A 57,671-nucleotide genomic window follows, 5' to 3' on the forward strand; every position below is an offset into this window, starting at 1 on the left:
GTTCGACCAACTGGGCCTGCCCCGCCTCTCATGACCTCAAACTCTCGAACCGCCTGGTGCGGACCCGCATGCCAGGTGGTGTGGCAGGGGTGCCTCCTTCGTTGGAGGCCCCCTATGCCGATCCGGCGCCGCCCTTATGCGGCGCTGATGCCCTGCCCAGCACAGTGAAGCCCTCCTTCACCACCTGTGCTTCGCATGAACGTCCTGTTCACCCTGATCGACAACCCCTGGTGGACGATGCTGGGGCTGCTCGCTGTCCTGGCCCTGGTTTTCTATCAGCGTCTGCTGCGCCTGTTCGGATTCATCGTCGTACCGGACGACTGCATCGGTACCGTCACGAAGAAGTTCGTGCTGTTAGGTCCCCACAAGGAGCTGCCGCCCGGACGCATCGTGGCCTTGTACGGCGAGGCTGGCCTGCAGGCCGACACGCTGGCGCCCGGCCTCCACGTCGGTTTGTGGCCCTGGCAGTACGACGTCGAACTCGTGAAGTTCACGGTGGTGCCGGACGACGCGATCGGCATCGTCGAAGCCTGTGACGGGCTGCCGCTGCCCGATGGCCGCGTGCTGGCGCGCCATGTCGATTGCGACAACTTCCAGGACGCCCGCGCCTTTCTCGCCGCCGGCGAGCGCGGCCTGCAGATGAGCGTCGTGCCGCCCGGTGCCTGGCGCGTCAACACGCTGCTGTTCACCGTGCGACTGGAACGCATGACCGTCATCGAGCCCGGCAAGATCGGCATCGTCGAGGCGCGGGACGGTCGGCCGCTGGCCGGTGGCCGCGTCATCGGCCGCACGGTGGCCTGCGACAGCTTCCAGGATGCCCGCGCCTTCATGGCCGGCGGCGGTGAGCGCGGCCCGCAGATGAGCGTCATTCCCCAGGGCAAGTACCGCATCAACCCCAGCCTGTTCAAGGTCGTGCAGGTGCCGGTGACGGACGTGCCCGACAACCAGGTCGGCATCGTCACGACGCGCGAAGGCGCGCCGCTGCCCACCGGCGAGATCGCCGGCCCCGAGGTGCCCGGCCACAACTTGTTCCAGGACCCGCAGGCCTTCGTCAATGCCGGCGGCACCAAAGGTCTGCAGGAGCAGGTGCTGCTGGCCGGCCGCTACTTCATCAACCCGATGTTCGCGACCGTCGAGATCATCGCGATGACGGAGGTGCCGATCGCGTCGGTAGGCGTCGTCGTCGCCTTCGTCGGCAAGGCCGGCGTGGACGTGACGGGAGAGGGCTTCCGCCATGCCAACATGGTCCGCAAGGGCGAGAAGGGCGTGTGGGTGGACGTGCTCGACCCCGGAAAATACGCCATCAACACCTACACGCACAAGGTGCGCATCGTGCCGACGGCCAACGTCGTGCTGAACTGGGCCACCGGCAAGACGGAGGCGCACAAGCTGGATGCCAACCTCTCGACCATCACCGTGCGCTCGGCGGACGGCTTCACGTTCAACCTGGACGTGAGCCAGATCATCCACATCCCGCGCAACGACGCACCCAAGGTCATCGCGCGCTTCGGCAGCATGGAGGCGCTCGTCACGCAGGTGCTGGAGCCCACCATCGGTAACTACTTCCGCAACGCCGCACAGAACTCGGACGTCATCGACTTCCTGAAGAAACGCAGCGAGCGCCAGGCCGAAGCCAAGGCCGCCATCGCTTCGGCGCTGAAGGCGTACGACGTGGGCGCGGTGGAGACGCTGATCGGCGACATCGTGCCGCCGGCCGAGTTGATGAAGACGTTGACCGACCGCAAGCTCGCCGAGCAGGAGAAGGTCACGTTCACGACGCAGATGGAAGCGCAGGGTGTGCGCCAGCAGCTGGAGCAGGCCACGGCGCTGGCGCGCACGCAGGCCCAGGTGGTGGACGCCGAGCGCAAGGTGGCGATGGCCGAGTTCAACGCCCAGGCTGCGGTGAAGACGGCCGACGGCGCGGCGCGTTCCAAGAAGATCACGGCCGAGGCCGACGCCGAGGTCACGCGCGTCACGGGCCAGGCCGAGGCGGGCCGGACGCTGGCCATCGGCGAGGCCGAAGCCGCCGTCATCCGCCAGAAGATCGACTCGATGGAATCGGGTAACTACGCCATCGTGCAGGTCGCGCAGGCGCTGGCGGGCGCAGGGGTGAACCTGGTGCCGGACGTCATGGTCGGCGGTGCGAGCGCAGGGCAGGGCGGCACGCTAGTGGACGTGCTTCTGGCAGGGCTCGTGAAGGACAGGCTGGCGAAGCCCGAGCCGGCGCGACTCGAGGTGGCCAGCTCCTAAACTCCGACGCCCATGATCCCCCGCCCCATCGTCCAGTTCCTGCCCTGGATCGCTACCGGCTCGCTGATGGCGCTGGCCTGGGTAGGCTGGAAGCTCCGCATGGCCTGGGCCGGCCTGCGTGCCGCTCAGCGGGCGGCCCAGCTCGAGCGTGCGCTGCGCGAGTTCGGCGACCTGATGCGCGATGCCGACCGCCCCGAAGTCCATGCGCACGAACTACTGCAGGCCCTGACCCAGCTGGCGGGACTGCCCGCGGCCGCTTTGCTGCGGCCCGGCTGCGGCACGCGCGACATTGTCATCGGCGACCCCGATGCGAACGCCATCGCCGGTCTGCAGCTGTGCGCCGACGGCGGTCGGGCGCTGGGGCCGGGCACGGCGCACCATGCCGGCGAGCCCGACCTCTACCTGCCCCTGCGAGGGCGGGATGCCTGCTACGGCGCCGTCACGCTGCGCGGCCTTGGCGACCTTGTTCTGCCGCCCGACCTGCTGGCCCATGCCCAGGCGCTGTGCGACCAGATGGGCCTGGCGCTGCAGCGTCGATGCGTTCAGGACGAAGCCCGCCAGGCCGGCGAGCTGGCCGAGACGCAGACCACGCGAAACGCGATGCTGGCCGCCATCTCGCACGACTACCGCACGCCGTTAGCCACCATCATGGGCTCGGCCTCGGCGCTGCAGACGCAGGGCGACCGGTTGAGCGCCGCGCAGCGCCAGGAGCTGGCCGGCCGCATCGTGGACGAGACGGCGCGCCTCGTGCGGCTGACCGACAACACGTTGCAACTCGCACGGCTGGGCGCGCCGGGCGTGGCGCTGCGCTGCGACTGGGAGTCGGCCGAGGAGATCGTCGGCGCGGCGCTGCGGCGCGTGCGCCGCCGGCCCGATGGCGGCCGCGTGAAGGCGCGCGTGGCGGACGACCTGCCGCTGCTGTGGTGTGATGCAGCCCTGATGTCTCAGCTGCTCGACAACCTCATCGACAACGCCCTGAAGTACAGCCCCGCCGACGCGCCGGTAGAGGTGGTCGCGCGCCGCATCGGCGGTGACGCGCTGCTGGCCGTGCGCGACCGCGGCCCGGGCATCGAGCCGGCCTGGCGCGAGCGCGTGTTCGATGCCTTCCAGCGCGGCGACCTGGCCACCTTCTCGCAGCGCCCGCCCGGCGCCGGCGTGGGCCTGGCCGTGTGCCGGGCGATTGCGCTGGCCCACGATGGTGGCCTGGATCTGCGCCCACGCGGCCATGGCGGCTGCAGCTTCGAACTGTGGCTGCCATTGCGCGCGGCCCCCGAACTGCAGGAAGCGCCGGCATGAGGCTGCTGCTCGTCGAGGACGACCGCGAGTTGCGTGTGACGCTGCGCGAGGCCCTGGCCGTGGAAGGCTACGAGGTGCTGACCGCCGCCAGCCTCGCCGATGCGATGGCGCAGCTTGCGCATGCCGGCCCGCTGGATGCCGTGCTGCTGGACCTGGGCCTGCCTGACGGTGATGGCGAAGACCTGCTGCGTGCGTTGCGCCGCGAGAGGTCCACGCCGCTCATCGTCATCTCCGCGCGGCAGGTGGAGGGACACAAGATCCGCCTTCTCGATGCCGGCGCCGACGACTACCTCGTCAAGCCTTTCGGCATCGGCGAGCTGCTGGCGCGTCTGCGCGTGGCGCTGCGGCATCGCGGCACGGTGGCGCAGCCGGCGCTGACGCACTACCGCCGCGCCGGCCTGGAGGTGGACCTGGCCTCCCACCGCGTGCGCCGCGACGGCGCCGATGTGCGCTTGACGCCGACCGAGTTCAAGCTGCTGGCCCGCCTCGTGCGGCAGGCCGGCCAGGTTGTCACCCACCGCCGGCTGCTGGCCGACGTGTGGGGGCCGGACGCGACTGAGCAGACGCACTACCTGCGCCTGTACATGGCGCAGCTGCGCGCCAAGTTGGAGGCCGACCCGGGCGAGCCCAGCGTGCTGCTGACTGAGCCGGGTGTCGGCTACCGCATCGCCGAACCGAAATGACCGCCGGCGCGCTGGTCGACCCGGGCCGGGCCTGCTAGCCTGCCTGGCGCCGCGCGTGGCGGCTCGGGAGGCGGAGCAGGCGATGCGAATCCGTTGGTGGTGGCCGATGCTGGCTTGGTGTGTCGCGCAGGCGGCCTGGGCCGACGAGGCGGCGCTGATGCTGAACCAGCGCAAGATCGTTACGCTGCGTGCGACGCTCAAGGGGCAGTCGCCGCAGGAGCGCGTGGACGCAGCGCGGCAGGCGGTTGACGCCGCGGTGGCGACAGCGGGGGCCGACCGGGTCGAGCTGCAGGCGTTGCCCGGTGAGCCACCGACCGTACGGCTGCTCGTCAACGGCACGGCTGTGTTCCATCTCGTGCCGGAAGACCTCGGCGGAGCGCAGGCGGCGTCGTTGCTGGGCGTGGCTGCGCAGGATGCGGAGCGACGGCTGCGGCAGGCCCTGGCCGAGGCGCGTGAGGCGCGGGACCCGCGGGCCTGGGCCGTGGGGCTGGGTGTCACGCTGGTGACCACGGCCGCAGCGGCGGGTGCTCTGTGGGGGCTGGCCGCCTTGCGACGTCGCGTATTGCGCCGCCTGTTCCTGTGGCTCAGCCATGACGGAGCGCCGGCGACGCGGCCGTGGTGGCAGGTGTCGGGCGAGCATGCCATAGCGCTGCTGCGGGGGCTGGCGGGCCTGGCGAGCTGGGGTGTCGCGCTGGTGGTGCTGGACCTGTGGGCCAGCTTCGTGCTGCGCCAGTTCGCCGTCACACGTGTGTGGGGCGAGCGGGCGGGCAACTGGTTGCTGTCGCTGCTGCTGGATCTGCTCCAGGCGTCCGCCGCCGCCGTGCCGGGGCTCGTGACGGCGGCGCTCATCTTCCTCGTCGCCCGCGCCGTGCTGCGCGTCGTGCACGCGGTGCTGGAACGCGTGCAGCGCGGCGAGCTGAGCCTTGCCGGGCTGGACGCGGACACCGCCAGGCCTACGTCGCGGCTGGCCGGGCTGGTCATCTGGCTTTTCGCGCTGGCGATGGCCTACCCCTACCTGCCCGGCGCCAGCAGCGAGGCCTTCAAGGGGGTCACCGTGCTGGCAGGGCTGATGGTGTCGCTGGGGGCGTCGGGCGTCGTCGGACAGCTGATGGCCGGGCTGTCGCTGATGTATTCGCGGGCGCTGCGCGTGGGCGAGTACGTGCGCATCGGTGAGATGGAGGGCACGGTCACCTCGCTGGGCATGTTCGCCACCAAGCTGCACACCGGCCTCGGCGAGGAGGTGAGCCTGCCCAACGCCGTGGTCTTCGGCCAGTCCATCCGCAACTTCTCCCGGCTGGTGCAGGACGATGGCCAGTACGTGCTGCACACCGCCGTCACCATCGGCTACACCACGCCGTGGCGGCAGGTGCACGCGATGCTGCTGGAGGCGGCGCGGCGCACGCCAGGTGTGTTGGAGGCACCGGCGCCGTATGTCGTGCAGACGGCGCTGAGCGACTTCTACGTCGAGTACCGGCTCTGCGCTCAGGGCAGCCGTGCCGTGCCGCAGCGCCGGGCGGAGGCGATGAGCCAGCTGCACGGCCACATCCAGGACGTCTTCAACGAGAACGGCGTGCAAATCATGTCGCCGCACTACCTGGGTGACCCGCCCGAGGCGCAGGTGGTACCGGCCGGGCCGTGGTTCACGCCGTCCGCCGGCCCGATGCCGCCGCGGCGCTGAGGTTCAGCGCTGGGCTAGCTGCCGCTGGCCGAACAGCACCTCACGCGAGCCGGCGTCGGTCAGCGGCCGCCGCGCGTCGGCCAGCACCTCCAGCCCGCGCTGCACGGCAGGGCGGCGGGCGATCTCGTCGAACCAGCCTTTGAGGTGCGGGTAGTCGGCCATCGTCACGCCCTGGTTCTTCCACGATCGCAGCCACGGGAAGACAGCGATGTCAGCGATGCTGTAGTCGCGCCCGCCGAGGTAGGGCACGTGCGCCAGCCGCTTGTTGATGACGCCGTACAGCCGCTTCGCCTCGTTCGTGTAACGCTCGATCGCGTAGGGCAGCTTCTCGGGGGCATAGACGCGGAAGTGATGCGCCTGGCCCAGCATCGGACCCACGCTGGCCATCTGGAACATCAGCCACTGCAGCACCTCGTACTTGCCTGCCACGTCAGCCGGCAGCAGCCGGGCGGTCTTGCCGGCCAGGTAGAGCAGGATCGCGCCGCTCTCGAATAGCGAAAGCGGTTGGCCCCCCGGTCCGTCGGGGTCGGTGAGCGCCGGAATCTTGTTGTTGGGGCTGATGGCGAGGAAATCCGGGGCGAATTGCTCGCCCGCACCGATGTTGACGGGGTGCACCCGGTAGGCGAGGCCGCACTCCTCCAGCATGATGTGCACCTTGTGCCCGTTCGGGGTGGGCCATGAATACACTTCGATCATTCGGTGCCTCCATCAGCAATCAGCTGGATTCTCACGACTCATGGTGGTAAAGCAAGTCAAGCACTGGCTCGTGACCCGGGCCAACGCCGCCCGTTGGCGCCCGATCCTGGATTGGGCCGAGGCGCGCGGCGCGGAGTTCGCGCAAAGCCGCGACGGGACGGGCTTCGTCATCGAGCAGCCCAAGGCCGTGCCCGGCCCATTGCGCGTCGAGTGGGGGCAGTCTCAGCGCAGCTACCTGCAAGGCACCGAGTTGCGCATGCGCTGCGAGATGAACCTGCACCCGGATCTGCAGCTGATGGTCGTCTGCCGCGACCTGATGGAAGACCTGGAGCGCGCCGTTTTCGAGGCCTATACCGACACGCTCAAGACGCGCATCGACACCGATGCGCCCGAGGAGATGCGTTGGCTGGTGATGTTCCCGAAGTTCGATAGCGCGGCTTCGCAGCTCGTGCGTCAGCGCTACGGCGTTATCGGCGTGACGCGCGATCTGGCTCGTTCATGGATCGACAGCGAGTTGGGCGAGGCGCTTGCGCAGGCTAGCCAGGACCTGCTGCCCGAGGGCCATCCCTTCGTGCTGATGTGCATGCGCGGCAACCTCTACCTGCGCGCCGGCATGACCGAAGCCCAGCTCGATAAGGTGCAGGGCCTCGTGCGGCTGCTGGAGCTCGCCGCGCGCGAGGCGCGGCGCGTGGACGGCCGGCTGTCCGAGAGCGGCGGCGCCTGGCCCACGACGACGTCCATCGCCTGGACGCACACCTCGCCGCACTCCGACGACGTCTGACGCCGCCGCGCGCGGGGCATCAACGGAACAGCTGCTGCGCGAAGTAGTACAGGTTCTCGGCCCAGCTGTCGCCGTCGTGGCCGTATTCGTCCACGTGCCAGACGTGCGCGACGCCATGGGCCTTCAGATGCCGGTGCACGGCCTGCGAGACGCTGATGAGGCCATCCTTGCGCCCGCAGGACAGGTAGACGAAGGCGGGTTGTCGGCCCAGCGAACCTTCCGGGTCGGCCAGCAGCTCGGCCGCGGGCTTGGTGTTCGGTGCGGACGAGAAGCCGCCGAGCCAGGCAAAGGTGTCCAGGTGGCCCAGGCCGAAATTCAGCGACTGGCCGCCGCCCATCGACAGCCCGGCCAGCGCACGATGCTTTCGATCGGTCTCGGTCGGATAGGACGCCTGCACGGCCGGGATGAGGGACTCCAGCAGGTCGCGCTCGAACTTCGCGAAGCCGGCCGCGTTCTCCGCGGTGAAGACGCGGTCCGCCGGCGGCGCCCGGTCGTCCGCGAGCGCGCGGCCGTTGGGGAAGACGACGATCATCGGCTGCACCTTGCCGTCGGCCAGCAGGTTGTCCAGCACGATCGGGGCGCGCACGTATCCGGTCCATTCATGCGGGTTGCCGCCGATGCCGTGCAGCAGATAGAGCACCGGGTACTTGCGGTCGCGCGAGTAGCCGGGCGGCAGATAGACCAGGGCCTCGCGCCGCGTGCCGGTGACAACCGAGTCGTAGCCCATCGTTTCCGGCCTGCCGTGGCTGATGCCGCTGCGCTCGTCGCGGAAGCCGGCGGGTGGCGGCGGGAAGTGGCGTACGTCGTCAGCGGCGAGCTCGATGGTCCGCGCGAAGTTGGCGCGGGCCCGGTCGGGCGTGACCTGCTCCTGTGCAAGGGCGGCGGAGACCATTCCCAGGCCGGCCAGCAGCCAGGCGGAGCCGATGAGGATGCGTTTCATGAGGCGATGGCCGGCTGTCGGCCTGGGTTGAAAGCGGCGATTCTGTGCCGGCAGCGCCGAGGAGCGTTCCAGGGTCATTGCCGGGGCGGGGTCGGCCTTGGGAGCCGACGGCCCATGCTAGAGTGAAACGCGTTGTTGCAATCTTTCACTTCCACCGTACGAGCTTCGCAGCCGATGCCCCTAACGGCCCAGCGCCCAACGATGTTCGCGGGCGTCCTCACCCCCGCCTTGGCACTGCTGCTCGGCTTGGCGCCGCAAGGCGCGCTGGCCTTGGGGCTGGGCCAGCCCCAGGTCCACTCCGTGCTCGGCAAGCCGCTGGATGTCAGCATTCCGCTGCTGCTATCTGAGGGCGAGCAGCTCACCGACAGTTGCCTGCGCACCGAAGTTTCGGCCGGCGACGCGCGCGTGCCGGCCGGACTGCTGCAACTGCGCATCGAAGGCGTGGAGGGGCAGCAACGGATCCGGTTGCAGAGCGCCGCTCGCATCGACGAGCCGGCGCTTCGCATCACGCTTGCCTTGGGCTGCCCCTTGCGGCTGACGCGCGAGTTCAATGCGTTCGTCGACCCGCCCGCCAGTGCGCAGGTCGCCGCCGAGCCACCCGCGCCGCAGCCCATGCCCACTGTGACGGTGGCCGCCGCGCCGAGCACTGCAGCCCAGCCTGCGCCGGCACCCGCGCCCCGGGCGCATCCGCGTCCCAAGCCAAAGCCGCGACCCACCGGTCCGCGCTTGGTGCTGGAGCGGCCCGAGGTGCTCGTGTCCGAAGCGCCGCGGCCGGTGCAGCCCGCCGCCAGCGCCCCGGAAATGGAGCTGACGCCGGAACTCGAGGCCCAGATCGCCGAGCTGGAACAGACCGTGGCCCAGTTGCGTGCCGAGCTGGAATCGCGACAGGCGGCTGCCGCATCTGCGCCGCCGGTGGCCGTGGCGAGCGTATCTGCGCCGGCCTCGTCGCCGGCCCCGGCCGTGGCTGCGCCGGCGCCCCGGGCGTCGCCTTACCGAGACCCGATGACATGGGCGCTGACGCTGGGACTGAGCCTGCTGGCCGGCGCAGCCGCCTTCTACGGCAGCCGCTGGCGCGAAGAGCGTGCGCGTCGCGAGATGGCCTACTGGCGCGCACTGCAGGCCGCGGCGGAAGGCGGCGGCGTGCCGCCCGCACCGCCGTCACCGTCTCCGGGCATGGCCCCGCCCGTCATCGCCGAGCCGGCGATGCTGCCCGACGAGAGCATCCACCAGTCCACGCGGCCTCAGCCCCGCCCCATGCCGTGGCCGCCCGGTCCACTCGCGGTCACGAGGGCGGCTCCTGCGCCGGATGCTACGCAGCGCCTGCCGCGTCGCCCGGAGATCGCGCCGGTGCTGGCCCAGGAACTGACCGTCGCGGACGAACTGCTGGACCTGCAGCAGCAGGTGGAATTCCTGCAGCTGCTCGGTCAGCAGGATGCCGCGGCCGACCTGCTGGCGACGCGGCTGACGCGTGGTAACGCGGGCGCCATGCCCTACCTGATGCTGATGGAGCTGTGCCAACAGCGCGGCGATCAGCAGGTGTTCGCGGAGCTGGCGAAGCAGTTCGAGGCGCGCTTCCGCACGCATGCGCCGCAATGGTCGCAAAGCCTGTCGCGCGGCCGCACACTGGACACCAGCCCCAGCGTCATCGCGCACCTGCAGGTGGTGTGGTCTGACGCGGCGTCGGCGATGCACATGTTGCAGGAGCTTGTCGCCCGTGGCGCTGGCCCCGGCGCGCCGCACTTCGAGCTGCCGGCCTACCGTGACCTGTTGACACTCTACAGCGTGTCGCGCGACCTTTTCGAGACCGGACTGCGCGGCGATGAGGTGGACCTGATGCTGCCGATCGACTCGGGGTTCGGCGAGCAGCGCTAGCGCCCCGGCGCCCGCGCCGCCTACAGCTCGAAGTCGTCCGACTCGCCGCTCATTGCCCTCTCGATGAGCCGGCGGCCCAGCCGCTCTGAGAGCAGCTCGGCAAAGGTGTAGACGTAGTTGCGCAAATAGGCGCCGCGTTTGAAGGCGATGCGCGTGACGTTGCTGCCCAGCAGTGCGCCGAGCGGTCGGGCGACGAGGTCGCTGCCGGCCGGCTCCTCGCGCATCGCCATCTCGGCCACGATGCCCACGCCCATGCCCAGGCGCACATAGGTCTTGATGACGTCCGAGTCGATGGCCTCCAGCACGATGTTGGGCGTGAGGTGACGCGCGGCGAAGGCCTTGTCGATGCGGGTGCGGCCGGTGAAGCTGGGGTGATAGGACACCAGCGGCTCGCCAGCCAGTTGGTCCAGGTTGATGCGCTCGGCCGTGGCCAGCGGATGGTCGCGCGGTACGACCATGACGTGCTGCCATTCGTAGCAGGGCAGCGTGACGAGCTCGGGGTACTGCGCCAGCGACTCGGTTGCTAGGCCCAGGTCGGCGGTCTCGTCGATCAGCATGCGGGCGACCTGGTCCGGGCTGCCCTGGTGCAGGCTCACGCGCAGCTGCGGCAACTGCTTGCGCAGCTGCGCGACGGGGGCGGGCAGCACGTAGCGGGCCTGCGTGTGGGTCGTCGCGATGGAGAACGTGCCGCTGTCCTGGCGCGAGTACTCCTCGCCGATGCGTTTCAGGTTGGCCACCTCGCGCATGATGATCTCGATGCAGGCGAGCACCTGCTGGCCCGGCTCGGTGATACGGCGCAGCCGCTTGCCATGGCGCGAGAAGATGTCGACGCCCAGCTCTTCCTCCAGCTCCAGGATGGCCTTGGACACGCCGGGCTGCGACGTGAACAGCGCCTTGGCCGTCTCGGTGAGATTGAGGTTGCGGCGGGCGGCTTCCTGGACGAAGCGGAATTGATGGAGGTTCATTCGAGGACGGCCGCGCAGGCGGAGGTGATCGCGTGCAGCACGGCGTCCTGGTCACCCAGCGGCGCGTGCAGTTGCCACTCGATGGCGCTGCCATGCTGCTCGCGCAGCCGGTCCAGCAGCACCGGCACGTCGCGCCGCACATGCCCGCCGGTACCCAGGAACAGCGGCATCACATGCACGCGGGTGCAGCCGGCTTCGGCCAACTGCCGGGCCGCGTCTTCCATGCCGGGCGACATGAATTCCAGATAGGCCATGACGACGGGCACGCCGGGGCGGGCTGCACTCAGCCGCTCGGTGATGACCTCGAATGGGCGCGCCCAGGCCGGGTCGCGGGCGCCGTGGGCGAAGAGCAGCAGTCCATCCATCATCGATACCTGACCAACCAGGTGAAGGCGGCCATCGACAGGCCGAGGTAGAGCAGGCTGGGCGTGGCGGCCACGATCCAGGGCGTCCAGTTCTTCAGCATGCCCAGGTGGCCCGCCACGTTGTTCAGCAGCACGAAGCTGATGCCCAGCATGATGCCGCCGAACACCTTGAGGCTGATGCCGCCTGAGCGGCCGTGCAGGTAGGCGAAAGGCAGGGCCAGCGCCACCATGACGAAGCAGGCGAACGGGTAGAGGGCCTTGCGCCAGAACTGGATGTTGTGCGCCTGCGCCGACTGCTCCTGCGCGGAGAGGTGCTGGGTGTAGCGGTAGAGCTCCAGCGTCGACATCGACATGGCCGGCAGCACCGCCGCGGCGATGACGCCGGCATGCAGCGAGCTCTGCCAGTCCAGCCGGTCGAGCTTCTGCTCTGTGACGGCCGCCGAGCCGACGCCGGGCGCCGATGCCGCGCTGCCGATCGCCCACAGCGTGCGGCGCACGGCCTGCAGGTGCCAGGTGCCGTCGGCGTCGACCGCGGCCTTGGCGGCCTCCGTGCGGGACATGAGCCGGCCCTGCGGGTCGAATTCGTAGATGCGCACGTCCTCCAGTTCGCCGCCGGCGCCAGCGCGGCCGACCTTGACGGAGTAGCTGTGCTCTTCGCCGTTCACCTTGCGGTGGTCCTTGAGCCAAGCGCCGCGCTTGGTTGGCGTGGCGTCGCGCGTGAAGCTGGCCCGCAGGTCGTCGCCTTGGCGCTCGAATTGCGGCGCGACGTAGTCGCCGACGACGAAGGTCAGCACGGCGAAGACCGCGGCCAGCCCCGCCAGCAGGCCCAGCGCGCGCTCCGGGCCGAGGCCACCGGTGCGCAGGATGGTGAACTCGCTGCTCTGCGCCAGCCTGGCCAGCGCGATGATGGCGCCGATCAGCACGGCAATCGGGAACAGCGTGTAGAAGTTGCCGGGGATCTCCATCGCCGCCAGCACGGCCGCCTTGCCGGCGCCGGCGCCGATGCGCGACATGCGGTCGATCTCGTCGACGAAGTCGTTGAAGAACACCAGTGACAGGAAGGCCAGTGCGACGAGCACGACGGATCCGACGATGTCCTTGTAGAGCAGGCGGCGGACGGTCTTCATGCGGAGGCAGTACTTGCCGCGCGGCGGCGAAGGCAGAAGCGGTTGGCGTTGTCCCGCAGCCAGATGATGGCCATGGCCAGCAGGAATGCGCTGCCGTGCAGGCTGACGAGCGCGCTGGGCAGCGTCGTGCGGCCGTTGCCCACCCACGACACGCTGACGTTGACGAGGTTGAAATAGACGACGAAGGCCAGCAGCGCGAACAGCAGGTTCCAGCTGTTCGCGCGGCGCGGGTTGGACGCCGACAGGCCAACACCGAGGAAGGCCATGTTGATGCCGCAGAGGATCATGCCCAGGCGCCAGGTCAGCTCGCCCTGGTTCTTGGCAGTCGGCGTGCGCAGCAGTTCCATCGTCGGTGTTGCCTTGGGTGGCAGCTGGCTGCCGTTGGCGAGCACCTGCGTGTCGGTCAGCACCTTGTACTGCTCGAAGCGGGCCAGGCTCTTTTCGCCCGTCTTGAGCTGGGTTTCGTTGCGCTGGCCGTGGTCCAGCACGAGGAAGCGGTCGTCGCCCTCCATCTCCAGCCGACCGCGCGATGCCGTCGTCACGGACTCGCGTTCATGCTGGTTTGCAAGTATGAAGACGTTGCGGCCGGTTGCCGCGTTGTCGCCGTCGCGTTCGATGAAGAACACCCGGCTGCCATCGCGCGAGGTCTGGAACTGCCCCGGCGCGACGCGCGACAGGTCGCTGCGCTTCTGGTAGCGGTCGCGCAGCTCCGCGCTGTTCTGGTTGCCCCAGGGCCAGACCAGCAGCTCCAGCACGACGACCGCCAGCAGTACCGGCCAGGCCATGCGCAGCACCGGACGCACGAAGCGCGACAGCGGCACACCGCTGGCGAACCAGACCGTCATTTCGGACTCGCGGTAGAACCGCCCGAGCGTCATGACGACGGCCAGGAAGACGGACAGGATGAGGATGGTGGCGAGGTGAGCGATGGTCGCGTAGCCCATCAGCAGCACGACGTCCTGCGGCGCCACATTGCCGCCGGCGGCCTGGCCCAGCGTCTTCATGAGCGTCAGCGTCAGCATGATGGTCAGGATGACCACCAACGTGACACCGAAACTCTTGGCCAGCTCCGACCGCGTGGATGAATCGAATAACATCAAACGCACTTTTTCTACTTCCGGTCATTATGGACTTCAAGGTTCAAACCACAGAGCTGGAAGCTCTCGCCACCGCGGGTGCTGACGCTCTGATCGTGGTGCTGGGTGGCGACTCGCTGCCCGAGGGTCTGGACGCTGCCGTCGCCAAACATGCGCAGGCTGCGATCAAGCTCGGAGATTTTTCACTGAAGGCCGGCCAGGCCATCACGCTCACCCAGCCCGACGGCCTGAAGGCCTCGCGCCTGGTGCTGGCGGCCAGCGGCAAGACGACGCTGGCGGCGGCGCGTGCAGCACTTGCCGCGGGCCTCGCGCAGGTCAAGTCGCGCGGCGTGGCTCATGCGGCCGTCGTGTTCGCGGGTTTCGATACGGCGCTTGGCGAAGCGCTCGCGGAGCAGACCACCATCGCAGCCACCGATACTGTCTATGTCTACCGCCACACCAAGCCCAGCGCACCTGCGGCGCCCAAGCTCGCCAAGCTGACGCTGTTGGCGGCCAAGGCCGCGGTGAAGGAGGCTAGGGCCGGCCTCGCGCGCGGCCAGGCCATCGCCGCCGGCATAGAGCTGGCCCGAGAATGCGCCAACCGCCCGGCCAATCATGCGACGCCCACCTACCTGGGCCAGGTCGTGCAGCAACTGGGCAAGACGCATGGCCTCAAGGTCGAGGTCATGGACCGCAAGGCCGTCGAGAAGCTCGGCATGGGCAGCTTCCTGGCCGTCGCCCAGGGCTCGGATGAGCCGCTGCGCTTCATCGTCGCCCGTTACGACGGCGCGCCCAAGTCCGTCGCGCCGGTCGTGCTGGTTGGCAAGGGCATCACCTTCGACACCGGTGGCATCTCGCTGAAGCCCGGCGCCGAGATGGACGAGATGAAGTTCGACATGGGTGGTGCGGCCAGCGTCATCGGCACGTTGCGCGCCGTGGCGGAGCTCAAGCCCAAGATCAACCTCGTCGTCATCGTCGCCGCCTGCGAGAACATGCCCAGTGGCAACGCGGTCAAGCCCGGTGACGTGGTCACGTCGATGTCGGGCCAGACCATCGAAATCCTCAACACGGACGCCGAAGGACGCCTCATCCTGTGCGATGCGTTGACGTATGCGGAACGCTTCAAGCCGGCCGTCGTGGTCGACGTGGCGACGCTGACGGGCGCCTGCGTCATCGCGCTGGGTGGCGTGCGCAGCGGCATGTATGCGAGCGACGACGAACTCGCCGCGGCGCTGGCTGCTGCCGGCGATGCGGCGTTGGACCCCTGCTGGCGCATGCCGCTGGACGATGACTATGCCGAAGGCCTGAAGAGCAACTTCGCCGATGTGCCCAACATTGCTGGCCGGGCGGGCGGTTCCATCACTGCGGCCAAGTTTCTGCAGCGCTTTGCGAGCAAGTATCGCTGGGGCCACCTGGACATCGCGGGCACGGCCTGGAAGGGCGGCGCAGCCAAGGGCGCCACGGGCCGGCCGGTCGGGCTGCTGACGCATTTCGTGCTGGGCCAGTCGCGCTGACCGTGACCGTTCAGGTCAGCTTCTACAGCGACGCTGCGGACCCTCTGCACTTCGCCTGCCGGCTGGTCCGCCGTGCGCTTGCATCCGGCAAGCCGGTCGGCGTTTGCGTGTCGGCCGGCGATGCAGAGCGGCTGGATGCGTTGCTGTGGAGCTTCGACGCAGCGGAATTCATCCCGCACCGTTGCTGGGATGGCGCTGACGCTGCTGTGGCTGGCGAGGTGTTGCTGGTGGAGGATGCCTCGCTATTGCCGCACCGCGGCCTGCTCCTCAACCTTGCCCAGGATCTGCCGGGCGATGCACTCGCGTTCGAGCGCGTGCTTGAGGTCGTCGGCCGAGAGCCTGCGATCGTGCAGGCGGGCCGGGCGCGCTATCGGAGCTACCAGCAGGCAGGCGCCCGGCTGGACCATTTTTCGGCGGCGGGCTGAGAAGTGTTGCTTCCATGCTTTCCCCGACGGAGCGCATGCTGAATTTGGGATATGTTCATTTGGCTGAAAACTCAACAGCTCCCTTGTTTTTCCTCTCCCTCTCTCTTCCAAACCGGAGTCGATCCATGCAGATCAAAGTGAATATGGTGGTGGGTGCCGTGGCCGTGCTGCTCAGCGGTGCCGCGATGTCTCAGGAAGTGGTGAAGATCGGCCACGTGGGCCCCACCAGCGGCGCCATCGCCCACCTGGGCAAGGACAACGAGCTTGGCGCCCGCCTGGCAATCGAGGAACTCAACGCCAAGGGCGTGAGCATCGGCGGTAAAAAGGTCAAGTTCGAGCTGCTGGCCGAAGACGACGCCGGCGACCCGAAGCAGGGCACTGCGGCCGCCCAGAAGCTGGTCGACGCGAAGGTCAACGGCGTGATCGGCCACCTGAACTCTGGCACCTCCATCCCGGCCTCCAAGGTCTACAGCGACGCCGGCATTCCGCAGATTTCGCCTTCGGCGACCAACCCCAAGTTCACTCGCCAAGGCTACAAGACGACCTTCCGCGTCGTGGCCGACGACGTGCACCTGGGTGGCACGCTGGGTCGCTATGCCGCCAAGGATCTGAAGGGCAAGTCCATTGCCGTCATCGATGACCGCACGGCCTATGGTCAGGGCGTGGCCGACGAGTTCGAGAAGGGCGTCAAGGGCGCGGGCGGCAACGTCGTCGGCCGTGAGTTCACGAACGACAAGGCCACGGACTTCACCGCCATCCTGACCTCGTTGAAGGCCAAGAAGCCGGACGTGGTCTTCTTCGGCGGTATGGATGCTGTTGCCGGCCCGATGTTGCGCCAGATGAAGCAGCTGGGCATCAACGCCAAGTTCCTCGGCGGCGACGGCATCTGCACGAGCGAACTGCCCAAGCTGGCTGCCGGCACGATGGGCGACAACCAGGTCGTCTGCGCCGAGGCGGGCGGCGTGGAGGGCGAGGCGAAGAAGGGCCTGGACGAGTTCAAGGCGAAGTTCAAGTCCAAGTTCAACGTGGACGTGCAGATCTACGCGCCTTACGTCTATGACGCCGTCAACGTGATGGTCGATGCGATGGTGCGCGCCAAGTCGGCTGACCCCGCCAAGTACCTGCCTGAACTGGCCAAGACCGACGGCTACAAGGGCGTGACGGGCGTCATCGCCTTCGACGCCAAGGGCGACATCAAGAACGGCGCGTTGACGCTCTACACCTACAAGGGTGGCAACCGCGAGCAGATCGCCGTCGTGCGCTGATCGATCTTGTTCTCCATCACCCGCTTCAGCGGGTGACGTCCTCCCAAGAACCCGCCGTTGGCGGGTTTTTCGTTTTGTGTCCTCGAATCCATATTGCACAGGGGGAGACGACAAACTGCGCCTTGATGCGACATCTTTTGGCGAATAAATGAAGTGTCCGTGCGAATTTTAATATTGCACGCAATATTCACATGGCTTCGCGCGTCGCGTCGGCGCGACCTTGACAAAATGAAGTGGCTGGAATTCAAGGCTCGGCTTGTGCGTTCTTCACGCTTGCATCATGTGGCGCCCATCCGTGTCACGGTTCTGTCGCCCGCTTTGGGGTCTACTGCGGCGCGTTCCGCGGTGAGATTTGTCGGACACTCCCCACCCTCGCCGAAGGGCATCGATGAGAGAGGCGCTACCCTCCAAACGGGGGGCTTTCAAGCCCTGGAGCGGAAGGCATGATGCCGGCGCGATCGGGACCGGGTGCAAGGTCTTCTTTGCGGCGTCAAGCCGGACGTTCCCATCCCGGCCGAGCGGCTCCGAGGCGGCGGGTAGTGGGTGACGCGACATTCTCAGCGCACCAACGAAATATCGAATGATGATTTCGTTGTTTGGCGATGAAGGCGGAACGCACCGGGTAGTAGTGATCGGGGATATCAATGATTCGAATATTCAACCATTACCTGCACAAGCAGACGCTGCTACAGGTCTTTTTCGATCTTGGCCTGATCGTTTTTGCCGTCATAGCCGTTGTGCTGAGCCAGGGCGAGGCTGCGCAAACCGTATTGCCTTTTGCGGCTTCTCACGGTTTGTCGCTGGCTGGTTGCATGTTCGTCATTAATTCGGCTACGGGTTTCTACCAGCACGTGCACAACCGATCTGTCACCGAATCATGCGCACGTGCGCTCTTTGGTCTGCTGTTCGGTCTGCCGCTCGCCTATGCCATCTTCAGCCTGGTGCCTTCCGACACCAGCCACCGCGACCTGCTGACGTTGGTGGCCATGGCAGCCGTCGCGGCCGTGATGATTCATCGCGTCTACGCAGCTCACTCCAGCACGCAAGCGCGCATGCGCAGCCGCATCCTGATTTTTGGCACGGGCCATGCCGCCCGCGCTGTCGGCAACACGCTTCGGGCGTCCGACCCTCACGCACAGATCGTCGGTTACTACGCAGGCCCCAACGAAGAGCAGCATGAAGTGCCGAACGCCGACATCATCAATGACGGTGCCAACCTGACGGAAGCGGCGCTGCGGCACAACGTGGACGAGATCGTCGTGGCGCTGAGTGAACGGCGCGGTGGCAGCATGCCTTTGCGCCAGTTGCTGGACTGCAAGCTCTCTGGTGTCCGGGTCGTTGACATTGCCACTCATTTCGAGAAGACGCTTGCCCAGATCAACATCAAGCATGTGAACGCCGGTTGGCTTGTCTTCGGCGATGGCTTCAGCCAGGGCATGTTGCGCGCGGCGATCAAGCGCGTCTGTGACGTGATCTTTGCCGCCCTGATCTTGGCAGTGTCCTGGCCGCTGATGCTTGTCACGGCGTTGGCCATCCGCATTGAGTCGCGCGGGCCGGTGTTGTACCGGCAGGAGCGCGTGGGTCTCAATGGCGTGCCATTCAAGGTCATCAAGTTCCGCAGCATGCGGACCGACGCCGAGAAGGATGGCAAGCCGCGTTGGGCCAGCAAGAACGACGATCGCGTGACGCGTGTGGGTCGCTTCATCCGCAAGGTGCGCATCGATGAGCTGCCGCAGCTGTTCAACGTGCTGTGGGGCGAGATGAGCATGGTGGGCCCGCGCCCCGAGCGTCAGTTCTTTGTCGACGAGCTGATCAGCAAGATTCCGTACTACGCGGTCCGCCATAGCGTGAAGCCGGGCGTGACCGGCTGGGCGCAGGTGCGTTACGAGTACGGCTCGACGATCGAAGACTCCGTCGAGAAGCTGCAGTACGACCTGTACTACGTCAAGAACCACTCATTGTTCCTGGACCTGCTGATCATGCTGGAGACGGTCGCCGTCGTGCTGACAGGCAAGGGCGCCCGCTGAGCGCCCGTCTCGGCGCGAGTGCCGACGTCGCGCGGTCGCTGTGCATGTTTGAATGCGGCATGCCCGCGTCGATGCTTCTGCCCCGGAACCCGTTGTCGAGGCGGAGCCTCCAATGTCTTCATTGAGCAGTCTCAGTGATCTGATCTGCTGCGTTGCGTACGGCCTGTTCGGGCTTCATTTTGCGCAGCGGCTGTGGCGCGGCCGATTGCCGGTAACGACGTTGGCGCTGGTGTTCCTCGCTGCGCTCGTCGTCAGTGCCTTGTGGGCGGGGGGGGCTCTGGCGGATGGCCTGCGGCATTGGTCGGATCGTTGGCCGGCATGGATCGTCCCGACGCTGGATGTGTCGCGCTTTGCGCTCTGGTTCCTGTTCATGCTGATGTTGTTGCCGCCCTCTGGGCGGGGCAGTGGCGTTCGCTGGCTTTGGTCACTTTCGGCGCTTGCCGTGTTGTTGCCACTGCTTTTGATGGCGTTGGCTGAGCGGACCGCGCCGCATGGGTTGGTGCAGCCCCAGGCGTTCGCGGCCTTGGGCCTGGCGGTACTGGGACTGGTGCTGGTCGAGCAGCTGCTGCGCAATGCAACGCCGGATGCCCGCTGGAACGCCAAGCCGGTCTGCCTCGGGCTCGGTGGCATTTTTGTCTTCGATCTCTTCATTGCTTCGCAGGCCGCGCTGTTCCAGCAGTTCGACAGCGATGCCATCAGCGTGCGCTCGCTGGTCCACGCCGCGGCCGTCCCGCTCCTCTACGTTGCCTCACGGCGCCATGGGGACTGGCTCGGCAAGCTGCACGTGTCGCGTGCCACCGTCTTCCATTCGGCGGCGTTGCTGCTGGTTGGTGCCTACCTGCTGGTCGTTGCCAGCGTGGGCTACTACGTCCGCTACACCGGCGGGCAGTGGGGGCGGGCGCTTTCGGTGGCGTTGGTGTTCGTGGCCCTCGTCGGCCTGATGCTGCTGGTCGCATCGGGTTCGATGCGCTCGCGGCTGAAGGTCTACATCAGCAAGAACTTCTTCAGCTACCGCTACGACTACCGTGAAGAGTGGTTGCGCTTCACGCGGGCGCTGTCCAGCAGTACCGAGCCCCAGCACACGGCAGAGACCGTCGTGCGAGCCTTGGCGAACCTCGTTGAGAGCCCGAGCGGCATGCTGTGGCTGCAGCGGTCTGCAGAGTCAGAGTTCGTGCAGGCCGCGCGATGGAACCTGCCGGCACAGGCGGGCAGCGAGGCGCGTGATGGGGGGCTCGCGACGTTCTGGAAGGACCGCGCGTGGATCATCGACGCCGACGAATGGCGTGAGCGCCGTGACGCGTATCCGGGGCTGGAACTGCCGGCCTGGCTGGTCGAGGAACCACGATGCTGGCTCTTGCTGCCGCTGTTGGTGCGGGAGGCACTGATTGGCTTCGTCGTCCTCGGCAAGCCGCGCGCCGTCGTCGAGCTGAACTGGGAAGTGCGCGACCTGCTGCGCACGGCGGCCAGCCAGGCGTCAGGCTATCTGGCCCAGGCTCAGGCCACGGAGGCGCTACTGGAGGCCCGAAAGTTCGATGCCTTCAACCGCATGTCCGCCTTCGTCGTGCATGACCTGAAGAATATCGTCACGCAGCTCTCGCTGATGATGAAGAACGCCAAGCGCCTGCGCGATAACCCCGAGTTCCAGCAGGACATGCTGGACACCGTCGAGAACTCGCTGGAGAAGATGCGCCAGCTGATGCTGCAATTGCGCGAGGGCGACAAGCCGCATGGGGTGACGAGCGGCGTCGACCTCGAGCAGATCGCCCGGCGGCTGGCCGCGGCGGCGGCCAGCAAGGGGCGTGAGCTGCAGTTGGACCTGAAGCAGGGCGTCAGCACGCGGGGGCATGTCGAACGTGTGGAACGTGTGTTGGGCCATGTCGTACAGAACGCGTTCGATGCGACGCCGCCCGGGGGCGAGGTGCGCCTGTCGCTGGATGCACAGGGCAGCCAGGCGCGTGTTGTCATCACCGATACCGGGTGCGGCATGAGCGAGGATTTCATACAGAATCGTCTCTTCAAGCCGTTCCAGACCACCAAGGCCAGCGGCATGGGCATCGGTGCCCACGAGAGCTATCAATACGTGCAGGAACTGGGAGGCAAGATCAGCGTGCAGAGCGAATTGAACCGGGGTACCACGGTGACCCTGCTGCTGCCCTTGTTCCACGCCCAAACTGATGCGCCGTTGGCTGCGCTGGAAGTCCGATGAGCACGCCTCGCCATGCGCCGCTGCTGATCGTCGAGGACGATCTTGCCCTGCAGAAACAGCTGAAGTGGTCACTGGATCGTTTCGAATCAGCGACCGCCGACGACGTGGCCAGCGCCGTGCTGCAGTTCCGTCGTCATAACCCGGCGGTCGTGACGATGGATCTCGGCCTGCCGCCGGACCGCGACTCCGTGTCCGAAGGCTTCAAGTGCCTGGAGAAGCTGCTGGAGCTGGATCCCGGCGTGAAGGTGATCGTGCTGACGGGGCAGAACGACCAGGACAATGCACTGCGCGCGATCCGCATGGGCGCCTACGACTTCCTCGCCAAGCCGGTTGACCCGGATGTGCTGAGTCTGACAGTCGAGCGCGCCTATCGCCTCTACGAACTGCAGCAGGAGAACCGCCGGCTGCAGATGCAACAGAGCAGCGACGTCTTCTCGGGCCTCGTGACGCGCGATCCGGGCATGCAGCGCGTGTGCCGCATGATCGAGAAGGTGGCGCCCAGCGACGCGACCGTGCTGCTGCTCGGCGAGAGCGGCACCGGCAAGGAGGTGCTGGCGCAGGCGTTGCATGATGCGTCTAAGCGCAAGGGCCGCTTTGTGGCCATCAATTGCGCAGCAATTCCCGAAACGTTGCTGGAGAGCGAACTCTTCGGTTACGAGAGGGGGGCCTTCACCGGCGCGACGAAGTCAACGCTCGGCAAGATCGAAACCGCCAACGGCGGCACGTTGATGCTGGATGAGATCGGCGACCTGCCGCTGCCTTTGCAGGCCAAGTTGCTGCGCTTCCTGCAGGAGCGTGTCATCGAGCGCGTTGGTGGCAGGCAGGAAATTCCGATCGACGTGCGCGTCGTGGGGGCGACCCACCAGGATCTGAAGGCCCGCATTGCGGACGGGCGCTTCCGGGAGGATCTGTACTACCGTCTCGCCGAGATCGTTGTCGAGATCCCGCCCCTGCGCGACCGGCTGGGCGATGCTGTCCTGCTCGCGCATGCGTTCGCACGCCGCTTCTCGACTGACATGCGTCGCCCGGCACCTACGCTGTCGGATGATGCCGTGCGTGCGCTGGAGTCGCACCGATGGCCCGGCAATGTGCGTGAGCTTCAGAACATGCTCAAGCGGGCAGTCATCATGGCTGACGAGGATCGCATCACTGCCGCCGACCTTGGCCTGCAGGCGGCGGCGCCTTCGCTTGCCGACAACGGTATGCTGGACTTGCGGACTATCCGGGAAAACGCAGAGCGGCAAGCCGTCATTTCAGCGCTTGCGCGCACGGACGGAAACATCGTCAAAGCCGCAGAGCTGCTGGGTGTGAGCCGGCCGACCTTGTACGACCTAATGAGCAGGTTGCAAGTCAAATCCTGAGCAAGTCGCCCGGCGTCGATCAAGGCCGGATGGTTAATTCGCCAATGGCGTCGATGCCAACGGCGCCGGCGAGCGCGTTGGGTTGCGCAGCCAGGCCAGCAGGTCCGGATGGCGCGTACCGACGCTGGCTTCCAGCTTGTTCAGGTCGGCGAGGTAGGGCGACACCGGCCCGTAGTAGTCCGTCTCCGGCCCAATGGGTTCGAAGACGAAGCCCGACCGAGCCAGGGAGCGGGCAAGCGGCCGCTCCATGGCGGCATACCAGTAACGAATGCCATGAGCCAGGCTATACAGGTACATCTGCTTGTACAAGCCGAGAAGAATCTGCGGTGTGTCCAGGCGCCTCTGGCCACTGAGGATGGCGTTGTTCTCGGCAGCTGTGACGCCAGCCAGCCGTTGGCCGCGCTGCCGCCGGAACTCGCTGCGCACCATCAACCGGCTGATTTCCGCGGCTTGCTTCGGATTTGGCAATGCCAAACCTGCTGCGAAGTTGCCGCAGTGGCGTTGCAACGGAAAACGTTGCTCGGCGTCCGGCCTGACCAGTCGTACATAACCGACAAGTTCGTCGCTGCCATCAAAAGCGTGGAAATGCGCCGCTTCGTCATCATGCTCATCGGTTTCTGCGCCGTCCGGGTAATCTTCGGGCTCTAGAAAGCTGTATTCAACGCAATAGACCTGATAACGCAGTTCCAGCGCACTCCGAAGGGGGCGAGTTTTTGTTCCGAGCTCCCGAAACAGGTGAGCCGCAGCCACAGGCGGTAGATTGAACATTGTTTTCCCAATCGTGGAGGTCTAGGTGGCTCCGCATGTGCTACCAGCGTTATGAGTTCGGCTGGAGGCCGACAACACTCATCTTAATGAGATGACGCATGCGGGCTGTGATTGCAGTCGTTGTGCTTGTTTTTGGCTACGCAGGTTGTGATGGTGGGGCCTTCCAGCCGTCTGGTTGTAACTACTCGCGGCTTTGTCGCATCTGTCAATCCCTTGCAATCGATCCAACGCTTGTCGCGTTGGAACCTGCCCGGTCAGGGGCGCGGCCGAATGCTCGCCAGGGACGGTGAAATTGCTGTGTCTGTCCTGCAGTTGCCTCCACGCATGCCGGACGTCGTCAGGATACCGTTTGAACAGGCCGTTGGGAGGGGGGGCAGTACGGTGGTTGCGGGCTTCTTTCTAGGGGCTCTGCGGTGCCGTGAAGGACGCGGGCTTGCTTCGCGCCTTGAGCCGGCTACTCCAAAGGGATAGCGCGAAACGTGATGCCATCGCCAGGCAGAACACCACTGTGGATGTAAGTCTTCAGGGTATTTGTTGCAATTTCTTACTTAAGGCAAGTGGTGAGACTTTGCTGGCAGCCCGAACCCAAGAATTTTCATTCGTCGACGATCGATTTCGATGGGGCAGATCGCGCCGTGCCCGGCATTCGAGGGGCCGCCACCGGCCGGTGCCTCGCATGCTGCACTTATCATCATTCGCGGTCGGTCACGTTGTGCCCCGGGGCGGGGAGCGCAGCGTGGTGGGCGACGCTGGTGCCTGGTATGGAGAGCGTGAGCGCCGCGGGCATCTGACAGAGAGGCGCGTCGAGACATGGCGGTGGGTGGGCAGTGATCGAGCGGAAGTGCGCGCGTCCAGATGAACTCCTTGGGCGGCGCTGGTGCGCCTGGAACGGGCCGAACTCTGGCTTCACTTACCGCGAATCCTGTACGCCGTGGTTCGGCCGTAGTGCTGACGCCGGTTCTTGGGGCGAGCGTTCAATGTGGCGACGTTGGCTGCAGCGTTTCGCTGTAAGGCCCACCGCGGCCATATGGCATCTAGCGATATTTCAGAGAACTCATTGGGGAGTTGATATGTTGAGGACGACGAGCCGGATTGCGGCTGTCACGGTGGTGTTGGCGCTGGCGGGCTGCTGGAAGCCGTCGAACCAGGAACTGCTTGCTGCGGCGCAGAAGCATTTCGATCAACATGAATATCGGGCGGCGATCGTTCAGTTAATGAACGTGCTGCAGACAGAGCCGAATTCAGCGACAGCGCGACATCTGCTGGGCAGTGCGTTGCTCGCTTCGGGAGACGCTGCCGGTGCAGAGGTGGAGCTGCAGCGGGCGCTGGACGCAGGTGTCAGCCCCGACAAATGCGTCCCCGAGCTGGCCCGGGCTGTCCTGACCGCATCGGGCCCGGATCGCGTGATTCAAAAGTTCGGTGCCACGCGGCTGACGGATGCGGTGGCTGCGGCAGAGTTGAACGTCACGTTGGCTCAGGCCCATATCGCCAAGAAGCAGGTGGCCGAAGCAGGCGCGGCCGTTCAGACGGCACTCAAGCTCAATCCTCAATCGCTCCCGGCCAAGCTGCTGCAGGTTCGGTTGACGGCCGCCGCAGGTCAGTTGCGTGAAGCTGCAGCCCAGCTCGACAGCGTGCTGGCCGGTGATCCTCGGGCGGGCGCTGCGTGGCAGTTGCGAGGTGACCTGCTCCGCAGCGAAGGCCGTAATGACGACGCGTTGGCGGCCTATGCCAAGGCTGTCGAGCTGGACACGAACGACATCGCATCGCGCTCGTCCGCGCTCGAGTTGCTGTTGGTCAAGCGCGAGAAGGCAACCGCGGTCCAGCAGCTCGAGGAGCTTCGCAAGGTGGCGCCGAATCACCCACGCACCATCCTGTTCACGGCGCTGATGGCGCTGGAGAGCAACGAACTCGAGAAGGCTCGAGAGGGGGCCCAGAAGCTGCTCAGGATCAACCCGGAAAATCCGCGCTATTTGCAGCTCGACGGTGCGGTGCAGGCGCGGCTTGGGGCGCCGGCTCAGGCCGAGGCATCGCTCAGCAAGGCGCTGCATATCGAGCCGTCCCAAGACGGGATACGCCTGATGCTCGCGCAGCTCATGCTGCAGCAGGGGCAGCCGGCCCGCTCGCTGCAGATCCTGCAGCCGCTGCTGTCCGCCAACACGACGTCGGTTGACGCGCTGCGGCTGGCGGGGCGTGCGACGCTTGTTTCGGGCGATACGAAGGCGGCCGAGGCGCTGTTCGAGCGAGCAGTCAAGTTGAAGCCCGACGACGTTGCCAGCCGCGTGTCGGCCTCCGTGTCTCGGCTGTCACGCAGCATCGACGACAAGGACTTGATGGCGCTGCAAGAGTTGTCGGCGCAGGACCCGGGGCCATCGGCGGATTTCGCGCTCATCGCGGCGCAGTTGCGTGCCCGCCACCTCGACCAAGCGCTCGCTGCGACCGAACGGCTGGAAAAGAAGGAGGGCATGAAGGCGATCGCGCTGCACCTGGCGGGGCGCGTGCAGCTGGAGAAACGCGACGTTCCGGCCGCCCGCCGGGCGTTCGAGGCGGCGCTCAAGAGCACGCCGGGCTATTACCCCGCAGCTTCGGCGCTGGCCGCGTTGGACTTGCAGGATGGGGATGCGGACAAGGCGCGACGGCGGCTGGAGGGCGTGCTGGAGGTGTCGCCCAACAATGTGGACGCGCGCATGGCGCTGTTCAGCATCCGGGCTCGCCAAGGGGCGAGCCGCGACGACCTGGCTGACATGCTTCGTGCCGCCACCAAGCTGCATCCCAGTGCGGTACAGCCCCGTGCAGCGTTGATCAATCTGGAACTAGGCCGCCAGCAGCCCAAGGCGGCCGTTACCGTCGCGCAGGAAGCTCTGGCTGCGCTGCCGGGCGATCCCGAGTTGCTGGATTTGCTGGGCCAGGCACAGTTGGCCGCCGGCAATATCGCCGAGGCCCAATCGGCGTTCTCCAAGTTCGGCACGGCGCAGCCGCAGTCCGCGCGCCCCTTGCTGAGGCTTGCACAGGTGGAAATGGTGGCCAAGCGGCCTGAGCAGGCTGTCGTCAACGTGAAAAAGGCATTGCTGCTGGAGCCGGACAACCCTGAGGTCATCAAGCTGCTCACGGTTGCCCAACTGGCGGCGGGCCGGTCACGTGACGCGATGCAAGCGGCTCGTGCATTGCAGGGCAAGCCGAGCACCGCAGCCCTCGGATGGGTGCTGGAGGGCGACATTGCCGCTGCATCCAACGACTGGCGGGCGGCCGCAGACGCGTATCGTCATTCGCTGGAGCGTGAGCCGACCACGGAATCGGCGATCAAACTGAGAACGGCTCTGGTAGCCGCGAAGCTCGACAACAAGGCCATGGAGCGGACCTGGATCAAGGATCATCCCGGGGACACCGGCTTCCTGAGCTACCTCGCCGGCGCCGAACTGGATGCCGAACAGTTCCCTGAGGCGGAGCAGCACTACCGGCGGGTGGCCGAAATCAATCCGAAGGATGCCATCGCCTGGAACAACCTCGCGTGGCTGGCGGGGCGCCGCAAGGATCCGGCTGCGCTGGACTACATCCGGAAGGCGCAGGCGCTGCTGCCCAAGGAGGCGCTTTTCCTGGATACCGAGGCCGACGTTTACGCCATGGCAGGGCAGCTCGATCGCGCACTGCAGACTCAGGAGGCGGCTGTGGCAATGGCGCCGAACCGGACCATCCTGCGCTGGAGGCTTGCGAATTTGTACGTTCAGGCTGGCAAGAAGGAGTCGGCTCGACGGGAGCTCACGCGGCTTGTCGATCTTGGCGATAAGTTCGACAAGGTAGGTGAAGCTAGGGCATTGCTGGCGAAGCTGTGATCGAGATGCCGTACTCGCCGCGGGTGTCGGGAAGCTTTACAGTTGTCGGGTTGGTGTTGGGGTCTTGTATGGATATCTATTGTGAAATCAATAACTTAGAGGATTTTCTCGGGGGTGGCACGGCTTCTGCTTAGTATGTAGCGTCTGTGTCCCCACTGGAGCAAACCTTATGAGCAAGTTCGCAATTTCCCGCGTCGCCATCGGCGCCGCGCTGGCTGTCGGCATGATGGGCGCCCAAGCGCTGACCCTGACCGCCGGCAACTACAAGATCAGCCTCGACAACTACGACTCGGGCACGCTTTACGACCCGGGTACGAAGGGCTCTCCCGCCACCACCGTGGAAATTTGCAACACCGCGGCTTCGTGCGATACCGCCGCTGTCAGCAAGGCCCAGGGCTCGGTGGGTTCCGTCAAGACGTCCGCCGACACGATGGGCATCTTCTCGGTGGGTTCGATCCAGAACATCAGCACCGGTGAAACCCAATACGTCCGCGGCTCGACGTCCATCATTGGCGGCGTGACGTTCGGCCCCTACCTGACCGGTGTCTTCGGTGGACTGACCGACTACTACGTTGAGCGCACCTGCACGGCACTGATTTGCAACACCACCGCCCTCGCCCAGGGTGGTACGTTCAAGCTGTGGAGCAATCCGACGGATTACGATCCCACCGTCGGGCCCACTGTCAGCGCGAATGTCGACCTGAACGACGGCAAGTACTCGCCCAGCGTTTCGGGTGGCGCTTTGTTCCTGGAAGGTGTGTTCGCAACGGGTGCGGCGTTCTCTGGTGAAGCTGCTTCGTACGTGACCTCCTACAACAGCCAGACCGTCGCAGGTCAAGGCTCTGGCTATCTGGACTTCACTGGTGGCATCGCCAAGAGCTTCTTCGACACGAACAGCGTTCAAAACGCCAATGGCGGTCTCAACGATGCCTTCCTGACGACGACGTTCGACGATGTGAATGGTGAAGCCAGCAAGCTGGGTTGGACCGTGAAGTCGGTGGCTCAGATCAGCGGCTCCGTTATCCCCGAGCCGGCGTCGTTGGCTCTCGTCGGTATCGCGCTGCTGGGTGCGGCCGGTGTCGCTCGCCGTCGTCAGCAACGCTGATCCGGTTCTTCGCGAATACGAAAAGCGGGGCCTCGGCTCCGCTTTTTCGTTGGCGTCTCCAATTTGGCTGCCGGTTTGGTTGCTCGATGTGCCCTGCTTGAGAGTGGGTGCCTCGGAGAGGGGGGGGCTAGGTGGGCGCCGCCCTTCATGCACCGCGCCTGTCAGCGTTGGTGATCGGCTAGGCAGCGTCGGCGTGTGGCCTTGCCGCTTAGCTCAGATAAGCGAACTTGCGTTCGAAGTCGAGTGCTGGTCGCCAGGGGAAGGCGTCGGCCGACACGATGGTCAGGTCCAGCATCCGCCGGCTGGGTTCGTCGAGCAGTTCGATCAGCTGTGATGCCAGCGTCGCTGCGCTCGTCGACTCGGGTGACGCCTGGACGGTGATGCGGATCCTGTCGTTGTCGATGCCCTGCATTCGAAAGGCGCCGGTGAGTTGTTGCGCGATGTCGTGACTCGCATAGAGCCACTCCTTGATGCGCTCGACAGAGGGTAGGGTGCCTGGGCGATCCTTGATGCGCCCGTGCAGGGCCAGCATGGGCAGCCAGGGAGGGGTGGTGCCAGCCGCGGTTGCCCAGGTCTGGGCTTCCTCGCGTGGTATGAGCCGTGCCAGGTCGCCGCTCGAATAACGCGGCAGGGGGATCGTGGCGTCGGTCTTTAGCAGTGTGAAGACCAGCTCGCCGAAACCGTCGGGCCGCGGATTTACGATCTCGGGGTGGCAGCGAAGTGGGTTGAAGCAAAACAGATTCGGCGTGGCGCTGTCGTGCAGCGACATATGGTGCCGATCGTTTGAACGCTGCCACTGGTGGCGACGCATCCTGATCGTTTCCCGCGTTTCGAACAGCAGGTTCAGGCCGATTTCGCCCATGCCGTAGGTGCTGCCAATTGTGCGATGCGGATTGCTGTCGAGGGAGATGCCCATCTCCGCAGCGAAGAAGTCCCGCTGTGCTTCGACGAGTACCTCTTCGCCGAGAATGACGCTGGTGTTGAGGGCTCTCCAATCGAGCCCGATGCGGCGGCCTTGTGCAAGCAGTTGCCGGATGAAAACGGGATCGGTGCAAAGCAGTGTCTGCTTGAAGCGCGGGCCGACGTCGCGAAGGATGGAACAGGCCATGTCTTCCCGCACGCTGAGGTTGGCAATGGTCGTTGCACGCGACTGGAAAATCACCCCCATCGGCAGGCAATTGACCACCAACGTCGGCATCGAATCGATGTCGAACATGTCCTGCAGTCCGAGGTCGATATCGAACCAGGAGCCGTCATGCTCCTTGCGAGTGGTGAGCTTGTAGCCAAAGCTGTTCCCGCCGCGCCCCGAACTTGTCAGCACATCGGCAATCTCGGTGACGGCAATCGGCCGCGCCAGATCGTCCAGAGGAAACCGCCCGAAAGTGGATTCCTTCGTCAGTACGGGAAGGTCTGACAGGGTCACGGTCGCGCCGATCTGATCGGGGCTGATGCCTTGCTCGGCCAGAAGCTTGCGATAGGCGCGGCTGTGTTTGGCGGCGGCCGCTGCGGTGCGCAAGGCAGACTTGGCCGATCGATCCAGCATCGCGGCCGTGTCCATCGATTTCGCATACCGAAGCAGCCAGCGGCGCAGCGGGCGGTAAAAACTAGGGGGCATCAGATCAGTCTCCCATGGGCCCTGCGGTAGGTCAAAGTGTGAAGGGGCCATCCACGTCAAGATCGCCGCGTTCTGTTTCGGTCCGCACCGAGATCAAGTTTGGTGCAAAAAATTGCCATCGAGTGCCGGGCTCGGGAGGCGCAGTGCAAGAATCCACTGCTTGAGGCTGTGGGCTGACTGCGAGCGGTGTCCGTTCCCGTGCGACCCGTGCTTTGTCGCTGTGGGCGTCACCGCACATGCTCTGTCTGATAGAGCCGTCGGCACGGCGGCCGTGGGTCATCGCGTGCAGGGCCCAAATGACGGATGGACTGCGTTTCGTAGGTGGTAGGCATTCCATTGGATTGAACCGGAGTACCACATGTTTGCAAATGAAGAGAATGTCGAGTCGATCGACTTCGCGCCGTATTTCAATAGCGTTCACGTATTGCCCCAGGAATCTCCCGACAAGTTGCGGGAGATCGAGAATTTTCGCTTCCAGATCTACTGCCGCGAGTGCTGTTTTCTTCCCGAGTCGGATTATCCCGACGGGCTGGAGCGTGATGCCTACGACGAGAGTTCGTCGCACTTCTGCGCTTCCAATCTGCGGGGTGAGCTGGTGGGGTATGTGCGGCTGGTCAAAGCGTCGGCCACGGCAGGTTTTCCATTCTTCGACCATTGCCAGGACCTGCTGCCAGGGATTTCCTTGCCGCCTGCTTCGGAGTCGGCGGAGATCAGCCGGTTGATGGTCCATTCGGCATATCGACGCCGGCGCGGCGATACGCTCGCCGGCGTGACGATCCTAGATGATTCGCTTCCCAGCGAGCAGGAACGCCGCGACAAATCGCCACAAATCCTGCTGAGCATGTACCGGCAAATGTATCTCTACAGCGTTGCCACCGGTATCCGCTATTGGTATGCGGCGATGGAGAAGTTCCTGGCTCGCTCGCTGGGCATGTTTGGTTTCGATTTCAAGCAGGTGGGCCCCGAGGTGGATTACTACGGGCCGGTAGCGACCTATCTGGCGGATTTGCGCGCCTTGGAGGCAGCCGTCAGTCAGAGCAATCCGATGCTGCTTGCTTGGCTGAAGCAGCCGTCGGGGGGCGTGCAGATCCGGTCGGAGGGCGTTCCCGAGCGCTTTCAGGCGAAGTTCTAACGCTCTCATGCGAGTGCGGTCGATGATGAGATCGCAAGCCCCCGTAAGCGTGGTGGGTGCGTCCCGGCTGCGTTAAAAGATTGGAACGAAACGCGCACCACCCTTGAACAGGCAGGTGGGCGGGGGCTGTCCCTGTGGCATCATCTTTTGTTTTCGAGCCCGGTGCGAGAACCGCAGCCCGGTGTGGCTAAAACATGGTCGCCGGCTCAATCTGCAGAGGAGAGGAACGCCTTGAACGAAATCTGTGAGCGCGCGAATCAAGTGACGGCCCGTTCTGCGCGCGGTGCTTCGTGGGCAGCCGTGACGGCGGGGCTGCGCGGCGGTCTGATGGCCGGGCTCCTGGCTTTGGCGGCAGGCTGCAGCAGCCTGTCGACGTCGTTGCCGCCTGCGCCGGCCCTGGCGGGTGCTGACGATTACAGCTACATCATCGGTGCAGGCGATAGCATCAACATCCAGGTCTGGCGCAATCCCGAGCTGTCCATGTCCGTGCCCGTGCGGCCGGACGGCAAGATCTCCGCGCCCCTGGTCGACGAGATGGTCGTACAGGGCAAGACCTCGGTGCAGGTGGCGCGCGAGGTCGAGAAGGCGCTCGGCAAGTACGTGCGCGACCCTGTCGTGACGGTCATCGTGACGAGCTTCGTCGGACCCTACAGCGAGCAGATCCGGGTCGTCGGCGAGGCGGCCAAGCCGCAGTTCCTGCCGTACAAGCAGAAGATGACGCTGCTCGACGTGATGATCGCCGTCGGCGGGCTGACGGATTTTGCGGCTGGCAACAGCGCGACCATCCTGCGCACTGCGGAAGGCAGCAAGCAGTACACCGTGCGGCTGAAGGACCTGATCAAGCGCGGCGATGTGTCGGCCAACGTCGAAATGCGGCCAGGCGACATCCTGATCATTCCTCAAAGCCTGTTCTGACCGAATTGGATCGCCTGCGATGGAATTGATGATTGCCCAATTGCTGGTCATCGTCCGGCGGATGTGGAAGTACCGCTGGGTCGGCTTGGGCGTGGCCTGGGTGGCGGGCCTTGTCGGCGCGGTGGTCGTGTTCGTGCTGCCCGACCGGTACGAGGCCAGCGCCCGCATCTACGTGGACACCCAGTCCATCCTGAAGCCTCTGATGTCGGGCCTGGCCGTTCAGCCCAATGTGGAGCAGCAGGTGACGATGCTCAGCCGCACGCTGATCAGCCGGCCTAACGTCGAGAAGCTGGTGCGCATGGCGGACCTGGACCTGAAGAGCCAGTCCAAGGCGCAGCAGGAGGCGTTGATCGAGACGGTCACCAGCAACCTTTCCATCCAGACGAGCGGCCGCGACAACCTCTACATCCTCGGCTACCGGGATCGCGACCCCGAGACGGCCAAGCGTGTTGTGCAGTCGCTGATGTCCATCTTCATGGAGTCCAGTCTGAGCGGACAGCGCAAGGACACGTCCACCGCAACGACGTTCATCAACGAGCAGATCAAGGCCTACGAGGCCAAGCTGGAAGAAGCCGAGACCCGGATGAAGGAGTTCCGGCTCAAGAACATCGCGAACTCGGCCGCCGACGGCAAGGATGCCGCTGCGCGCATCAGCGACATCAGCGCACAGCTCGAGCGCGCCCGCCTGGAGTACCGAGAGGCGATGAATGCTCGCGATGCCGCCAAGGCGCAGCTGGAAGCCGAGAAGTCCCGCGGTGGCGGCCAGTCGGCGGCGCAGAGCCTGTTGCAGGAGTCGTCCGCCAACGTCAGCACGCCGGAACTGGACGCGCGACTGGCAGAGCAGCGTCGCAACCTGGACGCGCTGATGCAGCGCTTCACGGACCAGCACCCCGACATCATCGCCACGCGCAAGCTCATCAAGGACCTGGAGGAACAGCGCAAGCGCGAGGTCGCTGAGCTGCGACGCGCTGCTATGAGCGTGCCGTCGGTGGCGGTCGGTCAGATGGCGGGCGGCACGCCGGCCAGCCAGGAGCTGGTGCGCATCCTCGCGACGACCGAGGTGCAGGTGGCCACGATGCGCGCCCGCGTCGATGAATACACGGCGCGTTACGGCCAGGCGCTGGCCGCGTTGAAGACCGCACCGCAGATCGAAGCGGAGGCCTCCCAGCTGAACCGCGACTACGCCATCCAGAAGAAGAACTACGAAGACCTCGTACAGCGACGCGAGCAGGCGTCCATCTCGGGCGAGTTGGATGTCGCCTCGGGTGTTGCCGACTTCCGCGTCATCGACCCGCCGCGCGCCAACCCGAAGCCGGTGGCGCCGAACCGCCTGTTGCTGCTGGCCGGTGCGATGGCTGCCGCACTAGGCGTGGGTCTGTTCACGACCATCGCCGCCAGCCAACTGCGCCCGGTCTTCCATGATGCCAACGACCTGCGCGCCCGTGTCGAGCTGCCTATCCTGGGCGTGGTGACTCGCCTGGTCACCGATGCGGACCGTGCGCGTCAGCGCGTGGACCTGATCCGCTTCTCCGCGGGTGCGGGCGGGTTGCTGGCGATGTTCGCCGTCGCCCTCACGGTCTTGGCCGTGCAACTGAGTCGGCAGGTGGTTTGACATGACGAGCTTGATCGAAAAGGCCGCCGAGCGGCTTGAGCAACTGCGCCAGGCTGGCGTGGTGCTGCCGGGCGATGAGCAGGTGGCGCCGCAGCCCGCGCAGGTGCCGGCGCCTGCGGCCGCTGCCGCGTTCGCCGCGACGCCTTCCAAGGCGTCGGTGAGCGAGACCAAGTCCGAGGATGGCCCCCATCCGCTGTCCAAGCGGGTCGAACTAGACGTGGTGGCTCTGGCGGCGCAGGGCTTCCTGATGCCGCACATGCCGCGCTCGCAGACCGGCGACCAGTACCGCGTCATCAAGCGTCCGCTCATCAAGAACGCGATGGGCAAGGGGGCCGCGACGATCAATCACGCCAACCTGCTGATGGTGACGAGTGCGCTGGCCGGCGAGGGCAAGAGCTTCACGTCGATCAATCTCGCGCTCAGCATTGCCGCCGAGCTGGACAACACAGTGATGCTCGTCGATGCCGACGTGGCGCGGCCGTCGGTGCTGCGCATGCTGGGCCTGCCCCAGGGGCCGGGTCTGCTTGACGTGCTCGAAGAGCGTGTCGAGATGGCCGAGGTGCTGCTGCGCACCAACGTCGAGAAGCTCACGATCCTGCCCAGCGGAACGCCGCATCCTCGAGCGACCGAACTGCTGGCCAGCGATGCGATGAACCATCTGCTGGACGACATGGCCAAGCGCTATCCGGACCGGATCATCATTTTCGATTCGCCGCCGCTGCTGCTGACGACCGAGTCCCGCGTGCTCGCTTCACACATGGGTCAGATCATCATCGTCGTGCATGCCGAGAAGACGCCGCAGACGGCTGTCCAGCAGGCGCTGGCCACCATCGAAAGCTGCCCCGTCAAGATGATGCTGTTGAACCAGGCCAGCCCCACCGCTGCTGGCGGCTATGGGTATGGCTATGGGTACGGCTACGGGTATGGCTACGGCTACGGATATGGCAGCAATGACTCGGCGCAGAGCTGAGCCGCGCTGCCTCGCCTTTGCCCTGGTTGCCTGTGCGTCGATGGCGCACGCCCAGGATGCCGACCGCCAGGGCGGCGGCCTGAGCATCCAGCCGCGCTTGAGCGTGACGCAGACCTGGACCGACAACCTGCGGCTGGAAGCGCAGAACAAGGACGCTGCACTCATCACGACGGTGTCGCCGGGCGTGCGCATCGCCAGCAGCAGCGGGGCGCTGCGGGGCAGCCTGGACTACTCGTTGGACGGCATCGCCTACCTCAAGACGGACCAGCCGGCACGGCTGCAGAACTCCCTGTCGGCCAACGGCCTGGCGGAGTTGGTGCCCGGGCGCTTGTTCGTCGAAGGGCGCGCGAGCATTGGCCAGCAAGACGCGTCGGCCTTCGGCGTGCAAAGCGCGCCCACGCTCGGGTCGCAGGGGGCGTTGAACAACCTCGCCAATCCCAACCAGCGCGAAACGTCCACGTTGTCTCTGTCGCCGTCGCTGCGTGGACGGCTGGGCGGCATTGCAAGCTATGAGCTGCGGGGGGACTTCACCCGCACTGACGTGCGTGGCTCCAGTCTCGGCGACGCCCACGGCAGTGGCGGTACGCTGCGCATCAGTCAGCTGAATCCGGGCGTGACGGGCTGGTGGGTCATTGCCAACACGCAGCAGACCAGCGCCCAGTCCACCTCGTCCAACCGAAGCGACACGGTCAAGGCCGGCGTCGACTATCGCCCGGACCCGGACTGGTCGGTCGCGTTCAACGTCGGCCAGGAGCGCAGCAACTATCTCGGCGACGGCAACCAGGACGGTGCCACCGGTGGCGTCTCCGCGCAGTGGACGCCGACGACGCGCACGCGCATCAGCGGTGACTGGCAGCACCACAGCTACGGCGACAGCCATGGGTTCAACTTCGAGCACCGCATGTCGCGCTCGGTCTGGCGCTTCTCGGACTCGGTGACGACGATGCTGGGCAACGTCGGGCCGATCGGTGGTGTGCGCAGCCTGTACGACCAGTTCTTCCTGCTCTTCGCCTCGCTGGAGCCGGACCTCGCCAAGCGGGACGTCCTGGTGCGGTCCTACCTGCAGTCCCAGGGACTGTCTCCGGACGCGCCGGTCGCCGGCGGCTTCCTGTCCAGTGGCCCCAGCCGCATGCGCAGCCAGCAGGCCAGCGTCATGCTGCAGGGCGTGCGGTCCACGCTGTCGTTGCAGGCCGTGCGCTCCATCACGGGCCGGGTGGGTGACAACCAGAACCAGGGCGACCTCGCCAACAACGCGCGGGTCGAGCAACGCTCCTACTCGATCTCCGCCAGCCATCAGCTGACGCCGCTGTCCGGTGTGTCGCTGACGGCATCCCGCCAGGAAACGACGGGCGATGCCGCCGGCCAGCCCGCGGTGCAGCTGACCAGCCTGATCACCAGTTGGAATCTGCGCCTGGGTGCGCGGCTGAGCGTGCAGCTCGGTGCGCGGCACAGCCGCTTCGACGGTGTCACGTCCTACGCCGAGAATGCGGTGTACGGCAACCTCATCCAGACGTTCTGACATGTACGAAGCCTTCTACGGCCTGAGCAGCAAGCCGTTCCAGCTCAGCCCGGATCCGAACTTCTACTTCGGCAGCAAGCAGCATCGCCGGGCCAAGGCGTATCTGGACTACGGCGTGCTGCGCAATGACGGCTTCATCGTCATCACCGGCGAGATCGGTGCGGGCAAGACGACGCTGCTGCGCGGCCTGCTGGACAGCCTCAATCGCAGCAACGTCGTCATCGGCAACGTCGTCACCACGCAGCTCGACGCCGAGGACACGCTGCGCATGGTCGGCGCCGCCTTCGGCGTGCGCGTGAAGGACGCGACCAAGTCCGAGCTGCTGATGACGCTGGAGGCCTTCTTCGTCAACCAGGTCACGCAGGGCAAGCGCTGCCTGCTGATCGTCGACGAGGCGCAGAACCTGACCGCGCGCGCCGTTGAAGAGCTGCGCATGCTGTCGAACTTCCAGTTCGCCAACCAGTCGCTGCTGCAAACCTTTCTAGTCGGCCAGCCTGAGTTCCGCGGCATCCTGCAAAAGCCGGAGATGGAGCAGTTCCGCCAGCGCGTCGCGGCCACGTGTCACATCGGCCCGCTGGACGAGGACGAGACGCAGCGCTACATGGAGCACCGGCTCAAGTGCGCCGGCTCCACCGGCAAGCCAACCTTCGACCACGATGCCTTCCCGGCCATCTACAAGGCCAGCAACGGCATCCCGCGCCGCATCAACCGGCTGTGCGACCGCTTGCTGCTGCTGGGCTTCATGCAGGGGCGCACGCACCTGACGCTGGCCGACGTGAAGGAAGTGCTGCGCGACATTGCCCAGGAAAGCGAGACGCCGCGCAGCAGCGATGCGAGCGCGCTGGACAGCCAGCCGGCCCGGCTGCCGGACAGCCGCCCGATGCCGCTCGACAGTGCCCCCGGGGCGCTCGATGTCACTAAGCTCAAGCTGAGCGCTGCAGACGTGGAGGGCCTGTCCTCCGAGATTGCTGCGCTCAACGCCGACCACCACACCGACCGCCTGCAGCGCCTGGAGCGCAGCATGATGCGGTTGGAGCGCATCAACCTCCAGACGCTGGCGCTGCTGCAGAAGCTCGTCGACGCGGTCAAGCAGCATTGACAGAAAGACGTGCCGTGCTGATGCCCACCCGCACCCCATCCCCGCGCAATGCGATGAGCATCGACGTGGAGGACTACTTCCAGGTCTCGGCCTTCGCGCCCTACATCCGCCGCGAGGACTGGAACGGTCTCGAGTGCCGCGTCGAGCGCAACGTTGGCCGCATCCTCGCGCTGCTGGCCGACAAGGACGTGAAGGCCACGTTCTTCACGCTGGGCTGGGTCGCCGAACGGTACCCGCAGGTCGTCAAGGCCATCGTGGCCGGCGGCCACGAGCTGGCCAGCCATGGCTACGGCCACCAGCGCGCCAGCGACCTCAGCCCGGCCGCCTTCCTTGACGACATCTCCCGCGCCAAGAAGCTTCTCGAAGACTTGGGGGGTGTGCCCGTCGTCGGCTACCGCGCGCCGAGCTTCTCCATCTGCAAGGGCAACCTCTGGGCGTTCGACACGCTGCGCGACGCCGGCTACCGCTATTCGTCGAGCGTCTACCCGATCGCGCACGACCACTACGGCATGCCGGACTCTCCGCGCTTCGCCTACCCGGTGCGTGACGGCCTGCTGGAAATCCCCGTGACGACTGTGCGCGTGGCCTCGCGCAACCTGCCCAGCAGCGGCGGCGGCTACTTCCGGCTGCTGCCCTACATGCTGTCGCGCTGGATGATCCGCCGTGTCAACGAGGTCGACGGCGAATCGGCCGTCTTCTACTTCCACCCGTGGGAGATCGACCCCGGCCAGCCCCGCGTGGCCGGTATCGATGCGAAGACGCGCTTTCGCCATTACGTCAACATCGCCCGCACCGAAGGCCGCATCGCGCGGCTGCTGGAAGACTTCCGCTGGGGCCGCATGGACGAGATCTTTCTCGGCCGTGAGGCCAGCGCGCGTCCCGCCGCGCCGTCACTGAGTCCCGCCTGAATGAGCGCGCCGGTTCGCATCGCGCGGCTAGCCGCGCAGGATCAGGCTGTGTCCGCTCGCTGGGACGCCTTCGTGCTCTGCCATCCGCAGGCCACGTTCTTCCATCGCAGCGGCTGGCTGCGCGTCATCGAGCAGAGCTTCGGCCACCGCGGATTCTTCCTCTACGCCGAGCGTGACGGTGTCATCGAGGGCGTGCTGCCACTGGCCGAGGTCAAGAGCCGTCTGTTCGGGCATTCGGTGTCCAGCCTGCCGTTCGCCGTCTACGGCGGCGTGGCCGCGCTGAACGATGAGGCGGCCGCGGCGCTGGAGGCCGAGGCCGAGAAGGTCGCGCGGGGGCAGGGCGCCGAGCACCTGGAGTACCGCAACCTCGGCCCGGTCCGCCACGCCGACTGGCCGCGCCAGGACCTCTACGTGACCTTCCGCAAGGAGATCCTTCCGGAGGAAGAAGCCAACATGCTGGCCATCCCGCGCAAGCAGCGCGCGATGGTGCGCAAGGGCATCAAGAACGGATTGCGCGCCGACATCGACGCCAACGTCGACCGCTTCTTCGACCTCTATGCCGACAACGTGCACCGCCACGGCACGCCGGCCATGCCCAAGAAGTACTTCCAGGCGCTGCTGGACGAGTTCGGCGCCGACGCCGAAGTGCTGACGGTGACCGCACCGGATGGCAAGCCGTTGTCGTCGGTGCTGACCTTCTATTTCCGCGACGAGTGTCTGCCGTACTACGCCGGCGACGACGAGGCAGCCCGCGACCTCGCTGCCAACGACTTCAAGTACTGGGAGCTGATGCGCCGGGCCTGCGCGCGCGGGCTCAAGGTGTTCGACTACGGGCGAAGCAAGCAAGGCACGGGCTCGTTCTCGTTCAAGAAGAACTGGGGCTTCGAGCCTCAGCCGCTGAGCTACGAGTACCGTCTGTTCAAGCGCGATGCGATTCCGCAGAACAACCCGAACAACCCGAAGTACCAGCTGATGATCAAGGCCTGGCGCAGGCTGCCCATCGGCGTCGCGAACTGGCTGGGGCCTTTCATCGTCAAGAACCTCGGATGAGCCTGGGGTCATGAAGATCCTCTACCTCGTCCACCGCCTGCCTTACCCGCCCAACAAGGGCGACAAGGTGCGCTCCTACCACCTGCTCAGGCATCTGGCGGCCCGGCACGAGGTGCACCTCGGCACGTTCATCGATGATCCGGACGACGAGCAGCACCTGCCGCGTGTGCAGGCGCTGTGCGCCGGCGTGCATGCCGCGCGGCTGAACCCGCGCACCGCCAAGCTGCTGAGCCTGCGCGGCCTGCTCAGCGGCGAGGCGCTGAGCCTGCCGTACTACCGCGATGCCGGCCTGCAGACTTGGGTGGACGATGTGGCGGCGCGTGTGCGGTTCGATGCCGTCGTCGTCTTCAGCGGCGTCATGGCGCAGTACACGACGGGGCTCGAAGGCGTCAGGACGCTGGTGGACTTCGTCGATGTCGACTCCGCGAAATGGCGTGATTACGCGCCCGAGCATGCCTGGCCGCTGTCCTGGCTGTACCGGCGCGAGTTCGGCCGGCTGCTGTCCTTCGAGCAGCGCGTGGCGGAGGCTGCGGACTGCAGCTTCCTGTCGACGCACAAGGAGGTGGAGCTGTTCCGCCAGCTCAGCCCCGGGCGGCGCTTCGACATGGAGCCGCTGCTCAATGGCGTGGACGCCGGGTTCTTCACGCCCGACCCTGCACGGCCCAACCCTTTTGCCGCGGGCGAGTTGCCGCTGGTGTTCACCGGCGCGATGGACTACTGGCCCAACGTCGATGCGGTGACCTGGTTCGTCGCCGACATGCTGCCGGCCTTGCGCGAGCGCTTCCCGGCGCTGCGCCTGCACATCGTCGGCCGCAGCCCGGCGCCGGCCGTGCAGGCGCTGGCCAGTGGTGCGGTCAACGTGACGGGCACGGTGCCCGACGTGCGGCCCTACCTGCAGTACGCGGCCGCGGTCGTCGCGCCGCTGCGTCTCGCGCGGGGCATCCAGAACAAGGTGCTGGAGGCGATGGCCATGGCCCGGCCCGTCGTCGCTGCGGGCAGCTGCGTCCGCGCGATCGCCGGGCGCGCGGTGCCGGGCCTGCTGGCGGCGGAAGACGCGGCGGGTTATGTCGAGGCCGTCGCCGGGCTGTTGTCGGACCGCAATGCCGCCGACGCGGCCGGCCGTGGCGCGCGTGAGTTCGTGCTGCGCGACTACAGCTGGGACGCTCACCTCGCCAGCCTGGACCGCCACCTGGAGGCCACGCCGTGCTGAACCTGCCCGCGCCCTGGCGGCTGCCGTTGCTCGCGCTTGCGCTGGCCTGGCTGGCCCTGGCGGTCGTCTATCACGACACCGGCGCCGCCATGGTGCTGATCTGGAACCGCTCGGAGACCTTCGCCCACGCCTGGGTCGTTCCGCCGCTGTCGGCGTGGCTGGTCTGGCGGCGCCGCGCCGACCTGGCCGTCCTCGTGCCGACGCCGGCGCCGCGCTGGCTGTGGGGGCTGCTGCCGGTGGGCCTGCTGTGGCTGCTGGGCGAGCTGGCGGCCGTCAACGCCGCCACGCAGTTCGCGCTGATGGGCCTGTTCGTGCTGGCCGTGCCGGCGCTGCTGGGCACCGAGGTCGCCCGGCGCATCGCCTTCCCGCTGGGCTTCCTGTTCTTCGCCGTGCCGTTCGGCGATTTCCTGACGCCCTGGCTCATCGAACGCACGGCGGATTTCACCGTCGCCGCGGTGCGGCTGTCCGGCATCCCGGTGTTCCGCGAAGGCACGCAGTTCATCATTCCGTCGGGCGCCTGGTCCGTCGTCGAGGCCTGCAGCGGCATCCGCTACCTGATGGCCTCGGTCATGGTGGGCACGCTGTTCGCGTACCTGAACTATCGCAGCCTGGCGCGCCGCTGGGCCTTCGTCGGCGTGGCCATCCTGACGCCGCTGGTGGCCAACTGGCTGCGCGCCTACATGATCGTCATGCTGGGCCACCTGTCTGGCAACAAGCTCGCCGTCGGCGTGGACCACATCATCTATGGCTGGGTGTTCTTCGGCATCATCATGCTGGCGATGTTCATGGTCGGCGCGCGCTGGGCGCAGGCCGATGCGCCGCACGAGCCCGCGCCGGCGCTTGGCCAAGAGGCGGTTGCCGCGCCGCGGCTGGCGGTGCTGGCCGCGCTGAGCATCGCGCTGATGGCGGTGCCCGCCGTGCTGCACCAACAATCCGCCCGTGGCGTGTTGCCTGGCCGACCCGTGCTGGCCGCGCCCGCCTTGCCGGGCTGGCAATGGCAGGACGGCCCGCTGTCGGCCTGGGAGCCGGCCTTCAGCGGCGCGGCCGCCGTGCTGCATGGTCGTTTCGAGCCCGTGGACGGCGGCGCGCCGGTCGGCGTCTACATCGGCTACTACCGCCAGCAGCGCCCGGGGCACCAGCTCATCACTTCGGTCAACCAGTTGGTCGCCGGTGGCGAGGGCGAAACCAGCTGGGCGCTCACCGTGGCCGGCAGCGCCGAGCTGAAAAACGGCCAGCCCTGGCGCACCGCCGAACTGCGTGGCCAGGCGCTGAGCCGCGTCGCCGCCGGCGGCGACCTCGCTCCGCGGCTGCGCGTCTGGCAGACGTACTGGATAAATGGCCGCCTGATGACCAGCGACTGGCAGGCCAAGCTGCGCGGTGTCTGGGGCCGGCTGCTGGAGCAGGGCGACGATGCCGCCGTCCTCATCGTCTACGCCGACAAGGCTGCGGCTGGCGCGGACGATGCCCGCCTGCGCGCCTTCCTGCATCAGCACGGCGCCGCGCTGGATGCCGCGCTGGCGCAGACGCGCGACCGCATCGCGACCCCGGCGCGGTGACAATCGGCGCCCACCTCAAGTTCGACCCGCAACGACACAGACAACCATGAACACGCTCGCAGTCATCGGCCTCGGTTATGTGGGCCTGCCCCTCGTGGTGGAGTTCGGCAAGCATGTCCGCACCATCGGCTTTGACATCGCCACGCACAAGGTCGAGGCCTGCCGCCGCGGCACCGACCCGAGCCGCGAGCTGACCGACGAGGAAGTGCAGGCGGCCACCCACGCCGTCTACACCGACGACCCGAAGATGCTGGCCGAGGCCGACTTCATCATCGTCGCCGTGCCCACACCGGTGGACGACGCCCACATCCCCGACTTCCGCCCGTTGGTCGGTTCGTCCACGAGCGTCGGCCGCCACATGAAGAAGGGCGCCATCGTCGTCTACGAGAGCACCGTGTATCCCGGCGCTACGGAAGAGGTCTGCATCCCCGTGCTTGAGCGCGAATCCGGCATGAAGTGGAAGCAGGACTTCTTCGTCGGCTACAGCCCCGAGCGCATCAACCCGGGGGACAAGGAACACACACTGACCAAGATCCTGAAGATCGTCTCCGGCGACACGCCCGAGACGCTGGACAAGGTCGCCGAGGTCTACGAGAAGATCATCGTCCCCGGCGTGCACCGCGCGTCCAGCATCAAGGCCGCCGAGGCGGCCAAGGTCATCGAGAACACGCAGCGCGACCTCAACATCGCGCTGATGAACGAGCTGTCCATCATCTTCGACAAGCTCGGCATCGACACGACGGAAGTGCTGGAAGCCGCCGGCACGAAGTGGAACTTCCTGAAGTTCAAGCCGGGCCTCGTCGGCGGCCATTGCATCGGCGTCGACCCGTACTACCTGACGCACAAGGCCGACATGCTGGGCTACCACCCGCAGGTCATCCTGGCCGGCCGCCGCATCAACGACGGCATGGGAAAGTTCATCGCCGAGCAGACCATCAAGCAGATGATCGCCAGTGGCAGCTACATCAAGGGCGCGCGCGTCAACGTGCTGGGACTCACCTTCAAGGAGAACTGCGGCGACCTGCGCAACTCCAAGGTCATCGACATCATCAACGAGCTGAAGACCTACGGCGTCGAGGTCTTCGTGACCGACGCGCAGGCCGAGGCCGAAGAGGCCATGCACGAGTACGGCGTGCGCCTGATGCCTTTCGACGACCTGCCGCGCGCCGACGCCATCGTCGCGGCCGTGTCGCACCGCGAGTACGCTGGCCTGTCGGTCGAGGACATCGGCAAGAAGCTCGTCAAGGGTGGCGCCTTTATCGACGTGAAGGCGGCATTCGATGCGAAGGCGTTGCAGGCTGCGGGCTTCCGCCTCTGGCGCCTCTGAGGTCGTGAGCGACTCCCGGCCGCTCGTCGTCCACCTGCTGCACCGCTTCGACACCGGCGGGCTGGAGAACGGCGTCGTCAACGTCATCAACCACCTGCCGGCCTTCCGGCATGCGGTGGTGGCGGTGACGGAGATCACGAGCTTCAAGGAGCGCGTGAAAGCGCCGGGCACGCAATTCATCGCACTGCACAAGCCGCCCGGCCAAGGCTTCTGGCTCTATCCGCGCGTCTATCGCCTGCTGCGCGAGCTGCGGCCGTCCGTCGTGCACACGCGCAACCTGGGCGCGATGGAATTCCAGCTGCCGGCCTGGGCCGCGCGCGTGCCGCTGCGCGTCCACAGCGAGCATGGCTGGGACACCAACGACCTCGGCGGCGTCAGCGTCGCCAACCAGCGCCTGCGGCGCCTGTACGGCCTGCGCACGCAGCGCTTCGTCGCACTGTCGCGTGCCATCGAGACCTACCTGACGGGGCCGGTCGGCTTCCCTCGCGAGCGCGTTTTGCGCATCTGCAATGGAGTCGACACGCAGCGCTTCGCGCCCGCCACGCAACGGGCGCCCGAGGCCTGGCCGTACCGCCGCGGCGAGCACCTCGTCATCGGCGCGGTGGGCCGCATGCAGGCGGTGAAGGATCCGCTGAACCTAGTCGACGCCTTCCTGCGCCTGCGCGCGCTATGCCCTGCGGACTGGCTGCGCCTGCGGCTCGTGATGCTCGGCGGCGGACCGCTGCTGGAAGCCGCCCGGCAACGCTTGGCCGAGGCCGGCGCGGCGGATCAGGCCTGGCTGCCTGGCGACCGCAGTGACGTGGCGCAGCTGCTGCCCCATGTCGACATCTTTGCGCTGCCGTCCCGGGCCGAAGGTATCAGCAACACGCTGTTGGAAGCGATGGCCTGCGGTTGCGCGCCAGTGGCGACCGACGTCGGCGGCAACCCGGAGCTGGTGGACGATGGCGCCAACGGCCTGCTCGTGCCCGCGCAGGACAGTGCGGCACTGGCCGGGGCGCTGGCGCGCGTCGTGTCCGAGCCGGGGCTGCGCGAACGCCTGGCCGCGGCCTCGCTCGCCCGCGTGCGGGCCGAGTTCAGCCTGGGCGGCATGATCGCCGCCTACGGTGCCTTGTACGCCAGCTCGTAGGCCGCGAAGCCGCCGGCATCCACCGGGCCGCTGATGCGGTAGCGGGCTGCGAGGTGCTCGCGCAGCCTGGCGCGCGGCAGGCCGCCAAGGGCCACCTGCATGACCGGGCCGCGCCAGTCATGGTCGTCCAGCGCACGGAACACCAGCACGCGACCGCCGCGGGCAAGCGCCGCGTCGATGCGCTCGTCCAACCGCGCCAGCAGGGTCGCGGTGTCGGCCTTCGGATCGTTGGCCTGAGCCAGATCAATGTTGAAGCGCTCGATGCCTTTCGTGTCGAACAGGCTGCTGTCCGGCTCGCCCGGGTAGGCCGCGAAGCCGACGTAAAGACCCTGCGGCCCGAGCGCCACCTGCAGCGCCTGCTCGCGCTCGGCCAGTGCGAAGCGCGCCTTCGGGATGCCGTAGCCGGCGAGATTGACGGCCAGCAGCACCGGCATCGCTGCACCCAGCAACCACGCGTCCAGCCAGCGGCGCCGCAACTGCAGCGCCAGCAGCGCGACGGGCATCGTGAACTGGAACCAGTGCTCCGGGTCGTTGAGGTTGTAGTAGTACGAGAACGCTGCGGCGCCCAGCACGAAGGCCCAGGGCGACAGCAGGCCCGGCGCGGCGCCGCGCAGCGCCTGGCGCGCGCCGGACAAGAAGGTGGCCAGCAGCAGGCCGCCCACCAGTGCGGCCAGTGCGACTTGGCCGGCCAGCGCCGGCAGCGCGGCGCGGGCGTCGGGCAGCCAGCCCCACAGGTAGGCGCGGCCCAGCGTGCCCAGCGAGGGCAGGTAGGCGAAGTTGTTGACGAGGCTGAAGGCGAAGCGCAGCGGCATCTCCTTCCACGAGGCGAGCCAGGTCTGCAGCGCCTGTTTCTCCTTCAGCCCGCCGACCGCGAACTCCACGAGCCCGCCGGCCTGCGTCGTGTCGGTTTGGCGCGCCGTCACATAGGCGGCCAGCAGCAGCCCGAAGCCGACGACGGCCAGCGTGACGGCATACGGCAGCGTCGCCCGCACCGCTCTGACCAGGCCCTGCCGTCGCGCGCTGCGGATGAGCATGAACAGCGCCAGCAGCAGCGTCTGCGGCAGCACGCTGACGAGCAGGTTCACCGACAGCGCCGCCCAGGCGCCGCACTTGACGGACTCCCGTAACGTCGCTTCGCAGGCGGCCTCGGCCCGCTCCCAGCGCATCGCATGGTGCAGCGCCAGCGCCAGTGCCGGGAAGACCATCAACTTGATGTGCGCAGTGGGGCCCAGCGTGATGAGGTTGAAGCTCGCCGCGACGAAGACCACGGCGGCCACGCCCTTCAGCGCCGAGTGGCCTGCCTCGCGCAGCGTCGTGAAGAACACGGCGCAGCCCAGCGCAACGGAGACGACGTTGACCGCTTCCAGGCTGTGGTTGATGCCCAGCACGCCGCCGCTGGCGCGGTAGAGCAGCAGCGCCAGCGGTTGCATCCACAGGTGGCCCAGGTCCCAGTGGAAGCGGTTGGTGCCCATCTCCTGCCAGTAGCGCTCCACGTCGTCGACGCGGATGGCCGAGCACAGCAGCACGTAGGCCAGCAGCACGGCGGCGCCGACGGCCAGCGCAGGCAGCAGATGGCCGCGGAACGGCGTGGAATCAGTGCGCATGGGACATCGAGGTTGGAGTGGACGGGCCGGTGCCGACCGGCGCATGCCAGGCGCGCCACCAGTGCCGCACCAGCAGCACCGCGACGACGCAGTTGGCCAGGATGCCGGGCAGCCGCACGACCGGCCCCGGCAGTTCGCTCAGGTAGCCCAGGTAGGCCGTGGCCGAGCCGAGCTGGATCAGCGCCGTGATGAGCAGCCAGCGCCGGTCACGGAAGGCCAGCGCCAACGAGAACACGTCGGCCGGGTAGAAATAGCGCTCGTGCATCTTGGGCAGCATGAACGGCACCATGAAGGCCACCGTGCAGGCCAGCGGCAGCAGGTGCTCCCGCGAGCGCTGCACCATGCGAATGCAGAACGGGATGGCTGCCAGCATCGCGATGACCGTGACGGCCAGGCCCGTGAACAGCGCCGCCTTCTGCGCTGCATCACTCGTGAAGACATACTTGGCCGGCGTCCACAGGTTGGGAGCGCCGAGCGACAGGTCCATCTCCGACGTCGCCTGGTGCAGGTAGACGGTGAGCGCCTCCCCCCACGGGCGGCCGGCGATGACGCTGGGCCACAGCCAGGCCACGTAGCCTGCCACCAGCAACACGGCGAACTGCCAGCGTTGCCGGGCGCACCAAGCCACCGCCAGCACGACCGGCCCGAGGAAGGCCGCTTGCAGCTTGAACGCCAGCGCGCTGACCAGGGTCAGTGCGCTGGCAGCGTCCTGCCGCCGCTCGGCGAGCAGGAAGCCCAGCAGTAGCCAAAAGCTGTAGATGGCGTCGCACTGGCCCCAGACGGCGGAGTTCATCCACACGGTGGGCAGCAGCAGCGTCGCGACGAACGCCAGCGCCGGTCGCAGCCAGGCCGGCCGCGTCGAGTCGGCCGGCTCGCGCGGCACGCTCCAGGCGACGGTCCCGGCGAGCCCGATGTCGAACAGTGTCGAGATGGCCTTGGTGATCTGCGCCGCGGTGGCCGCCGGGTCCAGCTGCAGGCCCGCCAGCAGCAGGTAGAGGTAGGGCGGGTTGTAGTTGGCCGACGTGGTGGCCAGGCCCGGGAAGCCGAGCTGCCTCAGCTCGTCGACCCAGAAGTACAGGAAGTGGGCCATGTCCCGCGAGATGAACCCCCACCCCTGCCAGCGCACCCACAGGGCCGCGCCCAGCAGGCCCACGATGGCCAGCACGAGTGCCGGCGGGGGAAGCGGGCGCCTGGCAGCGCCGCTCATGGCTGGCGGGGCGCGACGGGCGACGTCGCTGCCGGGGCGATCGAGGCCGTGCCCGTCCCCGCACCCGCCCAGCCGCCGGTGATGGCTTCCACATGGAAGCGCGGCCGGCCTTTGCTCGCCTCGTAGACCTTGGCCAGGTACTCGCCGATGACGCCCAGGCTCAGCAGCTGGATGCCGCCCAGCAGGTACATAGGGATCACCGTCGACGCCCAGCCGGGCAGGGCCACGTCGGTGAACAGCCGGATGAACAGCGCCCACAGCCCGAAGGCCACGCTGACGACCGACACCATGGCTCCCAGGCTGGTGATGGCCCGCAGCGGCGCGGCCGAGAACGACGTGACGCCGCGCCAAGCCAGGCTCAGCATCTTGGACAGCGGGTATTTGGACTCGCCGGCAAATCGCTCGGCACGGTCGAAGGCGACGACGCTACTGCGGTAGCCCAGCTGCGGGATCATGCCGCGCAGGAACAAGTGGGTTTCGCGGTAGTGGCGAAGCGCCTCCAGCGGGCGTCGGCCCATCAGCCGGTAATCGGCGTGGTTGAAGACGACCTCGACCCCCATCAGCGCCAACACCTTGTAGTAGCCCTCGGCCGTGAAACGCTTGAAGAAGGTGTCGGTGTCGCGGCGGCGGCGCACAGCGTAGACCAGTTCGTCGCCGTTCCGGAAGGCGCGGATCATGTCCGGGATGATGGACAGGTCGTCCTGCAGGTCGGCGTCCAGGCTGATCAGCGCGTCGCCGCTGACCGACATCAGCCCGCATAGCAGTGCGTTCTGGTGGCCGCGGTTGCGGCTGAGCTTGATGCCGCAAACGTCGCCGCGTTCACGCGCCAGCGTCTCGATCAGCGCCCAGGTGCCGTCGCGGCTTCCGTCGTCGATGTAGTAGGCGGCGCTGTCCGCGCCGATCAAGCCATCTGCCTTCAGGCCATCCAGCAGCGTGCCCAGGCGGCTGGCGGTTTCCCGTAGCACGGCCTCCTCGTTGTAGCAGGGCAGCACGAAGTTAACGACGGGCGCCGTGCCGGTGACCCAACTGGCAGGGGCAAAGCGGGCGGGGTCGATCAGGTCCATGGCGTGGCTTCGTTCAGAGTTTGCGGTACACCCAGAGGCGGCTGAGCGCGAAGTTGCTGACCAGCACGCCCGCCGTCGCTGCCACCTGGCTCACCACGGGATGCAGGCCCAGGCCCACCGCGGCGCGCAGCAAGGCGGCGTTCAAAGCACAGCCGACCGCGACCATGGCCGCGAAGCGCAGCTGCTGCGCGCGGTTGGTGACATGGCTGCCCTGCGCCGCGAAGGTCAGGCGGGCATTGGCCCAGTAATTGAACGCTGCGCTGACCAGGAAGGCCAGCGTGGACGCCGCCACCAGCGTCAGCCAGCCCGCCAGCACCAGCAGCGCCGTCAGGCCGTACTGCAGCAAGGTGGCGAGGGCGCCGACGGACAGGAAGGAGAACAGCTGGGCGATCAAGGGCGGGGCCAGGCGGGGAAGGCGCCGAAGTATCGGGGCTGGCGGCGGCGCATTCCTGCCGTCGGACGTGACGATTTCATCCCTTGGACAGGGGGATTGGCCGTGGCTGAGATCACGCCTGACGGCGCAAATCGCCGGGGGGCGCCGTCAAGCTCGGTAAGAATCCAAGTTTCCTCGCGCCGCCGGCGTGGGGCCCATCCCCCGATTGGCTGAACCAGGTCCCAACCCATGTGCGGCATCACCGGTTTGTTCGACACCCGCGGCCAGCGCCTGCCCGAGCGCGAGCGCCTGCACCGGATGAACGAGTCCCAGCACCACCGCGGGCCTGACGAGGGCGACCTGCACATCGAGCCGGGCGTCGGTTTCGGCCACCGGCGCCTGTCGGTCATCGACATCGCGACCGGTCAGCAGCCCATCTTCAACGATGACAAGTCGGTGGCGCTGGTCTTCAACGGCGAGGTCTACAACTACCTCGAGCTGATGGACGAGCTGCGCGGCCACGGCTACGTGTTCCGCACCAAGAGCGACTCCGAAGCCATCGTGCGCGCCTGGGAGCACTGGGGCGAGGACTGCGTCTATCACCTGCGCGGCATGTTCGCCTTTATGGTGCACGACCGCCGCCGCGACTGCCTGTTCATGGCGCGCGACCGCCTGGGCGTGAAGCCGCTGCACTACGCGTTGACGGAGGATGGCTGGCTGCTGTTCGGCTCTGAGCTCAAGAGCCTGATGGCGCATGGAGGCCTGCGCCAGGAGATCGACCCGCGCGCCGTCGAAGCATACTTTGCGCTGGGCTACGTACCGGACCCGGCGACGATCTACAAGCACGCCAAAAAGCTCGCCCCGGGCCACCGCCTGCTCGTCAAGCGCGGACAGCCACTGGGCACGCCGCAGCGCTACTGGGACGTCAACTTCACGCTGGACGCCAGGATCGGCGAGGAAGATGCCGCCGAGGAGCTGCGCCGGCGCCTCAGCGAATCGGTCAAGCTGCGGCTGAAGGCCGAGGTGCCGTTGGGTGCCTTCTTGTCGGGCGGCGTCGATTCCAGCGCCGTCGTCGCGGCCATGGCCCAGCTGGACAGCCAGCCCGTCAACACCTGCTCCATCGGCTTCGACGACCCGAAGTTCAACGAGACCCAGTTCGCCCAGCAGGTCGCCGACCGCTACCGGACGAACCATCGCGTCGAGACCGTCAGCAGCGACGATTTCGGCCTCGTCGACCTGCTCGCCCACCTGTACGACGAGCCTTATGCGGACTCTTCGGCCATTCCGACGTACCGCGTCTGCGAGCTGGCCCGCAAACATGTGACCGTGGCGCTCAGCGGCGATGGCGGCGACGAGAGCCTGGGCGGCTACCGCCGCTACAAGCTGCACATGATGGAAGAGCGCATGCGCCGCGCCTTCCCGCTGGCGTTGCGCCGCGGCGTGTTCGGCCCGCTTGCCAAGGTCTACCCGAAGGCCGACTGGGCGCCGCGCGTGTTCCGTGCCAAGACGACCTTCCAGGCCATCGCCCGCAACTCGGTCGATGCCTACTTCAACACGATGGGTCTGGTGCGCGACCCGCTGCGCCAGCAACTGTTCAGCGACGGCTTCAAGCGCGAGCTGCAGGGCTGGCATGCCAGCGAGGTGTTCCACGAGCATGCCCGGCGCGCCAACACCGACGACCCGCTGGCGCTGATCCAGTATCTGGACATCCACACCTACCTGCCCGGCGACATTAACACCAAGGTAGACCGCGCCAGCATGGCCCACAGCCTGGAAGTACGCGAGCCGTTGATGGATCACCCTCTTGTGGAATGGGTGGCCACACTCCCGTCCAGCCTCAAGCTGCGCGGCCAGGAAGGTAAGTACCTGTTCAAGAAGGCGCTGGAGCCCATGCTGCCGCACGACGTGCTGTATCGGCCCAAGATGGGCTTCGCCGTGCCGCTGGCGCGCTGGCTGCGCGGGCCGCTGCGCGAGCAGACCCGCCAGGCGCTGCAGCAGGGCGCGCTCGCGCAGACCGGCTGGTTCAACCCGGGCGTCATCTCGCGCCTTCTGGACCAGCATGAGCGTGGCGTCATGGATCACGCCCAGCCGCTGTGGGTGCTGCTGATGTTCGACGCCTTCCTGCGCAATGCAGGTCTGGGCACCGCCGCGGCACGCGCCGCCGCCTGATTTCACAAGGACGATTGATGAAGGTTTCCGTTTTCGGTCTCGGCTACGTCGGTGCCGTGTCCTGCGCCTGCCTGCCGGAACTGGGTCACGAGGTGGTCGGCGTGGACATCAACCCGCTGAAGGTCGAGCTGATCGCCTCCGGCCAGTCGCCGGTCGTGGAAGAGGGCATCGAGGAGCTCATCGCTGCTGCTGTCAACGCCGGCAAGCTGTCGGCCACGCGGGACGTGGCTGCCGCCGTGCGCGTCACGGAGATCTCGCTGATTTCCGTCGCGACGCCGGCCTTGCCCAACTTCATGCCCGACCTGACCGCGCTGGATGCCGTCGTCGGCCAGATCGGCGCCGAGATCGCCAAGAAGGACAGCCACCATACGCTGGTCATCCGCAGCACCGTCGCGCCGGGCACCACTCGTGAGCGCATCGCGCCGCTGCTGGAGAGGGCAGCGGGCCGCAAGATCGGTGATCGGCTGTCGCTCGTGTTCAACCCCGAGTTCCTGCGCGAGGGCTCGTCGGTGTCGGACTTTCACAACCCGCCGCAGACCATCGTCGGCAGCTTGGAAGAGTCCGGTGTCGAGGTGATGAAGCGGCTGTACGGTGGTGTGCCGGGCAACTTCGTCGCCGCAGACGTCGGCGTGGCCGAGTCGGTCAAGTACCTGTGCAACGTCTTCCACGCGCTGAAGATCGTCTTCGCGAATGAGGCCGGCGCCGTGCTGAAGGAGACGGGCCTGGATGCCCGCGACGTGCTGGAGCTGTTCTGCCGCGACACGCAGCTCAACATCTCCAAGGCCTACCTGCGGCCGGGCTTTGCCTTCGGTGGCTCGTGCCTGCCCAAGGAGGTCAAGGGCTTCCTGACCATCGCTCGCGAGCGCGGCGTCGACATCCCCGTGCTCGGCTCGCTGCTCGATAGCAACGAGGCCCACATCGCCCGCGCCTACGATCTCATCGCTGCCGCCGGCCGCAAGCCGGTCGCGCTGTTCGGCCTGGCCTTCAAGCCGGGCACCGACGACCTGCGCGATTCGCCGCTCGTAGTGCTGGCCGAGCGGCTGTTGGGCAAAGGCTTCGACCTCGCGATCTACGACAAGTTCGTCAAGATCGCGCGGCTGCTGGGCAAGAACAAGGAATACATCGACCGCGAGATTCCCCATCTGGACAAGCTGCTGCAGGAAACGCCCGACGCGGCGCTCTCCCGCGCAGAGATCGTCGTCGTTGGCCATGCGGACGCGGAGACGCGCCAGCGCATCATCGCGCTCGCCAAGGGCGCCCGTGTCGTGGACCTGAACGGTTATGCCGACCTGCGTGCTGCCGGCTTCGCGCAGTACGAGGGCATCTGTTGGTGAGCGCGCCGGAGCGGCGGCTGAAGCTCGCCTTCATCTCGCCGGTTTTCCTGTTTCCGGCCGACGCCGGCGGCAAGATCCGCACGGGCAACATCCTGCGCGGGCTCAAGGAGAGCGGCCAATTCGACATCACGCTGCTGTCGCCTGCGACGGCCGAGCAGCAGCGTCACTGGCAGGCAGAGCTGGACCGGCAGTGCGACCGCTTCATCGGCTGGCAGCCCAGCCCGCCGCGCCCGCGCTGGCACCGCGTGCCGGACCTGCTGTCGGCGCTGCCCGTCAACGTCGCCGCGGACCGCACGCGGGCAGCGCTGACCGCCGTCGAGCAGGTGCTGGCCGCCGAAGCGTTCGACGTGGTCGTGTTCGACTTCGTTCACGCTGCGGTGCTGCGTCCCGCGTCGCTGAAGGGCGCCACCGTCTGCTTCACGCACAACGTCGAGGCCGAGATCTTCGAGCGTCATGCCAAGACGGCCGCCAGCGCGCCGCTGCGCTGGCTGTGGACGTCGCAGGCGGCCAAGATGCGGCGTTTCGAGCGTGAGGCGCTGGCCAGCTTCACACGGGTCGTCGCGGTGTCCGAGCGCGATGCGAAGAAGTTTGCCGCCGAAGGCCTGAAGACGGCGCGCGCCATTCCCACGGGAGTGGACCTGGACTTCTTCTCCTGGCAGGCGCCGGCGGGCGGCAGCCCGGTCGTCGTCTTCACCGGTTCGATGGACTGGGAGGCCAACGTCGATGGCATCCGCTTCTACATTGAGGACGTCTGGCCTCAGGTGCGCGCCAAGGTGCCCAATGCGCAGTTGCGCGTCGTCGGCAAGAACCCGCCTCCGGCGCTGGTGCAGCGCAATGTGCCCGGCGTGACCTTCACCGGCTTTGTCGATGACGTGCGCGACCATGCGCGCGACGCCCAGGCCTTCGTCATCCCGCTACGGGTGGGTGGTGGTACCCGCATCAAGGCCTTCGAGGCCATGGCCATGGGCCTGCCGGTCGTGTCGACGACCATCGGTATCGAGGGCCTGGACGTGGACGACGGCACGCACTTCCTGCGCGCCGATGGCGCTGATTCACTGGCCAGCGCGACGCTGAAGCTGCTGGCCGATGGACAACTGCGGCTGAAGCTGTCGCGCGCCGCTCGCGACCTCGTCGAAGCCCGCTTCGGGCACCGAGTCGCGGCCGATGTGTTCGGCCGCATCCTCGTCGAAGCGGTCGAGGCGGAGGCCGCGCGGTGAGGCCGCTGAAGGTATTGACCTTCTCGACGCTGTTCCCGAGCAGCGTCCGGCCCAGCCACGGCATCTTCGTCGAGACGCGACTGCGCGAGCTGCTGAAGAGCGGCCAGGTTGAATCGCGTGTCGTCGCGCCGGTGCCCTGGTTTCCTTCCGGTAACGCGCGCTGGGGCGAGTACGCGAAGTTCGCCGCCACGCCGGCACGCGAGCAGCGCCACGGCCTCGACGTGCTGCATCCGCGCTATCTGCTTGTCCCAAAGGTGGGCATGACGTCTGCGCCGCTGACGCTGGCGCTCGGCGCGCGCGGCGCGGTGCGGCAGTTGCTCGACGAGGGTTTCGACTTCGACCTCATCGACGCCCACTACTACTACCCCGACGGCGTGGCCGCCGCGCTGCTGGCCCGCTGGTTCGGCAAGCCGCTGACGATCACCGCCCGTGGCACCGACCTGAATCTGATCCCGCAATACGCCTTGCCCCGGGGAATGATCGACTGGGCTGCACGCCGTGCCGCCGGCTCGATTGGCGTCTGCTCGGCATTGATGGACGTACTGCGCGGCCGGGGGCATGACCCGGCGCGGCTGCACGTAATGCGCAACGGTGTCGACCTGGAGCGCTTCCGCCCGCTGCCGCAGGCCGCCATGCGGGCCGAACTGGGGGTCGACGGCGAGCCGTTGCTGCTGTCCGTCGGGCACCTGATCGAACGCAAAGGCCACCATGTCGCCATCGAGGCGGTGGCCGAGTTGGTAAGGACCCGGCCGGGCGCCCGTCTCGTCATCATCGGCGAGGGGGAGGAGCGCGCGGCGCTGACGTCGTTGGCCGCCCGGCGGGGCGTGACGGCGCAGGTGCACCTGACCGGTTCGCTGCCCAACACCGAGCTGTTGAAGTGGTACAGCGCCGCGGACCTGCTGTTGCTGTGCTCGAGCCGCGAGGGCTGGGCCAACGTGTTGCTGGAGTCGATGGCCTGTGGCACGCCGGTGGTGGCCACTGACATCTGGGGTACGCCCGAGGTCGTGGCGGCGCCGGAGGCGGGCCGGCTCGTCGCCGAGCGCACCGGCGCGGCCTTTGCCTCCGGTATCGAGGCGCTGCTGGCCGCCGGCACGGACCGCGCCGCGACGCGCCGCTATGCCGAGGGGTTCAGCTGGCAGGCGACCACGGAGGCGCAGCTGCGGCTGATGCGCGAGGTGGCCGCTGCCGGCGTGCCGGAGGTGCAGCATGCGTGACCTCGTCCTGCTGGCGCTGCTGGCCTACGGCACGCTCTACGCGCTGCGCGAGCCGTGGATCGGCACGATGATCTGGACCAACGTCAGCCTCATGAGCCCGCATGCCCAGTTCGGCAATGCGGCCGGTGAATGGCCGGTGGCGACGGGCGTTGCACTGACGACGATGATCGGCCTCGTCATGCATCGCGACAAGGCGGAGAACCCACTGCGCGGCGCGCCGGCCATGGCCATCCTGGCGTTCACGTTCTGGATCACGTTCACGCTGCCCTTCTCCATCTACTTCGACGACAGCTTCCCGCTGTGGGTCCGGTCGATGAAGATCTTCCTGATGCTCTTCGTCACGATCGCGCTGCTGACCGACAAGCGCAAGATCAACGTCTTCGTCGCAGTGATGACGTTCTCCATTGCGTTCTACGGCATCAAGGGCGGCATGTTCACTCTGGCCACGGCCGGCAGCTACCGCGTCTGGGGGCCGGGCGGCTTCATCGGCGGCAACAACGAGCTGGCGTTGGCCCTCATCATGACCATCCCCATGATGCGTTACCTGCAGTTGCAGGTGACGAACAAGTGGCTGTCGCGCGGACTCACCTTCGGCATGGCCATGACGGCGGTGACCGTCCTGGGCACCTACTCCCGCGGCGCCCTGCTGGGTTTGAGCGCGATGGCGATCTTCCTGTGGATCAAGTCGCCCAAGAAGCTGGGTATGGGCCTTGTGCTGGTGCTGGGCGGCGCACTGGCGCTGGGCTTCATGCCCGAGCAGTGGTGGGACCGCATGCATACCATCAAGACCTACAACGCCGACGAATCGGCGCTGGGTCGTATCAACGCATGGTGGAACGCCTTCCACGTTGCCAACGACCGCCCGTTCGGCGGCGGCTTCATGATCTACATGCCCGAGGTCTTCGCACGCTATGCGCCGGACCCGAACGACGTCCACGCCGCCCACAGCATCTACTTCCAGGTGCTGGGCGAACACGGCTGGATCGGCCTGCTGGTGTTCGTGTCCATCGGCGCGTTGACGTGGCGTGATGCGGGGCGCCTGTCCCGCTTGACGCGGAACCGCCCGGAGCTGCGCTGGGCGGGCGAACTGGGCGTCATGACGCAGGTCGCGATGGTGGGCTATGCCGTCGCCGGTGCCTTCCTGAGCCTGGCCTACTACGACTTCCCCTACAACCAGGCCGCGGCCATCGTGGCGGCCTACGCCATCGTGCGCAAGCAGCTGGCCGCCGCGCGCAAACCCGTTCCGACGCTTTGACGATGAAGACCACCCTGACCACCCGTTGGCACCGCTGGCAGTTCGAGCGGGCCGTTCGCGACATCGCCCACACGCCTGCCATCGCGCCAGGTGCCATGCCCTACACGGCGCTGTCGATGGTGCAGCATCGTGACGTGCTGCCCTACCTGCTGGCGCTGAAGTCCTTCGCCCGCTTCCTGCCGCCATCGGAGGTGGTCGTCGTCGCCGACCCGACGCTGGATGCCAACGACCGCGCGTTGATGCGCGAGCACGTGCCGCTCCTGGAGTTCCGCGAGGCCGCCGAATTCCGCCATCCCGGCATCCCGATGGGCGGCTGCTGGGAGCGGCTCAGCGCCATCAGCGAGCGCGTGCAGCGTCAGGCCGTCGTGCAGCTGGACGCCGACACCGTCGCGCTGCAGCGCCCGGCCGATGTGGCCGATGCGCTGGCCGCCGGCGTGAGCTTCACGCTGGGAACCGAGGACGGCCAGCGCATCGCGTCGACGCACGAAATGGCTGCCCGTGCGCGCCAGCAGACGGAGGACTCCGACCACATCCAGGGCCGCTGCGAGGCGCTGCTGGACCAGCTCGACCCGGAGCAGCGCTGGCGTTATGTGCGCGGCTGTGCCGGCTTCGCGGGCTTTGCGCGAGGCGCTTTCGACCGCGAGATGCTGATCGAGATCTCGTCGCGCATGCGGGCCTTGATCGGTGACGACTGGAACCGCTGGGGCACCGAGCAGTTCACCTCCAACCTTGTCGTGTCCAGCTCGCCGGGCGGGCGGGTCCTGCCGCATCCACGCTACTGCGCGCCGCACCGCCGCACGGCCGAAACGGTGTTCCTGCACTTCATCGGCTACGTGCGCTACACGTCGAGCTACTACGCCGACGTGAGCCGGCGCGTCTGCACCGAACTGCGCGGTTGAGCGCCATGGCCACCCCCGCGCTCTGGAGCCCGTTCCGCTGGCTGTCACCGGCCGGCGAACGGGCCCGGCTGCAGGTATTCATCTTCCATCGCGTGCTGCCGCAGTACGACCCGCTGCAGCCCGACGAACCGGATGCCCGCCGCTTCGCCGAGGTCTGCGCTTGGCTAGCGCGCTGGTTCCACGTGCTGCCACTGGGCGAGGCCGTGCAGCGGCTGCGCCAGGGCAGCCTGCCGGCGGCGGCGGCCTGCATCACCTTCGACGACGGCTATGCCGACAACCATGAAGTCGCCCAGCCCCTCCTGAAAGCCCATGGCCTGCCGGCCACCTGCTTCGTCAGCACCGCCTACATCGACGGTGGCCGCATGTGGAACGACTCGGTCATCGAGGGCGTGCGGCGCCTGCCGGCAGGCCGCTTCACCGGCGCCGAGCTCGGGCTGCCGGACTACGACGTGGGTGACGCTGAGTCGCGCATCGCGATGTACCGCGACGTGCTCAAGCGCTGGAAGCACCTGGACCCGCGGCGCCGCGGCGAACTGTCGGACGAACTGGCCCGCCGCTGCGGCCTCGACGCGCGCTCGACGCTGATGCTGTCGCGCCCGCAGCTGCGCGCGATGCGCGACGCCGGCATGGACATCGGCGCCCACACGATGACGCATCCGATCCTGGCCACGCTGCCCGAGGCCGAGGCGCGAGACGAGATTGGCGGCGGCCGCGAGCTGCTGGCGAGCTGGCTGGGCGAGGCGCCTAGCTTGTTCGCCTACCCCAACGGCGTGCCGCGGCAGGACTACTCGCTGCGCGACGTGCGCCTGGCGCAGGCCTGCGGGTTTGATGCCGCTGTCTCCACTGCCCACGGGGCCAACCTGCGCGCGACGGACCCGTTTCAGCTGCGCCGCTTCACACCCTGGGACACCCAGAAGATGCGGTTCGCCGCCCGCTGCGCGCTCAACCTCGTGCAGCACGACCGCCAACCGCTCGCGAAGGAATGAATGCCATGCTGCCCATCCGTGTCCGCCAGGCTCCGAACTTCGTGTCCGCGCTGATCCGCCGCGCCCGGCTGCTGCAGCAGCCG

The 57,671-nt window shown here is 67.1% G+C and carries 46 protein-coding genes (1 of these 46 running past the window's edge); 34 read left to right on the forward strand and 12 right to left on the reverse strand.

Features of this window, described 5'->3' with window-relative positions:
- Positions 1-195: 195 nt before the first annotated feature.
- The 4 genes from LXT13_RS24300 to LXT13_RS24315 all read left to right on the forward strand — a co-directional run bounded on the left by LXT13_RS24300 (position 196) and on the right by LXT13_RS24315 (position 5,907).
- Entirely contained in the window at positions 196-2,250 is a 2,055-nt protein-coding gene (locus LXT13_RS24300; protein WP_233374904.1) for an SPFH domain-containing protein, read from the forward strand.
- Positions 2,251-2,262: 12 nt separating this feature from the next.
- Positions 2,263-3,546, forward strand: coding sequence for a sensor histidine kinase (locus LXT13_RS24305; RefSeq protein ID WP_233374905.1), 1,284 nt, complete (start codon positions 2,263-2,265; stop codon positions 3,544-3,546).
- Entirely contained in the window at positions 3,543-4,229 is a 687-nt protein-coding gene (locus LXT13_RS24310; protein WP_233374906.1) for a response regulator, read from the forward strand. Before LXT13_RS24305 ends, LXT13_RS24310 begins: the two co-directional genes overlap by 4 nt.
- Before the next feature lie 82 nt (positions 4,230-4,311).
- Positions 4,312-5,907 (forward strand): mechanosensitive ion channel family protein, encoded by a 1,596-nt coding sequence (locus tag LXT13_RS24315; RefSeq protein WP_233374907.1) that lies wholly within the window; start codon positions 4,312-4,314, stop codon positions 5,905-5,907.
- Between the two features lie 3 nt (positions 5,908-5,910).
- On the opposite strand, the gene LXT13_RS24320 is transcribed toward LXT13_RS24315, so the two are convergent.
- Complete coding sequence (locus LXT13_RS24320) at positions 5,911-6,603, reverse strand: glutathione S-transferase N-terminal domain-containing protein (protein ID WP_233374908.1); 693 nt, start codon at positions 6,601-6,603, stop codon at positions 5,911-5,913.
- A gap of 40 nt (positions 6,604-6,643) precedes the next feature.
- Between LXT13_RS24320 and LXT13_RS24325 the strand changes: the two genes are divergently transcribed.
- The gene (locus LXT13_RS24325) at positions 6,644-7,384 is read left to right on the forward strand and encodes a hypothetical protein (protein ID WP_233374909.1); all 741 of its coding nucleotides are present in this window, start codon (positions 6,644-6,646) and stop codon (positions 7,382-7,384) included.
- Between the two features lie 19 nt (positions 7,385-7,403).
- Here LXT13_RS24325 and LXT13_RS24330 read toward each other — a convergent pair whose 3' ends face one another.
- A complete protein-coding gene (locus LXT13_RS24330; RefSeq protein WP_233374910.1) occupies positions 7,404-8,324 on the reverse strand; it encodes an alpha/beta hydrolase in 921 nt (306 codons plus the stop codon).
- A gap of 201 nt (positions 8,325-8,525) precedes the next feature.
- Between LXT13_RS24330 and LXT13_RS24335 the strand changes: the two genes are divergently transcribed.
- Positions 8,526-10,196: a type IV pilus assembly protein FimV gene (locus LXT13_RS24335; RefSeq protein WP_233374911.1), complete on the forward strand. Its 1,671-nt coding sequence runs from the start codon at positions 8,526-8,528 to the stop codon at positions 10,194-10,196.
- 20 nt (positions 10,197-10,216) lie between these two features.
- Here the strand turns inward: LXT13_RS24335 and LXT13_RS24340 are convergent, their stop codons facing one another.
- Genes LXT13_RS24340 through lptF form a run of 4 tightly spaced genes read right to left on the reverse strand, consistent with a single transcriptional unit; the run spans position 10,217 to position 13,750 of the window.
- A complete protein-coding gene (locus LXT13_RS24340; RefSeq protein ID WP_233374912.1) occupies positions 10,217-11,161 on the reverse strand; it encodes a CysB family HTH-type transcriptional regulator in 945 nt (314 codons plus the stop codon).
- On the reverse strand, positions 11,158-11,526 hold the full coding sequence (locus LXT13_RS24345; RefSeq protein ID WP_233374913.1) for a sirohydrochlorin chelatase: 369 nt from the start codon (positions 11,524-11,526) through the stop codon (positions 11,158-11,160). The genes LXT13_RS24340 and LXT13_RS24345 overlap by 4 nt, the downstream gene beginning before the upstream one ends.
- Entirely contained in the window at positions 11,526-12,653 is a 1,128-nt protein-coding gene (gene lptG / locus LXT13_RS24350) for an LPS export ABC transporter permease LptG (protein WP_233374914.1), read from the reverse strand. The genes LXT13_RS24345 and lptG overlap by 1 nt, the downstream gene beginning before the upstream one ends.
- A complete protein-coding gene (gene lptF, locus LXT13_RS24355; protein WP_233374915.1) occupies positions 12,650-13,750 on the reverse strand; it encodes an LPS export ABC transporter permease LptF in 1,101 nt (366 codons plus the stop codon). The genes lptG and lptF overlap by 4 nt, the downstream gene beginning before the upstream one ends.
- A 29-nt stretch (positions 13,751-13,779) precedes the next feature.
- Here lptF and LXT13_RS24360 point away from each other — a divergent pair, with 29 nt between their 5' ends.
- From LXT13_RS24360 to prsR, 6 genes are all read left to right on the forward strand, one after another.
- A complete protein-coding gene (locus tag LXT13_RS24360; protein WP_233374916.1) occupies positions 13,780-15,243 on the forward strand; it encodes a leucyl aminopeptidase in 1,464 nt (487 codons plus the stop codon).
- A gap of 2 nt (positions 15,244-15,245) precedes the next feature.
- Positions 15,246-15,668 (forward strand): DNA polymerase III subunit chi, encoded by a 423-nt coding sequence (locus LXT13_RS24365; protein WP_233374917.1) that lies wholly within the window; start codon positions 15,246-15,248, stop codon positions 15,666-15,668.
- Positions 15,669-15,793: 125 nt separating this feature from the next.
- The gene (locus LXT13_RS24370; protein ID WP_233374918.1) at positions 15,794-16,933 is read left to right on the forward strand and encodes a branched-chain amino acid ABC transporter substrate-binding protein; all 1,140 of its coding nucleotides are present in this window, start codon (positions 15,794-15,796) and stop codon (positions 16,931-16,933) included.
- A gap of 644 nt (positions 16,934-17,577) precedes the next feature.
- The gene (locus tag LXT13_RS24375) at positions 17,578-18,960 is read left to right on the forward strand and encodes a TIGR03013 family XrtA/PEP-CTERM system glycosyltransferase (RefSeq protein WP_233374919.1); all 1,383 of its coding nucleotides are present in this window, start codon (positions 17,578-17,580) and stop codon (positions 18,958-18,960) included.
- 112 nt (positions 18,961-19,072) lie between these two features.
- The gene (prsK, locus tag LXT13_RS24380; protein WP_233374920.1) at positions 19,073-21,166 is read left to right on the forward strand and encodes an XrtA/PEP-CTERM system histidine kinase PrsK; all 2,094 of its coding nucleotides are present in this window, start codon (positions 19,073-19,075) and stop codon (positions 21,164-21,166) included.
- Positions 21,163-22,527, forward strand: coding sequence for a PEP-CTERM-box response regulator transcription factor (gene prsR, locus LXT13_RS24385; RefSeq protein WP_233374921.1), 1,365 nt, complete (start codon positions 21,163-21,165; stop codon positions 22,525-22,527). The genes prsK and prsR overlap by 4 nt, the downstream gene beginning before the upstream one ends.
- A gap of 33 nt (positions 22,528-22,560) precedes the next feature.
- Here prsR and LXT13_RS24390 read toward each other — a convergent pair whose 3' ends face one another.
- Positions 22,561-23,295 (reverse strand): PEP-CTERM/exosortase system-associated acyltransferase, encoded by a 735-nt coding sequence (locus LXT13_RS24390; protein WP_233374922.1) that lies wholly within the window; start codon positions 23,293-23,295, stop codon positions 22,561-22,563.
- Positions 23,296-24,365: 1,070 nt separating this feature from the next.
- Between LXT13_RS24390 and prsT the strand changes: the two genes are divergently transcribed.
- Complete coding sequence (gene prsT / locus LXT13_RS24395) at positions 24,366-27,122, forward strand: XrtA/PEP-CTERM system TPR-repeat protein PrsT (protein ID WP_233374923.1); 2,757 nt, start codon at positions 24,366-24,368, stop codon at positions 27,120-27,122.
- 169 nt (positions 27,123-27,291) lie between these two features.
- Complete coding sequence (locus LXT13_RS24400) at positions 27,292-28,227, forward strand: PEP-CTERM sorting domain-containing protein (protein ID WP_233374924.1); 936 nt, start codon at positions 27,292-27,294, stop codon at positions 28,225-28,227.
- Positions 28,228-28,435: 208 nt separating this feature from the next.
- On the opposite strand, the gene LXT13_RS24405 is transcribed toward LXT13_RS24400, so the two are convergent.
- Positions 28,436-29,842 (reverse strand): phenylacetate--CoA ligase family protein, encoded by a 1,407-nt coding sequence (locus tag LXT13_RS24405; RefSeq protein WP_233374925.1) that lies wholly within the window; start codon positions 29,840-29,842, stop codon positions 28,436-28,438.
- 358 nt (positions 29,843-30,200) lie between these two features.
- Between LXT13_RS24405 and LXT13_RS24410 the strand changes: the two genes are divergently transcribed.
- From LXT13_RS24410 to LXT13_RS24465, 12 genes are all read left to right on the forward strand, one after another.
- Positions 30,201-30,974, forward strand: coding sequence for a PEP-CTERM/exosortase system-associated acyltransferase (locus tag LXT13_RS24410; RefSeq protein WP_233374926.1), 774 nt, complete (start codon positions 30,201-30,203; stop codon positions 30,972-30,974).
- Between the two features lie 327 nt (positions 30,975-31,301).
- Positions 31,302-31,889: an XrtA/PEP-CTERM system exopolysaccharide export protein gene (locus tag LXT13_RS24415; protein ID WP_233375093.1), complete on the forward strand. Its 588-nt coding sequence runs from the start codon at positions 31,302-31,304 to the stop codon at positions 31,887-31,889.
- A gap of 19 nt (positions 31,890-31,908) precedes the next feature.
- Complete coding sequence (locus tag LXT13_RS24420) at positions 31,909-33,501, forward strand: XrtA system polysaccharide chain length determinant (RefSeq protein WP_233374927.1); 1,593 nt, start codon at positions 31,909-31,911, stop codon at positions 33,499-33,501.
- 1 nt (position 33,502) lies between these two features.
- Entirely contained in the window at positions 33,503-34,471 is a 969-nt protein-coding gene (locus LXT13_RS24425) for an XrtA-associated tyrosine autokinase (protein WP_233374928.1), read from the forward strand.
- Positions 34,472-34,511: 40 nt separating this feature from the next.
- Positions 34,512-35,990 (forward strand): TIGR03016 family PEP-CTERM system-associated outer membrane protein, encoded by a 1,479-nt coding sequence (locus tag LXT13_RS24430; RefSeq protein ID WP_233374929.1) that lies wholly within the window; start codon positions 34,512-34,514, stop codon positions 35,988-35,990.
- Position 35,991: 1 nt separating this feature from the next.
- On the forward strand, positions 35,992-37,089 hold the full coding sequence (locus LXT13_RS24435) for an XrtA/PEP-CTERM system-associated ATPase (RefSeq protein ID WP_233374930.1): 1,098 nt from the start codon (positions 35,992-35,994) through the stop codon (positions 37,087-37,089).
- Positions 37,090-37,109: 20 nt separating this feature from the next.
- On the forward strand, positions 37,110-37,997 hold the full coding sequence (locus tag LXT13_RS24440) for an XrtA system polysaccharide deacetylase (RefSeq protein ID WP_233374931.1): 888 nt from the start codon (positions 37,110-37,112) through the stop codon (positions 37,995-37,997).
- Positions 37,998-39,047: a FemAB family XrtA/PEP-CTERM system-associated protein gene (locus LXT13_RS24445; RefSeq protein WP_233374932.1), complete on the forward strand. Its 1,050-nt coding sequence runs from the start codon at positions 37,998-38,000 to the stop codon at positions 39,045-39,047.
- A 10-nt stretch (positions 39,048-39,057) separates the two neighbouring features.
- Positions 39,058-40,257: a TIGR03087 family PEP-CTERM/XrtA system glycosyltransferase gene (locus LXT13_RS24450; RefSeq protein ID WP_233374933.1), complete on the forward strand. Its 1,200-nt coding sequence runs from the start codon at positions 39,058-39,060 to the stop codon at positions 40,255-40,257.
- Positions 40,251-41,813 carry an exosortase A gene (gene xrtA, locus LXT13_RS24455; protein WP_233374934.1) on the forward strand — a complete coding sequence of 521 codons (1,563 nt, stop codon included), beginning with the start codon at positions 40,251-40,253 and terminating at the stop codon, positions 41,811-41,813. Before LXT13_RS24450 ends, xrtA begins: the two co-directional genes overlap by 7 nt.
- Positions 41,814-41,859: 46 nt before the next feature.
- Entirely contained in the window at positions 41,860-43,140 is a 1,281-nt protein-coding gene (locus LXT13_RS24460; protein ID WP_233374935.1) for a nucleotide sugar dehydrogenase, read from the forward strand.
- Between the two features lie 4 nt (positions 43,141-43,144).
- A complete protein-coding gene (locus LXT13_RS24465; protein WP_233374936.1) occupies positions 43,145-44,266 on the forward strand; it encodes a TIGR03088 family PEP-CTERM/XrtA system glycosyltransferase in 1,122 nt (373 codons plus the stop codon).
- On the opposite strand, the gene LXT13_RS24470 is transcribed toward LXT13_RS24465, so the two are convergent.
- Genes LXT13_RS24470 through LXT13_RS24485 form a run of 4 tightly spaced genes read right to left on the reverse strand, consistent with a single transcriptional unit; the run spans position 44,239 to position 48,535 of the window.
- The gene (locus tag LXT13_RS24470; protein WP_233374937.1) at positions 44,239-45,870 is read right to left on the reverse strand and encodes a hypothetical protein; all 1,632 of its coding nucleotides are present in this window, start codon (positions 45,868-45,870) and stop codon (positions 44,239-44,241) included. The two genes, LXT13_RS24465 and LXT13_RS24470, sit on opposite strands and share 28 nt — an antisense overlap.
- Positions 45,860-47,077 (reverse strand): hypothetical protein, encoded by a 1,218-nt coding sequence (locus tag LXT13_RS24475; protein ID WP_233374938.1) that lies wholly within the window; start codon positions 47,075-47,077, stop codon positions 45,860-45,862. The genes LXT13_RS24470 and LXT13_RS24475 overlap by 11 nt, the downstream gene beginning before the upstream one ends.
- Positions 47,074-48,141, reverse strand: coding sequence for a glycosyltransferase family 2 protein (locus LXT13_RS24480; RefSeq protein WP_233374939.1), 1,068 nt, complete (start codon positions 48,139-48,141; stop codon positions 47,074-47,076). Before LXT13_RS24480 ends, LXT13_RS24475 begins: the two co-directional genes overlap by 4 nt.
- Before the next feature lie 13 nt (positions 48,142-48,154).
- Positions 48,155-48,535, reverse strand: coding sequence for a GtrA family protein (locus tag LXT13_RS24485; RefSeq protein WP_233374940.1), 381 nt, complete (start codon positions 48,533-48,535; stop codon positions 48,155-48,157).
- A gap of 228 nt (positions 48,536-48,763) precedes the next feature.
- On the opposite strand from LXT13_RS24485, the gene LXT13_RS24490 reads away from it, so the two are divergent.
- The 8 genes in view from LXT13_RS24490 to LXT13_RS24525 are tightly spaced (at most 17 nt apart) and all read left to right on the forward strand, a layout consistent with a single transcriptional unit that may run on beyond the window.
- Positions 48,764-50,683: an XrtA/PEP-CTERM system amidotransferase gene (locus LXT13_RS24490; protein ID WP_233374941.1), complete on the forward strand. Its 1,920-nt coding sequence runs from the start codon at positions 48,764-48,766 to the stop codon at positions 50,681-50,683.
- Positions 50,684-50,700: 17 nt separating this feature from the next.
- On the forward strand, positions 50,701-52,017 hold the full coding sequence (locus tag LXT13_RS24495) for a nucleotide sugar dehydrogenase (protein WP_233374942.1): 1,317 nt from the start codon (positions 50,701-50,703) through the stop codon (positions 52,015-52,017).
- Complete coding sequence (locus tag LXT13_RS24500; protein WP_233374943.1) at positions 52,014-53,234, forward strand: glycosyltransferase family 4 protein; 1,221 nt, start codon at positions 52,014-52,016, stop codon at positions 53,232-53,234. The genes LXT13_RS24495 and LXT13_RS24500 overlap by 4 nt, the downstream gene beginning before the upstream one ends.
- A gap of 5 nt (positions 53,235-53,239) precedes the next feature.
- Positions 53,240-54,448, forward strand: a complete 1,209-nt coding sequence (locus LXT13_RS24505; RefSeq protein ID WP_233375094.1) for a glycosyltransferase family 4 protein — start codon at positions 53,240-53,242, stop codon at positions 54,446-54,448.
- Complete coding sequence (locus LXT13_RS24510) at positions 54,441-55,703, forward strand: putative O-glycosylation ligase, exosortase A system-associated (protein WP_233374944.1); 1,263 nt, start codon at positions 54,441-54,443, stop codon at positions 55,701-55,703. The genes LXT13_RS24505 and LXT13_RS24510 overlap by 8 nt, the downstream gene beginning before the upstream one ends.
- Positions 55,704-55,705: 2 nt before the next feature.
- Positions 55,706-56,602 (forward strand): hypothetical protein, encoded by an 897-nt coding sequence (locus tag LXT13_RS24515; RefSeq protein WP_233374945.1) that lies wholly within the window; start codon positions 55,706-55,708, stop codon positions 56,600-56,602.
- A 5-nt stretch (positions 56,603-56,607) separates the two neighbouring features.
- Positions 56,608-57,588: a polysaccharide deacetylase family protein gene (locus LXT13_RS24520; protein WP_233374946.1), complete on the forward strand. Its 981-nt coding sequence runs from the start codon at positions 56,608-56,610 to the stop codon at positions 57,586-57,588.
- A gap of 5 nt (positions 57,589-57,593) precedes the next feature.
- A protein-coding gene (locus LXT13_RS24525) for a glycosyltransferase (protein WP_233374947.1) crosses the window boundary here: on the forward strand, positions 57,594-57,671 show its 5' end (the start). It continues 765 nt past the right edge of the window; the window shows 78 of its 843 coding nt (coding positions 1-78); the start codon lies at positions 57,594-57,596; the stop codon falls past the right edge of the window.

Origin of the sequence: Pelomonas cellulosilytica, from assembly GCF_021353265.1 — a bacterium.
Classification (GTDB): Bacteria; Pseudomonadota; Gammaproteobacteria; order Burkholderiales; family Burkholderiaceae_C; genus Pelomonas; species Pelomonas cellulosilytica.

Excerpts from the sequence above, each read along its gene's own strand:
- LXT13_RS24300 (WP_233374904.1), top strand. The coding sequence starts at position 196 with ATGAACGTCCTGTTCACCCTGATCGACAACCCCTGGTGGACGATGCTG.
- LXT13_RS24305 (WP_233374905.1), top strand. The coding sequence starts at position 2,263 with ATGATCCCCCGCCCCATCGTCCAGTTCCTGCCCTGGATCGCTACCGGC.
- LXT13_RS24310 (WP_233374906.1), top strand. The coding sequence starts at position 3,543 with ATGAGGCTGCTGCTCGTCGAGGACGACCGCGAGTTGCGTGTGACGCTG.
- LXT13_RS24315 (WP_233374907.1), top strand. The coding sequence starts at position 4,312 with ATGCGAATCCGTTGGTGGTGGCCGATGCTGGCTTGGTGTGTCGCGCAG.
- LXT13_RS24320 (WP_233374908.1), bottom strand. The coding sequence starts at position 6,603 with ATGATCGAAGTGTATTCATGGCCCACCCCGAACGGGCACAAGGTGCAC.
- LXT13_RS24325 (WP_233374909.1), top strand. The coding sequence starts at position 6,644 with ATGGTGGTAAAGCAAGTCAAGCACTGGCTCGTGACCCGGGCCAACGCC.
- LXT13_RS24330 (WP_233374910.1), bottom strand. The coding sequence starts at position 8,324 with ATGAAACGCATCCTCATCGGCTCCGCCTGGCTGCTGGCCGGCCTGGGA.
- LXT13_RS24335 (WP_233374911.1), top strand. The coding sequence starts at position 8,526 with ATGTTCGCGGGCGTCCTCACCCCCGCCTTGGCACTGCTGCTCGGCTTG.
- LXT13_RS24340 (WP_233374912.1), bottom strand. The coding sequence starts at position 11,161 with ATGAACCTCCATCAATTCCGCTTCGTCCAGGAAGCCGCCCGCCGCAAC.
- LXT13_RS24345 (WP_233374913.1), bottom strand. The coding sequence starts at position 11,526 with ATGGATGGACTGCTGCTCTTCGCCCACGGCGCCCGCGACCCGGCCTGG.
- lptG (WP_233374914.1), bottom strand. The coding sequence starts at position 12,653 with ATGAAGACCGTCCGCCGCCTGCTCTACAAGGACATCGTCGGATCCGTC.
- lptF (WP_233374915.1), bottom strand. The coding sequence starts at position 13,750 with ATGTTATTCGATTCATCCACGCGGTCGGAGCTGGCCAAGAGTTTCGGT.
- LXT13_RS24360 (WP_233374916.1), top strand. The coding sequence starts at position 13,780 with ATGGACTTCAAGGTTCAAACCACAGAGCTGGAAGCTCTCGCCACCGCG.
- LXT13_RS24370 (WP_233374918.1), top strand. The coding sequence starts at position 15,794 with ATGCAGATCAAAGTGAATATGGTGGTGGGTGCCGTGGCCGTGCTGCTC.
- LXT13_RS24375 (WP_233374919.1), top strand. The coding sequence starts at position 17,578 with ATGATTCGAATATTCAACCATTACCTGCACAAGCAGACGCTGCTACAG.
- prsK (WP_233374920.1), top strand. The coding sequence starts at position 19,073 with ATGTCTTCATTGAGCAGTCTCAGTGATCTGATCTGCTGCGTTGCGTAC.
- prsR (WP_233374921.1), top strand. The coding sequence starts at position 21,163 with ATGAGCACGCCTCGCCATGCGCCGCTGCTGATCGTCGAGGACGATCTT.
- LXT13_RS24390 (WP_233374922.1), bottom strand. The coding sequence starts at position 23,295 with ATGTTCAATCTACCGCCTGTGGCTGCGGCTCACCTGTTTCGGGAGCTC.
- prsT (WP_233374923.1), top strand. The coding sequence starts at position 24,366 with ATGTTGAGGACGACGAGCCGGATTGCGGCTGTCACGGTGGTGTTGGCG.
- LXT13_RS24400 (WP_233374924.1), top strand. The coding sequence starts at position 27,292 with ATGAGCAAGTTCGCAATTTCCCGCGTCGCCATCGGCGCCGCGCTGGCT.
- LXT13_RS24405 (WP_233374925.1), bottom strand. The coding sequence starts at position 29,842 with ATGCCCCCTAGTTTTTACCGCCCGCTGCGCCGCTGGCTGCTTCGGTAT.
- LXT13_RS24410 (WP_233374926.1), top strand. The coding sequence starts at position 30,201 with ATGTTTGCAAATGAAGAGAATGTCGAGTCGATCGACTTCGCGCCGTAT.
- LXT13_RS24415 (WP_233375093.1), top strand. The coding sequence starts at position 31,302 with ATGGCCGGGCTCCTGGCTTTGGCGGCAGGCTGCAGCAGCCTGTCGACG.
- LXT13_RS24420 (WP_233374927.1), top strand. The coding sequence starts at position 31,909 with ATGGAATTGATGATTGCCCAATTGCTGGTCATCGTCCGGCGGATGTGG.
- LXT13_RS24425 (WP_233374928.1), top strand. The coding sequence starts at position 33,503 with ATGACGAGCTTGATCGAAAAGGCCGCCGAGCGGCTTGAGCAACTGCGC.
- LXT13_RS24430 (WP_233374929.1), top strand. The coding sequence starts at position 34,512 with ATGGCGCACGCCCAGGATGCCGACCGCCAGGGCGGCGGCCTGAGCATC.
- LXT13_RS24435 (WP_233374930.1), top strand. The coding sequence starts at position 35,992 with ATGTACGAAGCCTTCTACGGCCTGAGCAGCAAGCCGTTCCAGCTCAGC.
- LXT13_RS24440 (WP_233374931.1), top strand. The coding sequence starts at position 37,110 with ATGCCCACCCGCACCCCATCCCCGCGCAATGCGATGAGCATCGACGTG.
- LXT13_RS24445 (WP_233374932.1), top strand. The coding sequence starts at position 37,998 with ATGAGCGCGCCGGTTCGCATCGCGCGGCTAGCCGCGCAGGATCAGGCT.
- LXT13_RS24450 (WP_233374933.1), top strand. The coding sequence starts at position 39,058 with ATGAAGATCCTCTACCTCGTCCACCGCCTGCCTTACCCGCCCAACAAG.
- LXT13_RS24460 (WP_233374935.1), top strand. The coding sequence starts at position 41,860 with ATGAACACGCTCGCAGTCATCGGCCTCGGTTATGTGGGCCTGCCCCTC.
- LXT13_RS24470 (WP_233374937.1), bottom strand. The coding sequence starts at position 45,870 with ATGCGCACTGATTCCACGCCGTTCCGCGGCCATCTGCTGCCTGCGCTG.
- LXT13_RS24475 (WP_233374938.1), bottom strand. The coding sequence starts at position 47,077 with ATGAGCGGCGCTGCCAGGCGCCCGCTTCCCCCGCCGGCACTCGTGCTG.
- LXT13_RS24480 (WP_233374939.1), bottom strand. The coding sequence starts at position 48,141 with ATGGACCTGATCGACCCCGCCCGCTTTGCCCCTGCCAGTTGGGTCACC.
- LXT13_RS24490 (WP_233374941.1), top strand. The coding sequence starts at position 48,764 with ATGTGCGGCATCACCGGTTTGTTCGACACCCGCGGCCAGCGCCTGCCC.
- LXT13_RS24495 (WP_233374942.1), top strand. The coding sequence starts at position 50,701 with ATGAAGGTTTCCGTTTTCGGTCTCGGCTACGTCGGTGCCGTGTCCTGC.
- LXT13_RS24510 (WP_233374944.1), top strand. The coding sequence starts at position 54,441 with ATGCGTGACCTCGTCCTGCTGGCGCTGCTGGCCTACGGCACGCTCTAC.
- LXT13_RS24515 (WP_233374945.1), top strand. The coding sequence starts at position 55,706 with ATGAAGACCACCCTGACCACCCGTTGGCACCGCTGGCAGTTCGAGCGG.
- LXT13_RS24520 (WP_233374946.1), top strand. The coding sequence starts at position 56,608 with ATGGCCACCCCCGCGCTCTGGAGCCCGTTCCGCTGGCTGTCACCGGCC.